At 67.7% G+C, this 54,638-nt stretch carries 54 protein-coding genes, 1 pseudogene and 1 riboswitch (1 of these 56 only partly in view); of the genes and pseudogenes, 24 read left to right on the top strand and 31 right to left on the bottom strand.

Translation table 11 applies throughout. The annotated features are described in order from the left end of the window. Positions 1-336: 336 nt before the first annotated feature. Positions 337-813: an XAC0231 family protein gene (locus AC5P74_RS10685; protein WP_346607771.1), complete on the top strand. Its 477-nt coding sequence runs from the start codon at positions 337-339 to the stop codon at positions 811-813. Positions 814-882: 69 nt separating this feature from the next. Further along, positions 883-1,362 (top strand): tRNA (cytidine(34)-2'-O)-methyltransferase, encoded by a 480-nt coding sequence (locus AC5P74_RS10690; RefSeq protein WP_049400563.1) that lies wholly within the window; start codon positions 883-885, stop codon positions 1,360-1,362. Positions 1,363-1,747: 385 nt separating this feature from the next. On the opposite strand, the gene AC5P74_RS10695 is transcribed toward AC5P74_RS10690, so the two are convergent. Further along, complete coding sequence (locus AC5P74_RS10695) at positions 1,748-2,911, bottom strand: acyl-CoA dehydrogenase family protein (RefSeq protein WP_024956299.1); 1,164 nt, start codon at positions 2,909-2,911, stop codon at positions 1,748-1,750. 257 nt (positions 2,912-3,168) lie between these two features. Here AC5P74_RS10695 and AC5P74_RS10700 point away from each other — a divergent pair, with 257 nt between their 5' ends. Then, complete coding sequence (locus tag AC5P74_RS10700) at positions 3,169-4,845, top strand: electron transfer flavoprotein-ubiquinone oxidoreductase (RefSeq protein ID WP_346607769.1); 1,677 nt, start codon at positions 3,169-3,171, stop codon at positions 4,843-4,845. A 65-nt stretch (positions 4,846-4,910) separates the two neighbouring features. Further along, positions 4,911-5,312 (top strand): c-type cytochrome, encoded by a 402-nt coding sequence (locus AC5P74_RS10705; RefSeq protein ID WP_053497753.1) that lies wholly within the window; start codon positions 4,911-4,913, stop codon positions 5,310-5,312. Here AC5P74_RS10705 and AC5P74_RS10710 read toward each other — a convergent pair. Further along, a complete protein-coding gene (locus AC5P74_RS10710) occupies positions 5,306-8,905 on the bottom strand; it encodes an ATP-binding protein (RefSeq protein WP_346607768.1) in 3,600 nt (1,199 codons plus the stop codon). The genes AC5P74_RS10705 and AC5P74_RS10710 overlap by 7 nt on opposite strands. A 75-nt stretch (positions 8,906-8,980) precedes the next feature. On the opposite strand from AC5P74_RS10710, the gene AC5P74_RS10715 reads away from it, so the two are divergent. The 5 genes from AC5P74_RS10715 to pnuC all read left to right on the top strand — a co-directional run bounded on the left by AC5P74_RS10715 (position 8,981) and on the right by pnuC (position 14,761). After that, the gene (locus AC5P74_RS10715; RefSeq protein WP_005420808.1) at positions 8,981-9,619 is read left to right on the top strand and encodes a response regulator; all 639 of its coding nucleotides are present in this window, start codon (positions 8,981-8,983) and stop codon (positions 9,617-9,619) included. Positions 9,620-10,068: 449 nt separating this feature from the next. After that, complete coding sequence (locus AC5P74_RS10720; RefSeq protein WP_053497758.1) at positions 10,069-10,461, top strand: glycine zipper 2TM domain-containing protein; 393 nt, start codon at positions 10,069-10,071, stop codon at positions 10,459-10,461. A gap of 128 nt (positions 10,462-10,589) precedes the next feature. Beyond that, positions 10,590-11,714 carry a phosphotransferase enzyme family protein gene (locus tag AC5P74_RS10725; protein ID WP_206619858.1) on the top strand — a complete coding sequence of 375 codons (1,125 nt, stop codon included), beginning with the start codon at positions 10,590-10,592 and terminating at the stop codon, positions 11,712-11,714. 110 nt (positions 11,715-11,824) lie between these two features. Continuing rightward, a riboswitch (TPP riboswitch) is annotated at positions 11,825-11,920 on the top strand. A 70-nt stretch (positions 11,921-11,990) separates the two neighbouring features. After that, a complete protein-coding gene (locus tag AC5P74_RS10730) occupies positions 11,991-14,180 on the top strand; it encodes a TonB-dependent receptor (RefSeq protein WP_346607767.1) in 2,190 nt (729 codons plus the stop codon). An 8-nt stretch (positions 14,181-14,188) separates the two neighbouring features. Beyond that, the gene (pnuC, locus tag AC5P74_RS10735) at positions 14,189-14,761 is read left to right on the top strand and encodes a nicotinamide riboside transporter PnuC (RefSeq protein ID WP_346607766.1); all 573 of its coding nucleotides are present in this window, start codon (positions 14,189-14,191) and stop codon (positions 14,759-14,761) included. A 96-nt stretch (positions 14,762-14,857) separates the two neighbouring features. Here the strand turns inward: pnuC and AC5P74_RS10740 are convergent, their stop codons facing one another. The 4 genes from AC5P74_RS10740 to AC5P74_RS10755 form a co-directional block, all read right to left on the bottom strand. Then, a complete protein-coding gene (locus AC5P74_RS10740; protein WP_346607765.1) occupies positions 14,858-15,274 on the bottom strand; it encodes a hypothetical protein in 417 nt (138 codons plus the stop codon). Between the two features lie 86 nt (positions 15,275-15,360). Next, on the bottom strand, positions 15,361-16,335 hold the full coding sequence (locus AC5P74_RS10745; protein WP_005420822.1) for a Dyp-type peroxidase: 975 nt from the start codon (positions 16,333-16,335) through the stop codon (positions 15,361-15,363). Between the two features lie 254 nt (positions 16,336-16,589). Next, the gene (gene yecR / locus AC5P74_RS10750) at positions 16,590-16,925 is read right to left on the bottom strand and encodes a YecR family lipoprotein (RefSeq protein ID WP_053497767.1); all 336 of its coding nucleotides are present in this window, start codon (positions 16,923-16,925) and stop codon (positions 16,590-16,592) included. Between the two features lie 182 nt (positions 16,926-17,107). Further along, entirely contained in the window at positions 17,108-17,683 is a 576-nt protein-coding gene (locus tag AC5P74_RS10755) for an OmpO family porin (protein WP_053497769.1), read from the bottom strand. A 161-nt stretch (positions 17,684-17,844) separates the two neighbouring features. Between AC5P74_RS10755 and AC5P74_RS10760 the strand changes: the two genes are divergently transcribed. The 3 genes from AC5P74_RS10760 to AC5P74_RS10770 all read left to right on the top strand — a co-directional run bounded on the left by AC5P74_RS10760 (position 17,845) and on the right by AC5P74_RS10770 (position 20,170). Continuing rightward, entirely contained in the window at positions 17,845-18,840 is a 996-nt protein-coding gene (locus tag AC5P74_RS10760; RefSeq protein ID WP_346607764.1) for a DUF2268 domain-containing putative Zn-dependent protease, read from the top strand. A 212-nt stretch (positions 18,841-19,052) separates the two neighbouring features. Then, complete coding sequence (locus AC5P74_RS10765; protein WP_005420910.1) at positions 19,053-19,325, top strand: hypothetical protein; 273 nt, start codon at positions 19,053-19,055, stop codon at positions 19,323-19,325. 158 nt (positions 19,326-19,483) lie between these two features. After that, the gene (locus tag AC5P74_RS10770) at positions 19,484-20,170 is read left to right on the top strand and encodes a L,D-transpeptidase (protein ID WP_053497771.1); all 687 of its coding nucleotides are present in this window, start codon (positions 19,484-19,486) and stop codon (positions 20,168-20,170) included. Positions 20,171-20,185: 15 nt separating this feature from the next. Here the strand turns inward: AC5P74_RS10770 and arsH are convergent, their stop codons facing one another. Beyond that, entirely contained in the window at positions 20,186-20,914 is a 729-nt protein-coding gene (arsH, locus tag AC5P74_RS10775; RefSeq protein ID WP_053497773.1) for an arsenical resistance protein ArsH, read from the bottom strand. 17 nt (positions 20,915-20,931) lie between these two features. Between arsH and AC5P74_RS10780 the strand changes: the two genes are divergently transcribed. From AC5P74_RS10780 to AC5P74_RS10800, 5 genes and pseudogenes are all read left to right on the top strand, one after another. Next, complete coding sequence (locus AC5P74_RS10780; protein WP_053497775.1) at positions 20,932-21,261, top strand: ArsR/SmtB family transcription factor; 330 nt, start codon at positions 20,932-20,934, stop codon at positions 21,259-21,261. A gap of 1 nt (position 21,262) precedes the next feature. Further along, positions 21,263-21,682, top strand: a pseudogene (arsN2, locus tag AC5P74_RS10785) (arsenic resistance N-acetyltransferase ArsN2); the annotation flags it as partial. A 36-nt stretch (positions 21,683-21,718) separates the two neighbouring features. Then, a complete protein-coding gene (locus tag AC5P74_RS10790) occupies positions 21,719-22,222 on the top strand; it encodes an arsenate reductase ArsC (RefSeq protein ID WP_329841844.1) in 504 nt (167 codons plus the stop codon). A 13-nt stretch (positions 22,223-22,235) separates the two neighbouring features. Next, positions 22,236-23,267 (top strand): ACR3 family arsenite efflux transporter, encoded by a 1,032-nt coding sequence (gene arsB, locus AC5P74_RS10795; protein ID WP_346607763.1) that lies wholly within the window; start codon positions 22,236-22,238, stop codon positions 23,265-23,267. 480 nt (positions 23,268-23,747) lie between these two features. Further along, positions 23,748-24,122: a hypothetical protein gene (locus AC5P74_RS10800; RefSeq protein ID WP_053497779.1), complete on the top strand. Its 375-nt coding sequence runs from the start codon at positions 23,748-23,750 to the stop codon at positions 24,120-24,122. A gap of 60 nt (positions 24,123-24,182) precedes the next feature. On the opposite strand, the gene AC5P74_RS10805 is transcribed toward AC5P74_RS10800, so the two are convergent. Further along, entirely contained in the window at positions 24,183-24,857 is a 675-nt protein-coding gene (locus AC5P74_RS10805; protein ID WP_346607762.1) for an Ivy family c-type lysozyme inhibitor, read from the bottom strand. Positions 24,858-24,993: 136 nt separating this feature from the next. On the opposite strand from AC5P74_RS10805, the gene AC5P74_RS10810 reads away from it, so the two are divergent. Then, a complete protein-coding gene (locus tag AC5P74_RS10810) occupies positions 24,994-25,449 on the top strand; it encodes a YybH family protein (RefSeq protein WP_346607761.1) in 456 nt (151 codons plus the stop codon). Positions 25,450-25,592: 143 nt separating this feature from the next. Here AC5P74_RS10810 and AC5P74_RS10815 read toward each other — a convergent pair whose 3' ends face one another. The 5 genes from AC5P74_RS10815 to AC5P74_RS10835 form a co-directional block, all read right to left on the bottom strand. Then, positions 25,593-26,618, bottom strand: coding sequence for an NAD(P)H-dependent glycerol-3-phosphate dehydrogenase (locus AC5P74_RS10815; RefSeq protein WP_065195990.1), 1,026 nt, complete (start codon positions 26,616-26,618; stop codon positions 25,593-25,595). A gap of 20 nt (positions 26,619-26,638) precedes the next feature. After that, entirely contained in the window at positions 26,639-27,157 is a 519-nt protein-coding gene (gene secB / locus AC5P74_RS10820) for a protein-export chaperone SecB (protein ID WP_005407596.1), read from the bottom strand. A 100-nt stretch (positions 27,158-27,257) separates the two neighbouring features. Further along, positions 27,258-27,695, bottom strand: a complete 438-nt coding sequence (locus AC5P74_RS10825) for a rhodanese-like domain-containing protein (RefSeq protein ID WP_053497787.1) — start codon at positions 27,693-27,695, stop codon at positions 27,258-27,260. 57 nt (positions 27,696-27,752) lie between these two features. Beyond that, positions 27,753-28,178, bottom strand: a complete 426-nt coding sequence (locus AC5P74_RS10830) for a hypothetical protein (protein WP_346607760.1) — start codon at positions 28,176-28,178, stop codon at positions 27,753-27,755. Between the two features lie 32 nt (positions 28,179-28,210). Then, positions 28,211-28,678: a YiiD C-terminal domain-containing protein gene (locus AC5P74_RS10835; protein WP_005407593.1), complete on the bottom strand. Its 468-nt coding sequence runs from the start codon at positions 28,676-28,678 to the stop codon at positions 28,211-28,213. 35 nt (positions 28,679-28,713) lie between these two features. Here AC5P74_RS10835 and AC5P74_RS10840 point away from each other — a divergent pair, with 35 nt between their 5' ends. The 3 genes from AC5P74_RS10840 to AC5P74_RS10850 all read left to right on the top strand — a co-directional run bounded on the left by AC5P74_RS10840 (position 28,714) and on the right by AC5P74_RS10850 (position 31,908). Beyond that, positions 28,714-29,523 carry a uroporphyrinogen-III synthase gene (locus tag AC5P74_RS10840; RefSeq protein ID WP_346607758.1) on the top strand — a complete coding sequence of 270 codons (810 nt, stop codon included), beginning with the start codon at positions 28,714-28,716 and terminating at the stop codon, positions 29,521-29,523. Positions 29,524-29,628: 105 nt separating this feature from the next. Further along, positions 29,629-30,606, top strand: a complete 978-nt coding sequence (locus tag AC5P74_RS10845) for a uroporphyrinogen-III C-methyltransferase (RefSeq protein WP_053497792.1) — start codon at positions 29,629-29,631, stop codon at positions 30,604-30,606. Positions 30,607-30,612: 6 nt separating this feature from the next. Beyond that, a complete protein-coding gene (locus AC5P74_RS10850) occupies positions 30,613-31,908 on the top strand; it encodes a heme biosynthesis HemY N-terminal domain-containing protein (RefSeq protein ID WP_346607756.1) in 1,296 nt (431 codons plus the stop codon). Positions 31,909-32,016: 108 nt separating this feature from the next. On the opposite strand, the gene AC5P74_RS10855 is transcribed toward AC5P74_RS10850, so the two are convergent. Beyond that, on the bottom strand, positions 32,017-33,312 hold the full coding sequence (locus AC5P74_RS10855) for an acetyl-CoA C-acetyltransferase (RefSeq protein WP_005420942.1): 1,296 nt from the start codon (positions 33,310-33,312) through the stop codon (positions 32,017-32,019). Positions 33,313-33,405: 93 nt separating this feature from the next. Here AC5P74_RS10855 and AC5P74_RS10860 point away from each other — a divergent pair, with 93 nt between their 5' ends. Continuing rightward, complete coding sequence (locus AC5P74_RS10860) at positions 33,406-34,293, top strand: hypothetical protein (RefSeq protein ID WP_053497796.1); 888 nt, start codon at positions 33,406-33,408, stop codon at positions 34,291-34,293. A 137-nt stretch (positions 34,294-34,430) separates the two neighbouring features. On the opposite strand, the gene AC5P74_RS10865 is transcribed toward AC5P74_RS10860, so the two are convergent. The 11 genes from AC5P74_RS10865 to glnA form a co-directional block, all read right to left on the bottom strand. After that, positions 34,431-35,057, bottom strand: coding sequence for a superoxide dismutase family protein (locus AC5P74_RS10865; protein ID WP_053497798.1), 627 nt, complete (start codon positions 35,055-35,057; stop codon positions 34,431-34,433). 32 nt (positions 35,058-35,089) lie between these two features. Continuing rightward, the gene (locus AC5P74_RS10870; protein ID WP_495204916.1) at positions 35,090-35,659 is read right to left on the bottom strand and encodes a superoxide dismutase family protein; all 570 of its coding nucleotides are present in this window, start codon (positions 35,657-35,659) and stop codon (positions 35,090-35,092) included. Positions 35,660-35,752: 93 nt separating this feature from the next. Next, positions 35,753-37,201 (bottom strand): nitrogen regulation protein NR(I), encoded by a 1,449-nt coding sequence (ntrC, locus tag AC5P74_RS10875; protein WP_053497802.1) that lies wholly within the window; start codon positions 37,199-37,201, stop codon positions 35,753-35,755. Next, a complete protein-coding gene (locus AC5P74_RS10880) occupies positions 37,194-38,255 on the bottom strand; it encodes a two-component system sensor histidine kinase NtrB (RefSeq protein ID WP_053497820.1) in 1,062 nt (353 codons plus the stop codon). Before AC5P74_RS10880 ends, ntrC begins: the two co-directional genes overlap by 8 nt. Positions 38,256-38,427: 172 nt before the next feature. Beyond that, a complete protein-coding gene (locus tag AC5P74_RS10885) occupies positions 38,428-40,473 on the bottom strand; it encodes a TonB-dependent receptor (protein ID WP_495204917.1) in 2,046 nt (681 codons plus the stop codon). Positions 40,474-40,578: 105 nt separating this feature from the next. Beyond that, a complete protein-coding gene (locus AC5P74_RS10890; protein WP_053497806.1) occupies positions 40,579-40,893 on the bottom strand; it encodes a hypothetical protein in 315 nt (104 codons plus the stop codon). A gap of 107 nt (positions 40,894-41,000) precedes the next feature. Further along, positions 41,001-42,167, bottom strand: a complete 1,167-nt coding sequence (gene mltA, locus AC5P74_RS10895) for a murein transglycosylase A (protein ID WP_372485012.1) — start codon at positions 42,165-42,167, stop codon at positions 41,001-41,003. Positions 42,168-42,234: 67 nt separating this feature from the next. Further along, positions 42,235-42,981, bottom strand: a complete 747-nt coding sequence (locus AC5P74_RS10900; RefSeq protein ID WP_329843876.1) for an N-acetylmuramoyl-L-alanine amidase — start codon at positions 42,979-42,981, stop codon at positions 42,235-42,237. Positions 42,982-43,124: 143 nt separating this feature from the next. Continuing rightward, on the bottom strand, positions 43,125-44,555 hold the full coding sequence (amt, locus tag AC5P74_RS10905; RefSeq protein WP_095378437.1) for an ammonium transporter: 1,431 nt from the start codon (positions 44,553-44,555) through the stop codon (positions 43,125-43,127). 22 nt (positions 44,556-44,577) lie between these two features. Beyond that, positions 44,578-44,916 carry a P-II family nitrogen regulator gene (locus AC5P74_RS10910; RefSeq protein WP_004134334.1) on the bottom strand — a complete coding sequence of 113 codons (339 nt, stop codon included), beginning with the start codon at positions 44,914-44,916 and terminating at the stop codon, positions 44,578-44,580. A 341-nt stretch (positions 44,917-45,257) separates the two neighbouring features. Further along, positions 45,258-46,667: a type I glutamate--ammonia ligase gene (gene glnA / locus AC5P74_RS10915; RefSeq protein WP_005420964.1), complete on the bottom strand. Its 1,410-nt coding sequence runs from the start codon at positions 46,665-46,667 to the stop codon at positions 45,258-45,260. 223 nt (positions 46,668-46,890) lie between these two features. Between glnA and AC5P74_RS10920 the strand changes: the two genes are divergently transcribed. Both AC5P74_RS10920 and AC5P74_RS10925 read left to right on the top strand, forming a co-directional pair. Beyond that, positions 46,891-47,685, top strand: coding sequence for an undecaprenyl-diphosphate phosphatase (locus AC5P74_RS10920; RefSeq protein WP_053499956.1), 795 nt, complete (start codon positions 46,891-46,893; stop codon positions 47,683-47,685). A 74-nt stretch (positions 47,686-47,759) separates the two neighbouring features. After that, positions 47,760-48,584 carry an META and DUF4377 domain-containing protein gene (locus AC5P74_RS10925; protein ID WP_005420968.1) on the top strand — a complete coding sequence of 275 codons (825 nt, stop codon included), beginning with the start codon at positions 47,760-47,762 and terminating at the stop codon, positions 48,582-48,584. A gap of 154 nt (positions 48,585-48,738) precedes the next feature. Here AC5P74_RS10925 and AC5P74_RS10930 read toward each other — a convergent pair whose 3' ends face one another. The 6 genes from AC5P74_RS10930 to AC5P74_RS10955 form a co-directional block, all read right to left on the bottom strand. Beyond that, positions 48,739-49,350, bottom strand: coding sequence for a YbhB/YbcL family Raf kinase inhibitor-like protein (locus AC5P74_RS10930; protein WP_495204918.1), 612 nt, complete (start codon positions 49,348-49,350; stop codon positions 48,739-48,741). A 10-nt stretch (positions 49,351-49,360) separates the two neighbouring features. Beyond that, positions 49,361-51,430: a tetratricopeptide repeat protein gene (locus AC5P74_RS10935; protein WP_005420971.1), complete on the bottom strand. Its 2,070-nt coding sequence runs from the start codon at positions 51,428-51,430 to the stop codon at positions 49,361-49,363. Between the two features lie 56 nt (positions 51,431-51,486). Then, positions 51,487-52,476 carry a YheT family hydrolase gene (locus tag AC5P74_RS10940; protein ID WP_050562730.1) on the bottom strand — a complete coding sequence of 330 codons (990 nt, stop codon included), beginning with the start codon at positions 52,474-52,476 and terminating at the stop codon, positions 51,487-51,489. Positions 52,477-52,528: 52 nt separating this feature from the next. Beyond that, positions 52,529-53,320, bottom strand: a complete 792-nt coding sequence (locus tag AC5P74_RS10945) for a lysophospholipid acyltransferase family protein (RefSeq protein WP_111127194.1) — start codon at positions 53,318-53,320, stop codon at positions 52,529-52,531. Positions 53,321-53,526: 206 nt separating this feature from the next. Next, a complete protein-coding gene (locus AC5P74_RS10950) occupies positions 53,527-54,360 on the bottom strand; it encodes an MBL fold metallo-hydrolase (protein ID WP_346608149.1) in 834 nt (277 codons plus the stop codon). Further along, a protein-coding gene (locus tag AC5P74_RS10955) for an NAD-dependent epimerase/dehydratase family protein (RefSeq protein WP_053499948.1) crosses the window boundary here: on the bottom strand, positions 54,347-54,638 show its 3' portion. The gene runs 731 nt beyond the window's last position; 292 of the gene's 1,023 nt are visible here — the last part of the coding sequence; its start codon lies beyond the right edge, outside the window; it ends in the stop codon at positions 54,347-54,349. Before AC5P74_RS10955 ends, AC5P74_RS10950 begins: the two co-directional genes overlap by 14 nt.

The following is a 54,638-nucleotide window of genomic DNA, read 5'->3' on the forward strand; positions in this document are numbered from 1 at the left end:
GGTGTTTGCCCAGATGGCCATCCAGTCCGATGCCCACGGGCGCTCTTGAAACGTCACAGACGCCGGCTGAAGGCGTCCGGACAGTGTCCGCGGCTTATCGAATGGACAGGTGTCCGCCCACCGGACACTTTCGGGACCACATAAAAGCCTTGCAAATCAATAACTAAAAGTTGGCACGCGGATTGCTTGGTACTTCCTGCGCCAGGAAGGGCTTCAGACAAAAGCTGACTGAAGACTGAATGGATGCAGGAAATAGAAAATTTCTCTTGCATGCCCAGAATTGGTGTACTACCTTACTACCACACCACTGCTCACCAACACTAAACAGGCCCCGTCATGAACGCCAAGACCATTGCCATCGCCATCGCCCTGATCGCCGGCACCGCGGTTGTTTCGTCGGTGCAGGCCTCCGAATCCATCAAGACCCTGGCCACCGTGCAGGTTCGCCCGGCCGCCGACCAGCTGGCCCAGCAGGCCTGGGAACAGGCCAGCGGCATCCCGACCCTGGCCACCGTGGAAGTGCGCCCCAGCGCCGACCAGCTGGCTGAGCGCAACGGCTACGCCGCCGCCCCGGTCGCCGCCGCGATGCCGATCACCACCCTGGCCTCGGTGGAAGTGCGCCCGAGCCTGGAACAGCGCGTCGCCCTGGCCGCCGAACTGGAAGCCCAGCGCTACGCCGCCACCCTGGCTGCCGCTGCCACCAACGTCGCCAACTCGGTCATCGTCAACCTGCCGGCCCTGCAGGTGCGCCCGAGCGCCGCCGACCTGCAGGCCCTGGCCACCGAAACCGCCCAGGTCCTGCTGCGCCCGTAACCGGTGCCGCCCTGCCCCGTGCAGGGCGTGCGCCGTAAAGGCGGCGGTCGTCGCAGGTACACTGCGCCGATGAATGCCGCGCCCCAGTTCCACGTGATCCTGTTCCAACCGGAAATCCCGCCCAACACGGGCAATGTGATCCGGCTCTGCGCCAACACCGGCGCGCAGCTGCACCTGGTCGAGCCACTCGGCTTCGCACTGGAAGACAAGCAGCTCAAGCGCGCCGGCCTGGACTACCACGAGTACTCGCGCCTGCAGGTCCACCCCGACCTGGACACCGCGCTGGCGCGGATCGCACCAAAGCGGTTGTTCGCCCTGAGTACGCGTGCCAGCGTCCGCTATGACAGCGTGGCCTTCGAAGACGGTGATGCGTTCCTGTTCGGCCCGGAAAGCCGTGGCCTGCCGCAGGAGGTGCTCGATGCCCTGCCCGACGGCCGCCGCCTGCGCCTGCCGATGCGGCCGGACAACCGCAGCCTCAATCTTTCCAACACCGTTGCGGTGGTGATGTACGAGGCGTGGCGGCAGCATGGGTTTGCCGGTGGGGCGTAGCTCCACGCGTCTCTCTTCTGCCTGATTGGTGCTGTGGCGGGCGCATGCGTTCATGGCGTTACTTTTCTTTCCACGCGGAAAGAAAAGTAACCAAAAGAAACGCGCCGCCGTCTGCGAGCCGGTGCTGCGCACCGGTACCCTGCGCTCCTCGGCCCGCCGGGGAACGGCGCGGAACTCGCTGCGCTCAGACACCCGCGCCTCTTCGCCCCCGTCGGTCCTGTGGTGCTCGGCTCGCTTCAAGGCGGACCCAACAGCCGCGCGGTAGATCCACGCCATGCGTGGATGCCTTCCGCCTGAATCAATCAGGAGTGGGCGCCCTTGCGTTGCCCGGGGCGCGTGCACCCTACCTGGCAATGACGGCCAGCGGCCGGCACTACCGGTGCACTCAGAACGCGTTGATGCCGGTCAGTTCCCGGCCGATCACCAGCTGGTGCACGGTCTCGGTGCCCTCGTAGGTGATCACCGATTCGAGGTTCAGCGCGTGGCGGATCGCCACGTGCTCGGTGGTGATCCCAGCCCCACCGAGCAGATCGCGACACTCGCGGGCGATGTCGATCGCCATGCGGCAGTTGTTCCATTTGGCCAGGCTGACCTGCTGCGGTTGCAGCTGGCCGGCTTCCTTCAGCCGGCCCAGCTGCAGCGCCAGCAACTGCGCGGTGGTGATCCGGCGGGCCATCTCGGCCAGCTTGATCTGCGCGCTCTGCGTGGCGGCCAGCGGGCGACCGAACAGCACGCGCTCCTTGGCATAGCCAAGTGCTTCATCCAGGCAGGCAATCGCCGCACCGATCGGCCCCCAGCTGATGCCGTAACGGGCCTGGGTCAGGCAGCCCAGCGGCCCCTTCAGGCCCTTCACGTTCGGCAGGCGATGGCTGTCGGGCACGCGCACGTCATCGAAGAACAGCGCGCCGGTCAGCGACGCGCGCAGGCTCATCTTGTGCTTGATCTCCTGCGTCGTGAAGCCGGCCATGCCCTTTTCCAGCACGAAGCCCTGGATGCCGTCCTCGGTCTGCGCCCAGACGATGGCCAGGTCGGCCACCGGGCCGCTGGTGATCCACATCTTGCTGCCGCTGATGCGCCAGTCGCTGCCGTCGCGCACCGCGCGGGTCTTCATGCTGGCCGGGTCGGACCCACCGTGCGCCTCGGTCAGGCCGAAGCAGCCGATCAGTTCGCCGCGTGCCATCGCCGGCAGCCACTGCTGGCGCTGTTCCTCGCTGCCGTACGCGTAGATGGGATACATGCACAGCGAGCTCTGCACCGAAACGAAGCTGCGCAGGCCCGAATCGCCGCGCTCCAGCTCCTGGCAGATCAGGCCATAGCTGACCGCGCCGAGACCACCGCCGCCGTACTCGGTCGGCAGGGTCGCGCCCAGCAGGCCCAACGAGGCGATCTCAGGCACCAGTTCATCGGGGAAGCGGGCCTGGTCGAAGGCATCGCCGATGATCGGCAGCACGCGCTCGTTGGTGAAGCGGGCGACGCTCTCCTGCACTGCGCGCTCTTCCTCGTTGAGCAGGGAACGGACATCGAACAGATCGTACGGATGCAAAGCCATGGCACTCACACGCAGTCAGGACCCGGCCATTGTCGGTCATCCGGGCAGAGCGTGCCGACCAAGGTCGCCACCCACCAGAGATGCACAGCTACGCTGCATCGCAGCAATCATGAGGTGAACATCGCCGATCTAGCTCGATCACGCGCGGCCCGGTACCCTGACACATTCAAACAACCGTTTCGCCCGTGGCCGCACGCGCGATTCCCAGGCACCGCCGGTGGCCCCGATGCCGGCCCTACCCACGAGTCATGCAATCGATGAGCGCTGAAGCCAACGCCCTGCCCCCGCGTGAAGTAATGGAGTTCGACGTGGTGATCGTCGGCGCCGGCCCCGCCGGCCTGGCCACCGCGATCCGCCTGCGCCAGCGCGCGCTCGAAGCCGGCCGCGAGCTGTCGGTGTGCGTGCTGGAGAAGGGCTCCGAACCGGGCGCGCACGTGCTGTCCGGCGCGGTGATGGATCCGCGCGCGCTGACCGAGCTGTTCCCGGACTGGGCCGAGCGCGGCGCACCGCTGAAGCAGAAGGTCACCCGCGACGAATTCCTGTTCCTCAGCGAGACCGGCGCGCGCAGCACCCCCAATGCGCTGCTGCCGGAGTGCTTCCACAACGAAGGCAACTACATCATCAGCCTGGGCGAAGTGACCCGCTGGCTGGCGCAGCAGGCCGAGGCGCTGGAGGTTGCGATCTTCCCGGGCTTCGCCGCTGCAGAAGTGCTGTACGGCGACAACGGCGAGGTGATCGGCGTGGCCACCGGCGACATGGGCATCGAGAAGGACGGCAGCATCGGTCCGGCCTTCGAGCGTGGGATGGCGCTGCACGCCAAGTACACGATCTTCGCCGAAGGTGCGCGCGGCCACCTCGGTCGCCAGCTGATCGCCCGCTACAAACTGGACGAAGGCAAGGACCCGCAGGCCTACGGCATCGGCATCAAGGAGCTGTGGCAGATCGACCCGGCCAGGCATGAGCCGGGCCTGGTGGTGCATGCGGCTGGCTGGCCGCTGGACGGCGACACCTACGGCGGCGCGTTCCTGTACCACGCCGACGGCGGCAAGGTCGCCATTGGTTACGTGGTCGGCCTGGACTACAAGAACCCGTGGCTGAGCCCGTTCGAGGAGTTCCAGCGTTTCAAGACCCATCCCTCCATCCGCAAGCACCTGGAGGGCGGCACCCGCATCGGTTACGGCGCCCGTGCGATCACCGCCGGCGGCCTGCTGTCGCTGCCGAAGACGGTGTTCCCCGGGGGGGCGCTGGTCGGCTGCGAGGCCGGCTACCTCAACGCCAGCCGCATCAAGGGCAGCCATGCCGCGATCAAGACCGGCATGCTGTGCGCCGACGCCGCGTTCGACGCGCTGGCCGCCGATCGCCAGCACGATGAACTGAGCGCCTACCCGAAGGCGTTTGAAGCCAGCTGGCTGTTCACCGAACTGCAGCAGGCCAAGAACTTCAAGCAGTGGTTCAAGAAGGGCCAGACCGTTGCCACGCTGATGACCGGCGTGGAGCAGTGGCTGCTGCCGAAGCTGGGCGTGCGCAACCCGCCGTGGACCCTGCACCGCACCCAGCCGGACCACGCCTGCCTGGAGCCGGCGTCGCAGCACACCCGCATCGCCTACCCCAAGCCCGATGGCGTGCTGACCTTCGATCGTCTCAGCTCGGTGTTCCTGAGCAGCACCAACCACGACGAGAACCAGCCCAGCCACCTGACGCTGAAGGATCCGAGCATTCCGGTGAAGGTGAACCTGGCCGAGTACGCCGGTCCCGAAGCCCGTTACTGCCCGGCCGGCGTGTACGAGTTCGTCGGCGACGCCGGCGACGCGCGCCTGCAGATCAACGCGCAGAACTGCGTGCACTGCAAGACCTGCGACATCAAGGATCCGACCCAGAACATCGTCTGGGTGACCCCGCAGGGCGGCGGCGGCCCGAACTACTCGGGCATGTGATCGCCCCGGGCTGCGACCGCGTGTCGCAGCCCGGCCGCTCCACCGCACCGCTATCCTGCCCGCCCATGCGTGCCTCCCGCCTGCTCACCACCGTTGCCGTGGCCCTGCTTGCCACGGCCTGCCAGCGCCCGCCTGCGGCGCCGGCGACGCCCGAACAGGCCCGCCAGCAGGCCATGCAGCGCGCGTTTGAACTGTGCGCCGGCTGCCACACCGTGCAGCCTGGCGGCATCCACCGCTTCGGCCCCAACCTGCACGGCGTGATCGGCCGTCGCGCCGGCAGCCTGCCCGATTACGGCTATTCCGACGGCATGCGCCGCGCCGACATCACCTGGAGCGCGCAGACTCTGGACGCGTTCCTGCAGTCGCCCACCCACGTGGTGCCCGGCACGCGCATGTACAACGCCTTTCCCAGCGCCGAACGCCGCGCGCTGGTGATCGCCTACCTGCAACAGCAGTCGGCTCAGTGAGCCAGTCGCTGCAGCTGATGCTGCAGCCGTGCCACAAACGCCGTTACAGCGGCGAATACCGGTGCCGGATCGGCCTCGGTCGCATCCTGCAGGCGCTCGACCAGCGCGTTGGCCTGCCCGGCCAGTGCGCTTGCCCCGATCGCCCCCAGACCGCCCGCCTGGCGATGCAGGTGGAGCGCCGCAGTCTCGCGGTCACCGGCCCGCACGGCGCGCTGCACCGCCGCCAGATCACTTTCACTGGCCTGCAACAGGCTGTCGCGCAGCTGCTCGGCCACGGCACGCGAGCCATAGCGCTGCTGCAGGGTGGCCAGATCAGGCAACACTTCAGCGTCGTCGGCGACAGTCTCCTGCACCGGCGCATCGAATGACTGGCCCTGTGCCTGCGGCAGCCAGCGCAGCAGCGCGGTGCGCAGCGTGGCCAGCGACAGCGGCTTGGCCAGCACCTCGTCCATGCCGGCTTCGCGGCAGCGGCGCGCATCGTCGTCCAGCACGCTGGCGGTCAGCGCCAGCACCGTCAGCCGCGGCTGGCCGGTACGGCCCTCGCGCTCGCGCAACAGGCGGGTGAAACCGAAGCCGTCGAGTACCGGCATGCGGCAGTCGGTAATGACCAGGTCGAAGGCCTCCGATGACAAGCGGTCCAGTGCCTGCTGGCCATCGCCCAGCAGCACATGGGGTACGCCCAGCTGCTGCAGCCGCCACGCCATCATCGCCTGGTTGGTCGGGTGGTCCTCGATCACCAGCACGCGTGCCTCGCGCAACGCCGGCGGCAGCAGCGCCGCCTGCTCCTGCTCCGCAACCAGCGCTTCAACGTCACCCCTGCCTGCCTCCACCAGCGCCAGCCGCACCTCGGCGCGGGTGCCCTCGCCCAGCGTGCTGTGCAGCTCCAGCTCGCCGCCCATCATCTGCACCAGGCGCTGGCAGATGCTCAGGCCGAGGCCGGTACCACCATGGTCGCGCTGGATGTAGGCACCGGCCTGGGTGAACGGCGCAAACAGGTGCTGCAGCTGTTCCGGTGCGATTCCGATGCCGGTGTCGGTGACGCTCAGGCACAGCGGCTGGCTGCCGTCGTCGGCGGTCGGGCCCAGTACCTCCAGCTGCAGCCGCACTTCGCCGCGCGCAGTGAACTTGATGGCATTGCTGAGCAGGTTGAACACGATCTGGCGCAGGCGCACGCCATCCACTTCGTGCGCTGCCGCCAGCTGAGGGTCGATCTGCACATGCAGCTCCAGCCCGCGTGCACTGGCCTGCGCCGACATCAACCGGCACACGCTTTCCAGCAGCGGCCGCAGCGGTTGCGGCACCGGCTCCAGGCGCAGTGCACCCGCTTCCAGCCGCGAGTAATCGAGGATGTCGTCGAGGATCTGCCGCAGCATCTGCGCCGAATCCTCGATCACGCCGAGGATGCGCTGCTGCTCGCTGTCCAGCGGTGAGTGTGCCAGCACCTCCAGCATGCCCAGCACGCCGCTCATCGGCGTACGGATCTCGTGGCTCATCGTGGCCAGGAAACGCGATTTGGCCTCAGCGGCCTGCTCGGCGTCCGCCTTCGCCGCCGCCAGTGCATCGGCCTGCATCCGCGCCTCGCTTACATCCACCCAGTACCCGCTCCAGATCACCGCGCCTTCTTCGGCGGCGTAGGGATGGGCCTGGCTGCGCACCCAGCGCACGCCTTCGCCGTCGCTGCGCAGGCGGAACTCCAGGATCAACGGCGCGAACTGGTGCGCGGCTTGCTCGATGGAATGCAGGATGCGCGCGCGGTCCTCCTGCTCGACGCGTTCCAGCAACACCCTCGCATCCTGTTCGGCCTGCTGACGGGTGATACCGAACAACGCAGGCAGGTCGCCGGCGATGAACGGGAAGCTCAGCGTGCCATCGGCATCGCGACGGGCCTGGTAGACCACCGCCGGCAGGTTGTCGGTCACCTCGGCCAGGCGCTGCTCCAGCTGGCGGCGTCCTGCCACCTCACGGCGCAGCCGCCAATGGCCCACGCCATGCACCAGCAGTGCGGTCAGCAGCACCATCAGCACGGGCACGCCCCACCGCAGCAGATTGCTCCAGTCGACCCCATTGCGGTACTCCACCGCCAGCCAGGCGCTGCGCAACGCCTCGCGCTTGCGTGGGGTCATCTGCAGCAGCAGGCGATCGAAGGTCGTGGCCAGGGCCGCATGGCGGCGATCCACTGCCAGCGCCAGCTGGTCGTTGAAACCGGCCGGAGCCGCGACCTGCATCCGCCCCGGGAAACGGCTGCGCAGCAGGTGATCGACCACGGCAAGGTTGCCCACATAGGCATCGGCTTCACCCTCAAGCAGGCGCTGCAGCGCCTGCTCGGCACTCCGCGCAGCAATGATCCGGGCCTGCGGCGCCTGTTGCTGCACATAGCCACGCACGCGCTCCGGGTCGGACAGCAGCACGCGCTTGCCCTGCAGGTCGGCCAGGCCCAGCAGCGATTCGCCATCGCTCCTGACCACAATCACGTTCGGCACGCTGATGAAGGGCTGGCTGAACACCCAGTCCGGGCCCAGGTAGCGCGAATCAACGGGTATGCCCATCACCGCCTGCAGTTCACCGCGGCGGGCCTTCTCACGCACCTCGTACCAGTCGTGGCTGTTCTCGACCTTCAGGTTGGCGCCGGCCTGCATCAGGCGCTGCAGGTACTCGCTGGCCAGGCCACTGGGCCGGCCATCCTCGCCGGTGAACGACAGGGGCGCGGCATTCGGCGCGAAACCGATCATCAGCGGCTGCTCCAGCACACGCTTCTCGGCCTGGCTCAGCGCCAGCTGCGCCGATGCCGACCAGTGCGGCGGTGACAACCAGCGTTGTGCGAGGGCATCGCGCTGGGCCTGGCTGGTCGCGGCCAGCGCCAGGTCCAGGGCTTCGGCCAGGGGTTGCTTGCTGTTGGCAATGCCGAAGTGCAACCGTTCGGGGGGCAGGTCGCTCGGCCGCAACAGCGCCACGCCCTGCAGGCGCCGGCTGGCAATCAGCTCGGTGGCGACGAAGGCATTGCCGATGTAGACGTCCGCTTTGTCGTCTATGACCATCTGCAATGCGCTCAACGTGTCGTTTGCGACAAGCTGGCGGGCACGCGGGAATCGGGCGCGCACCTGCGGACCGGTCAGGAAGTCCTGTTCGATCACCACCCTCAGCCCATCCAGGTCCGGCATGTCGGAGGCACGCAGGTCATCGGGCCGGCCCACCAGAGCGAGCGGCGCCTCACTGTAGGCCGCGGTATAGACCATGCAGCGGGTGCGGTCGGCACTGAGGCCGACATTCATCACCACGTCGATCTCGCCACGACATGCCGCATCCAGCACGGATGTCCAGTCCGGATAGCGGCGCGCCTCGACCTTCACACCGAGCTGGCGAGCAAGATGCGACAGGTAGTCCGGTCCCAGCCCGACCTGCTCGCCATCACGGAGGGACTCGAAGGGCGGCCAGCCGCTGTCATACTGCCCGACAACGATGGTCGGATGCGCCACCAGGTATTCGCGCTGCAATGGGCTGAGCGGCAGCAGGCCAGGGGCCGGCTGTGCCTGGGCCACGGGCATCGCCAGCACCGCCAGCAGCAGGAGCAGCCCGCGAACAGCCCACCTACGCATCTGCGTCGATCTCCTAGAATCCTGCCAGGGACCGCGATGGTCGCGGTCCGGCGTGCCCGATGGCCATACTAGAGCATGAGCTTGCGCATCATCATCGCAGACGATCACCCCGTGGTCCGTATCGGTACCCGCGCCGTCATCGAGTCGAGCGGCGTCGGCCGCGTGGTCGGCGAGGCCGACAGCGCGCAGGCGCTGATGACCCTGCTCGCCAGCCAGCCCTGTGACCTGCTGGTCACCGACTACTCCATGCCGGGCAGCCCGCAGGCCGACGGCTTCGCCATGATCGGCATGATCCGCCGCCGCCATCCCGACCTGCCGGTGCTGATGCTCAGCGTCTCCAGCAACCTGGCGATCCTGCGCATGGTGCTCGACAGCGGCGTGCTCGGCCTGGTCGACAAGAGTTCGTCGATGGACGAACTGCCACAGGCCATCCAGTCGGTCTATCGCGGCCAGCCCTACATCAGCCGCAGCCTGCGCGAGCGGGTGGAAGCGGCCGGCAGCTGGCGCATGCGCGAGGGCGACGGCAAGCCGCTGTCCCCGCGCGAGGTGGAGGTGCTGCGCTTGCTCGGCACCGGCATGACGGTAAAGGAGATTTCGCTGCTGCTGCACAAGAGCGTCAGCACCATCAGCCGGCAGAAGGGCGATGCGATGCTCAAGCTGGGGCTGAAGGGCGATGCCGAATTGTTCGACTATCTGCGTGACGGGAAAATCTGAGACGCGATTCACATAATAGCCCCGGCAATAATGCGAGGTCGAAGGAGTCGACCGGCGCATGTCCAGCCGCCAGCCGCGTCACCGTGGAGACGCGGGCCGCCAGTTCGCCGCGGTGCGGTGCAGAGCGCGCCTGACGTGCTGCGGCCGCAGCAGGTGACCCCGCAGGAGCAGGCGCGGCAGGCCCAGAAAGCGATGGGCGTCGGACATGCCAACGCCTTGGCAGAGAAGGGAGGGGCCACCTCCGCTGCCCTTTCCCTTTCCGCCAGCTGAGCGGCCGCAGCCGCTTTCAGCCTTGCTTCATGCCGCCTGCCGCTAGATGAATGCGCAAGCCGCTCGGTGCACCAGGCAATGTTCCGGCAATGTTGGAACGCCAGCGTGGACATCACGGCAGCCGGGGCGCCCCGCGCCCTCCCTGCCCAGCGTGGCATGCACCTCACAGGAGAACGAACATGCTCAGTACTTCCACACTCAGCTTCCGTGGTCTGGCGATGGCTCTGGCGCTGGTTGCCGGTGTCGCCGTGGTCAGCGATGCCAGCGCGATGTCGAGGAAGGACAAGCGCACCCTGGTCGGCGCCGTGGTCGGTGGCGTGGCCGGCAACCTGCTCTCCAACGGCGACCCTGCGGCCACCGTGGGCGGTGCCGTGGCTGGTGGCGCAATCGGCAATCTGACCACCTCCGACCGCCGCGACCGTCGCTATTACGACAATCGCTACGACCGCCGTTACGATCGTGGCTACTACCGCAGCGGCTACTACAATCGTGGCGACGACCGCCGCTGGCAGCGCGAGCGTTACTACGACAACCGCTACTACCACGACCGCGGTCGCCATCGCGGCTGGTAAGCGGCACGGCGGCGTTACCCTGCCGATGGCAGAAACGGGCGGGTCGATGACCCGCCCGTTTGCGTTGGCCGCGCGCATGGCGTTGAATGCGCAGCCTTGGATGTGACTTTCCCCTCTCGGGCTGCGGCATGACGTCTACCTCCCACCGCGTGCAGGGCCTCAACAACGACGAGGTCGCTGCCGACTGGCCACCGATCAGCGCGGCGGACATCGCGTGGTTGCGACAGTGCTATCCGCAGCTGGACAGCGGCAGCCAACCGCGCTGGCACAGCCCGCGACCGCTGTCGGCTGCCGCCATCGTCGATGGCACGCGCGGCGCGGTATTCATCAAGCGCCATCACCACAGCGTGCGCAACGCGGCCTGCCTGGAAGAAGAACACCGCTTCATCGCCCATCTCGACGCTGCTGGCGTGCCGGTGACGCAGGTGCTGGCAGCGACCGATGGTCACACCGCGGTCGAACACGGTGACTGGACGTTTGAACTGCACCACGTCGGCGCAGGCGATGACCTGTACCGCGACGCGGTGTCGTGGTCGCTGCTGACCGATGTCGCGCAGGCCCACGAAGCCGGACGCGCACTCGCACAGCTGCACCGCGCCGCCGCCAGCTACCACGCGCCCCAGCGCAGCACCCATCTGCTGGTGGCGCGCGACGACCTGATCCGCGCCGACGATCCGATCGCCGCAATCAAGGCAGGTCTGCACGCGCGCCCCGGCCTGGCCCGCTATCTCGCGCGCATTCCGTGGGAAGCACAGCTGCGGCGTGACGTGCTGCCGTGGCACACGGGACTGGCCGAGCGCCTGCGCGACGAACCACGGCTGTGGGCGCACAACGACTGGCATGTCTCCAACCTGCTGTGGCGCGACGGGCAGGTCAGCACCGTGCTGGATTTCGGCCTGGCCTCGCCCACCAGCGCACTGTTCGACCTGGCCACCGCCATCGAGCGCAACGCCGTGGCATGGCTGGAGCTGGAGCGCGGCATGGAGGCGGTGCGCATCGATATCGCGCTGGCGTTGCTCGATGGCTACCGCCAGGTGCTGCCGCTGTCGGCGGCACGCGTGCACCTGCTGGCGGACCTGCTGCCGATGGTGCATTTCGACTTCGCACTGTCCGAAGTGGAGTATTTCGAGGGCGTCACCGGCTCGACCGCCAATGCCGATGTGGCGTGGCAGCCCTTCATGCTCGGCCATCCGGCGTGGTTCCATACCGCCCCGGGGCAGGCACTGCTGCAGGCCCTGCACGCCGCCGCGTGATCCGGTTGACGCAGCGTTGGGGTCAGCGTTGGGGTCAGATCCCTTTCCGCAGGAAAGGGATCTGACCCTGGGTGGCGCTCGCAAATCCGTACCATTTGTAGTGAAATGGTCACCTGAAGCGGGGGTGCCTGGATCTGCCAGGCTGAGAGAGTCCCTTGGAACCTGATCCGGTTTGCACCGGCGTAGGGAGCTTTGAGCCGCAGCCACACCCCCGTCATGGGCCGGTGCACCTGCGCGCCGTCGCTTCGTCTCCCTTGTTGTCCGAAGACGAATCGAATGAACCGCTGCCTGCGCCCCACCCTGCTCTCCCTCGCCCTCTGCGCCGCGCTGCCGCTGCACGCCAGCGAGGCCGAAGCGTCCCCCGATGCGGCTGCCACCGGCGCCGAGCATTCGCCGACCGAACTGGCAGCGGTGCGCGTGCAGGCCGGCAAACTGAAGGCCGATACCTCGCGCGTGAACGCCTTCGGTGGCGGTTCGTGGAAGGACACGCCGGCCTCGGTGAACGTGCTCGAGCGCGATTACCTCGACCGCCGCCAGGTACGTTCGCTGTCCGAGCTGGCCAGCAACGATGCCTCGCTGGGTGATGCCTATGCGCCGGTGGGCTACTACCAGAATATCGCCATCCGAGGCTTCGCACTGGACGCGGCCACCGGCTACCGCTTCAACGGGCTGTCCATCGCCGGCGAACAACGCCTGGCGCTGGAGAACGTGCAGTCGGTGGAGATCCTCAAGGGTGAAGCCGGCCTGGCGGCAGGCGTGATGGCGCCGGGCGGGATCATCAATTACATCGGCAAGCGCCCGGCGGAAGTGCGCACCGCCACGCTCGGCACCGATTCGGAAGGCTCGCGCTACGTTGCCGTCGATGTCGGCCACTGGATCACCCCGCGCTTCGGCGTGCGCCTGAATGCCGCATGGGATTCCAGCCATTCCTACGTCGAGCACGCCGATGGCCGCCGCAACTTCTACTCGCTGGCCGCCGACTGGCTGATCGGCGAGCGCGGCAAGCTGGAAGTGGATGCCAACTACCAGACCAGCTCGCAGCGCTCGGTGTCCGGCTACCAGCTGCTGGGCGCGCGTGACCTGCCGCGCGGTGTCGACCGCGAGCATCTGCTCGGCTACCAGCCGTGGCAGCGTCCGGTGGATATCGCCAGCACCAACGTCACCGCGCTGCATACCTACGACTTCAACGACGCCTGGCAATCACGTGTATCGGTGGGCCATAGCCGTTCGGTGATCGATGACAACGTCGCCTTCGCCTATGGCTGCTACTACGCCGCGCAATGTGCCGATGGCAGCGTGCCGGGCAACTACTTCGCACCCAACGGCGACTATGACATCTACGACTACCGCAGCCCGGACGACACCCGCCGCAACCAGCAGGCCCGTGCCGAACTGCGCGGCCGCTTCGAGACCGGCAGCGTCGGTCACCAGCTGACCGTCGGCGCCGACTACTTCCGCCGCACCGTGGACAAGCGCCCGAGTGTCAACGAGTACGTCGGTACCAGCAACATCCACGAGGCACCGGTGCCGGTGTTCGCGCCATCGCCGAAGATGCCGGGCCCATCCGCACGACGCCTGGACAGCCGCCAGACCGCGTTCTTCGCGCTGGACCGGATGAGCTTCGGTGACGACTGGCAGTGGCTGGCCGGTGGCCGCTTCGTACGCCTGGATGAGCGCGCCTATGACAAGCGTGGCACCCCGCAGCGGCACAGCCGCCTGTCCCGGTTCCTGCCGCAGACCGCGCTGGTGTGGAAGGCTACCGACCAGCTCAACGCCTATGCCAGCTATGTGCGCGGCATTTCGCTGGGCCAGGAAGCGCCGTTCTGGACCAGCAATGCCGATACCTTCCTGCCGTCGGTGCAGTCGCGGCAGCTGGAAGTGGGCGTGAAGTACGTGCCGGTCGAGGCGCTGACGCTGGGCGCAGCCGTGTTCCGCATCTCGCAGCCGTACCAGTACGCCAAGCCCGACAGCAGCGACGTCGGCTACACCTTCGTCGAGGAAGGCACGCAGACCCACACCGGGCTGGAGCTGACCGCCAACGGCCAGCTGACGGATGCATTGCAGATCGTGGCCAGTGCCAGCGTGCTGCAGGCGCGCGCGCGCGACAGCGGCACGCCGGCCTATGAAGGCCATCAGCTGGTGAACGTGCCGAAGGTACGGGCCAGCGTGCACGTGGCCTACGCGCTGCCGTTCGTGCAGGGCCTGGATGTCACCGGCGGCTGGCGCTATGCCGGTGCCAACGTGGCACGTGCCGATGGCGGCGTGCGCGCACCGGACTACTCGGTGTTCGATGCTGGCCTGCGCTTCCAGCATCGCCTGCACGAGCGTGCGGTGACCTGGAACCTGTCGGTGGACAACGTGTTCAACCGCTTCTACTGGCGCGATACCGGCAGCAGCGGCGGTGACTACTACCTGTTCCCCGGCGCACCGCGACAGGCCCGCCTGTCGGTGACGTTCGCGCTGTGAGCGGCGTGATGCTGGAGTGGACCGCCGCACTGTTCAGTGTGCTCGGCGTCTGGCTGATGGCCCGGCGCCGGCTGGCGGCGTGGCCGGTGGGCCTGCTGTCGGTCACGCTGTATGGCCTGGTGTTCGCCGAGGCCAAGCTGTACTCGGATACGCTGCTGCAGGTCGCCTTCGGTGGCTTCCTGGTATATGGCTGGCTCAACTGGCGCCAGCACGCCGCCGATGAGGGCAGCATCCGCATCGTGCCGCTGGCGCGCGGCAAGCTCTTGCGTGACCTGGCCATCGGCCTGTGCGGCGGCGTGATGCTGGGCGCCGGGATGCACACCTTCACCGATGCCGCGCTGCCGTGGCTGGACGCGATGCTGACCGCACTGAGCCTGGTCGGCCAGTGGTGGCAGGCACGCCGCCACGTCGCCTGCTGGTGGGTATGGATCGCCGTGGACGTGGTCTATGTGGGTGCGTACCTGTTCAAGTCGCTGCATGTGACCGCCGCGCTGTACGTGTTCTTCCTCGGCCTGGCCGTGTTCGGCCTGCGCGCATGGAGCGCGGCCGCACGCGAACCGCAGGTGGCGCCGGATCGTTGATGCGGATGGCCGGGCTGTGCGCTGGCCATCCACAGTAGAGCCACGCCATGCGTGGCTGAAGGGTCACCGGTAGGCCCATCCACGCATGGCGTGGATCTACCGGTCAAGCACCAGGCCTAGTCGCAGCGGCTGGCGCATGTCGGCCGGCGGAGCCGCCTGCAACGGCGCGGCCTGCAGCGTCGCGCGCAGGTCGGCGTCGACCCGGGCGTCACCCAGGCTGTCGAATTCCAGTTTCGAGATATGGCCATCCGCCGCGATCCACACGCTCACCGGCAGCGGCGTGGGCGTGTCCGGGTGTGCCTGCAGCCATTCCAGCACGCGCTGCGCCTGCGGGTCCTGCTCCTGCTGCAGGCGCTGCTGCAGCTGGCCACCCACGGCGGTGGCGTAGGCCATCCAGTGTGCGGGAGCCTCCTGCGCGGAAACGCTGGCACTCCCCAGTGCCAATGCCCCGAACAACGCGGCAAGTGGCCGCCACCAGCGGCGCAAGCCGGTCCTGTTCCCTGCCATGACCATCGCCAGCCTCCTGCACTCCCATCCAGCGCGCCATGGTCGGCGCCATAGATGACAGGCGGATGGCGGGCCGTGATGGCCCGGCGCGATCACTCGCCCAGGTCGGCCAGCACCTTGCGCGACGGCGCGAAGAAGGTCACGCCGGTGGTGGCGGTGGAGAAGTCGAGGATGCGGTCGTGCAGCGGCGCGGGATTGCCGATGAACATGCGCTCGAGCATCTTCTCGATCACCCACAGGCGACGCGTGTAGCCGATGAAGTAGGTGCCGTACTCGCCACGGCCCGGGTTGGCGAACGGCATGTTGTCACGCAGGATTTCGTGCTCGCCATCGGCGTCTTCGATGGTGCACAGCGTCTTGTGCGACTTCTGCGCATCGGCCGGCGCATCGTCCAGCTCGATGTTGTCGTGCTTGGTACGGCCGATGATCGCTTCCTGCGCCTCGGTCTTCTGCGCGCGCCAGGCATCGAGGTTGTGCAGGTACTTCTGCACCACCACGTAGCTGCCGCCGGCATGTTCGGGGTCTTCATCGCCAACAATGGTGGCTTCCGGCAGCGACAGTCCTTCCGGGTTGGCGGTGCCGTCGACGAAGTCGAGCAGGTCGCGGCCATCGAAGTAGCGGAAGCCGGCCACGTCATCGACCGCCTCGACCGCATCACCGAAGGCCATCAGCAGGTTGCGCTCGAACGCCACGATCAGGTCCATGGTGCGTGCGCGGATGTGGTACAGCAGGTCACCGGGCGTGGACACAGCGGTGTGGGTCGCGCCCTTGATCTCGCGGAACGGCTTCAGCTCGCGTGGCGGCGTGGAGCCCACCAGCGGCTGCCACACGCGATGGCCGATGGCCACGTTGCAGGTGAAGGTGCGCTCGATCTCGCGGATGGCGGTGTTCTTGATCAGATCATCAGTGCTGGCCAGTACCTCCCGCGCCTTGGCGATCGACGCCTCGTCGTCCTTCACCTTCAGCACCAGGAACGCCGCCGAATGGGTGAGCGGCGCGGTGATCTGCTGCGGCTCGTTGTCGAGCGTGTGGTTGAGGGCGGTGATCGGTGCGGGCTGGGAATTCACGGCAGTTCCTGCTGGCTTGAGGCGGGTGCATCGTCAATGGCGACGTGCCGGGATCATAGCGGAACCGCCTGACCGGCGACGGAGCAGTTCTCGTTCCGTCCAGCGCGCAGCACCGTGCATTCCTGCGCTACATGGAACTGCTGCGGCCCGCTCCGGGCGATACGCTGGCAGCGACCGCTTGGCAGACCGCGTTCGCGCAGCCAGTCGAACGCCTCGTCGGGGCACCCCCATGCCCTGCGGCAAACGACACGACGTCACTGTGAAACCGCGGCACTGCACTGCAAGGGCATGGTGAACTGCCACCGCTTGCACTTGCCGAAACGGCTGCGCCCATCGCACGCACGCTCGATCTCACCGTTCAGTTCGGCAGCGGGAAGGCCCCAGGTTGCACACTGGCGCGTTGCGGTCTGTTCGGCCGCCTGCCGGTTGGCTGGTGTCAGTTCGGGCGTCTTGCTCACCAGGGTCAGCACAACCCGGCCTTCCGAACGGTTGGCGCCTTTCAGATTCCATTCGGCGCTCGAACGCGCCTGCGCCGTTCCCAGCAGCAGCAGCAGTGCTGCCACAGCAGTGATCGCCTTCATCTTCATCATGTCCCTTGATCGTGATTGCGCTGGAATCCGCCGCGCCAGGCTCTGCAGGACCGCCCTGCGGCCCTGCACTCTACCGGATGCACAGAAAAGAAGAAGCCCGGCGCGAGGCCGGGCTTCGGTTGGCGTGTGGGAGAGAGAGAGAGTCACACGCCAGCACAACACGCTCTAACGACAGGCGTTTGTTACCAGGTGAAGCGCGGGCCCACGAACCACTCGCGGTCGCCGGCCTTGGCCAGCTTCACTTCGCCACTCAGGCCCCAGTTCTGGTTGAACTTGGCGGTGGCGCCGACGCGGCCGTAGAACTCGCCGTCCGGGTTGATACCGTGCTTCTTGGCGTAGTCCTCGTAGCCGGCCATCACGTAGCCTTCCACGTACGGGTTGAACGCGGTACGCACGCCGACTTCGGTCGAGTAGCCGTTGAAGTCCAGGCCGTGCTTCATGTCGAACTTCTGGTACGCGACACGGGCCACCAGGTCGGTGTTCGGTGCGATGCCGTAGTTGTAGCCGGCACCGATGCGCCACTGGTCGACGTCGTTCTTGAACTTGTCGGTCTCCTGCGCGCTGTAGTCGCCGAAGATGTGGAAGTTCGGGTGCACCGCCACGGAACCCTTCACCTTCCAGCCATCGGCGTCGCCGCCCTTGGCATCGGTGTTCACATAGCCGCCTTCAACGTAGTTGTACGACAGGCCATCGGTTGCCGATGCAGCGAACGGCAGGGCAGCCAGAAGACCCAGGGCGAGCAGCGAATTCTTGTTCATCGGGACACACCTTTAATTATTTTGGTTTCGTCGGCCGCCTCCCGGGAGGGGGAGAGAGAGGAGGCGGTCGACAGGTGTGAATTATCCGTTAGGGGGTCTAATCGACCCTGAATATTGAACTGACTGGTGTATAAATAAGGCTGGCGTTCAGGGAACTCCTCATGCCGCACGCATCCATCGCGTCACTGCTGTTTCCGCTTCATGCCCGGTGCACAGTGCGGGCTTTGCTGCTCTTCGCCCTGCCGATGATGCTGCAGGTAGCCAACGCAGCCGAGCGTACCCGCCCTTCCGGGCGCATCGTGATTCAGACCGACGATGTCGCGCGCTTCTTCAGCGTGCTGGATGCAAGCGGAGGGAAGCCAAGTGCCGACGATCTGCAGCGCGGCTATCTGCATGCGGGTACGGATGCACTACGCAGCTTCACTGACAGCCGTATCGGCTCGATGGATCGTCTTGCCGATGCGATCCAGCACAAACCTGCGCTGTTTGCCAAAGCCCGTACCTGTGCGACGGCGCTGCCGGAGATCCGCGAGCGGGTTGCCAAGGCACTCGATCGGTTGGGCACGCTGCTTCCCTCCGCACGTTTTCCGCCGGTCACCGTGCTGGTGGGTCGGGGAAACAGCGGCGGTGTCACCACGCCCGACGGCGTGGTGATCGGACTGGAGGCGCTGTGCAACGCCGACTGGATGCAGCCCGACATCGGCGATCGTTTCGTGCACCTGATCGCCCATGAGTACGTGCACGTGCAGCAGCCCGGTGCGAGCGTCGATGTCGCGCAGCCCACCCTGCTCTATCAGACGTTGCTTGAAGGCGGCGCCGAGTACGTGGGCGAACTGATCTCGGGGCAACCGGCCAACGCGCATCTGCGTCGTTGGACGCAGGGCCGCGAATGCGCCCTGGAACGCCAGTTCGCCCGGGACAGCGCCGGTACTGATCTGACGCAATGGCTCTACAACGGAGCCGGCGACGAAACGCGCCGCGGCGATCTTGGCTACTGGATCGGCTACCGCATTGCCGCTGACTACGTTGCCCGCGCCGATGATAAAGCCGGTGCCGTTGCCACGCTGCTAGCGGTGCGTCCGGAAAGTGCGCCGGCACTGCTTGCCGCAAGTGAATGGCGCCCGGCGTGTGGGCCAGTGGAAAACGGGAAGGAATGAGGCCGTCTTCAGGCTGATGAATTGGGCGATTCGAGCAACCGCAAGGCCATCGCCTCTGTGCACATCAGCTCGCCTGATCTCACTCGTTAAGCTTTACTGATGAATACATTTCACAATCCTTCCACGTCTTCCAATTTCAGCTGAAAGCGCTTGTCAGCGTGGGGAACAAACGCCGCTATATTCCAGCTTCCCCAGACGAAGGAGGGAGTGCAATGAACCTGAACCCGCAACACATGAAGACGGCCCGCGCACTTGCTGTCGCGCTCATCGCCACCGTGAGCCTTGGCGCTTGTGCCACCTACAAGGACGAGTTCGCAACCATCAACTCGCGCCTCGATCAGCTCGATGTAAAGGTGCAGGGCGCTGCACAGAGTGCCGAGTCCGCCAACCAGTCGGCACAGCAGGCCAACCAGCGCCTGGACCAGATCGAAGGCCGCGTGCAGCAGCTTGAAAGGGCACCCGTCGGACGCAAGCCGCGCGGCTGATCGCTCCCTCACTGTTTGAATTGATCCACCTCTGTATCGGGAACCAGTGGCCCTCGCCGGCCACTGGCGTCCTTCCACCTCAGATCTGCATTGCCAGGAGCCGTCCCATTCGTACCTCCTCCTCCCCTGCACACCGCGCCCTGCACGCCACTCTGGCCGTGGCACTGGCCGTTGCATGCAGCGGCGTAGCCAACGCCAGGGACAAGGACGCACCCGCACCACCGGCGGCCGCCGTTGATGAACTTCCGCCCGACCAGAGCGTCTCCGAAACAGTGATCGAGCTGGCCGGCTGGGTGGTCGCCAGCAAGGACAATCAGGGTTATCCGTTCGCGATCATGGACAAGGCCGCCGCGCAGGTCCTGGTCTTCGGCGGCGACGGCAAGCTGCGCGGCGCCGCGCCGGCACTGTTCGGTTCGGCCATCGGCGATCATTCCGCACCCGGCGTCGCCAAGCTTGCCCTGAGCGCGATTCCCGGCCACGACCGCACCACGCCTGCGGGCCGCTTCATTGGCGCCTATGGCCCTTCCGACGATGCCGGGCGCGTGCTGTGGGTGGACTACGATTCCGCCGTGTCGATGCATCCGCTGCCACCGGGCAGCCCGAAGGAAAAGCGCGCCGAACGACTGGCGACGCCGACGCCGGACGACAACCGCGTCACCCACGGCTGCATCAACGTTTCGCCCGGCTTCTACGAACAGATCGTGCAATCCACGTTCCAGAAGGGCGGTGTGTTCTACATCCTGCCGGACAAGGATTCGATCGCAAAGACCTTCCCCGCGTTCGCGCAGAGCCGTGGCGATGCAAAGGACGAGAACAGCAAGGGCGCGCAGCGCGCGAGCAGGTAGCGCGCGTGCTGGAACTCAGGAAGCCGTAGCCCCTGCAGCCCGCGCCAATGCCGCGGCGTGCGCGTCGCCCTTGCGCTCGCTGTAGCGGTCCACCAGGTAGTCCGACCGGCCCCGCGTCAGCAGCGTGAACTTCACCAGTTCTTCCATCACGTCCACCACCCGATCGTAGTACGGCGAGGGTTTCATCCGGCCGTCGTCATCGAATTCCTGCCAGGCCTTGGCCACCGACGACTGGTTGGGGATGGTCAGCATGCGCATCCAGCGGCCGAGCACGCGCAACGTGTTGACGGTGTTGAACGACTGCGAGCCGCCGCTCACCTGCATCACCGCCAGCGTCCTGCCCTGCGTCGGCCGCACGCTGCCATCTTCCAGCGGCAACCAGTCGATCTGGTTCTTGAACACGCCGGTGACCGTGCCATGCCGCTCGGGGCTGACCCAGACCTGCCCTTCGGACCACTGTGACCATTCGCGCAGTCGCTGCACTTCGGGGTGATTCCTGTCCACGCTGTCCAGCATCGGCAGCGCATGCGGATCGAACACCCGGGTTTCGCACCCCAGGTGGCGCAGCAGCCGCTCGGCTTCCAGCGCCAGCTTGCGGCTGAACGACTGGGGCCGCAGCGAGCCGTAGAGCAGGAGAATGCGTGGCGGCCCCAGATCTGACGCGGCGAGCTGGTGATGATTGGGCTGGGGCAATGACGATTCCACCAGGTTGGGCAGGTCCAGGCTTGTGATTGGCTTATTCATTCGATTATTCTATAAATATGGAAACGTCGAATGCAATCGCTGCCCTGACCGCCCTCGGCCATGCCACCCGTCTGGCTGCCTTCCGGCTGCTGGTGGAGGCCGGCCCGGCAGGGCGCATGGCGGGCGACATCGCCACGGCCCTGCAGGTGCCTCCAGCCACGCTCAGCTTCCACCTGAAGGAGTTGGTGCAGGCCGGGCTGGTGGAGAGCGAGAGCCAAGGCCGCCACGTCTGCTACCGCGCCAACTTCGATGCGATGAACGGGTTGATCCAGTACCTGACGCACAACTGCTGCGCGGGCTCCCCGGATGAACGGTGCGCGGTGAGCGAACCGGCATGCAGGTGCTGAGATGAAACCCGACCCGGTGATTCGTGCAGGCACGCGCGACGACCTGTGCTCCATCCGCGACCTTCTGCAGCAGGCGCAGTTGCCCGTGGCCGATCTGGAAAGCAGCGAGGTGGCGTTTCTCGTCGCAGACCTCGACGGCGTTCCCGTGGGTGCCGTTGGATTGCAGATCTTCGGCGCGTCGGCCCTGCTTCGCTCGCTGGTGGTGTCCGACGACCGACGCAATACCGGCCTTGGGCGCGCGTTGCTGTCAGCGGCCGAGGACATGGCCCGCCGCATGCAGGTCTGGGAACTGGTGCTGCTGACGACGTCGGCAGGCCCGTGGTTCGCGCGGCACGGCTATGCCGGATGCGATCGCGCGCAGATAGCGGAGGCGATCCGCAGCTCTGCCGAGTTCACTGGTCTCTGCCCGGCCAGCGCGCTTTGCATGTCCAAGCCACTCACTGACCACGGAAGCCACATGACCCGCAATGTCCTGTTCCTCTGTACCGGCAACAGCGCCCGCAGCGTGCTGGCTGAAGCCACCCTGCGGGCCTGGGGCGGCGATCGCTTCACCGCCTTCAGTGCCGGCAGCCAGCCTACCGGTCAGGTCAATCCATTCGCGCTCGCCCAGTTGCAGGCCGAAGAAATGCCCGTTGAAGGTCTGCGCAGCAAGTCGTGGGATGAGTTCGTGGAGGCGGCCCCGATGGATCTGGTGATCACCGTGTGTGACGCGGCCGCTGCCGAAGCCTGCCCCGTGGTGTTCGGCGACTTCATCCGCAGCCACTGGGGCCTGCCTGATCCGGCCGCCGTAGCAGGCAGCGATGCCGACAAGGCCGCAGCCTTCGCTTTGGCCCATGCCATCGTGAAAACGCGCCTGCGTGCGCTGCTCGCACTGCCCGAATCGGCGTGGTCTGAACGCGAAGCGCTGCAGCACGCGCTGGACCGGATCGGCCAGTTGCTGCCGACCGACGGCGCGCAGTGACGGTGCCACTGCCATGAGCCTGTTCGAGCGACACCTGACGCTGTGGGTTGGGCTGTGCATTGCGATGGGCACGCTGCTGGGCCACGTCCTGCCCGGTGCTTTCGCGGCGCTGGCCTCCGCCGAAGTGGCCAAGGTCAACCTGCCGGTTGCGGTGCTGATCTGGCTGATGATCATCCCGATGCTGCTGAAGGTCGACTTCACTGCGATGCGCCAGTTGCAGCAGCACTGGAAAGGCATCGGCGTCACGTTGTTCATCAACTGGGCGGTCAAGCCGTTCTCGATGGCGCTGCTGGGCTGGCTGTTCCTGCGCCATGCCTTCGCCGACTGGTTGCCGCCGGGGCAGATCGACAGCTATATCGCCGGGTTGATCCTGCTGGCGGCCGCGCCCTGCACCGCCATGGTGTTCGTGTGGAGCAACCTGTGCCGTGGCGATGCGAATTTCACCCTGAGCCAGGTGGCGTTGAACGACGCGATCATGGTGGTTGCCTATGCGCCGGTGGTTGCACTGCTGCTGGGCCTGTCGGCGATCACCGTGCCGTGGGACACCCTGCTGTTGTCGGTTGGCCTCTACATCGTGGTGCCCGTGCTGGTGGCCGCGTTGCTTCGGCGCTGGATGCTTTCGCGCAGCGGCGAGACGGGGCTGCAGCGTGCGCTTCGACGGCTGGGCCCGCTATCGCTGTCCGCCCTGCTGCTGACGCTGGTGCTGCTGTTCGGGTTCCAGGGCCAGCAGATCGTGAAGCAACCGCTGGTGATCGCGCTGATTGCCGTGCCGATCCTGATCCAGGTCTATTTCACTTCGGGCCTGGCCTACCTGCTCAACCGCCGCCTGGGCGTGGCACATTGCGTGGCCGGCCCGTCAGCACTGATTGGCGCCAGCAACTTCTTCGAACTGGCGGTGGCCACCGCGGTGGGACTGTTCGGCGTGCATTCGGGGGCTGCGCTGGCGACGGTGGTGGGCGTGCTGATCGAGGTGCCGGTCATGCTGTCCGTGGTGCGGATCGTGAACCGTACTCAAGCCTGGTACGAGAGACGCGAAGAGCACTGACACACCGGAGTGCGCCGAAGTCGATTTGCGTTCTTCGCCCCGCACTGTCGTCATCGGCCTGGTGGGGTGCCCGTACGCCACGTCATCAACTTCGACCCATGTCGCATATTCCCCATGCCGCTACGGCCGTTGCGGCGCCTGCGTCTGCGACAGCTTAACAGCGTGCAAAAATGCCAAAAGCGTCTTTGATCAAGCGTTGAATGCAACTGTTCTGATTGGCACCGCGCAGCAGCACGCGTACAGATGACGTGCCATCGAAAAAGGATGGCCGGGCTTCGAAAACCCGTGCGCTTGTTTAACAACGCTTGCCCGCCGGCGTCACCCCTCGTGGCGCCGGCGGGCAATCCGTCTGCCGGCTATGGCGGGCGGAGCGTGGAGGCCCTGTGCCTGCCGGTTTCAACAAGCGCCCGGTTTTCGAGCCACGTCTCCGCCCGCCACCTTTGCGTGGCGGCTGCCGTCTGTCCTGCACGGAGCATTGCCATGAGCACACCCGAATCCTCCCGACTACGCACGCAATACGTGCCCGCCAACGCGGACGCGCCTTCGGAAGCACCGCACCAGCAGGATCCTCTCGGTTTCATCGCCACCCTCGACCGCATCGGCAAGGGCGCCGCCGCCGACGGCCAACCCTGGCCCGAACGTCATCAGATGCCGGGCCGCCGCATGGCGCTGGCCGACGCGGATTGCGCATTGACCGGCCTGCGCGTGGCGCTGGAAATGCTGCTGGCTGCCGAGCGCGTGCGCCAGAACGGTCCCGACGAGGAGTACGTGGGCGACCGCGTGATGGAGGGCCTGATGATGGCCAGTCTGTCGCTGACCGCGCAGGTCAGCGCACGCATGCGGCCGGAAGGGTGATACGGGGAACAACGCTCACTGCAACGCCGGGCACGGCCCGGCGCTGCGGCGCGCGCGACATCACTCGCAGAGCGCGCTGTCTTCCTTCAACGCGGCATTCTGCAGTGGCTGGCGCTGTTCGATCTGCTCACGTTGTTCCGCCGTCGGCTCGCCCAGCCACCACACACGGCAGCGCGCGGTAAGACGGCCGACCATCTTCGCCTGCGTGGGTGAGTACAGCATCGCCAACGCGGTGCCGGGGCAGTCGTGGGCCTGGCAGGCGGTGTAGAACCACCACGGCTCGCCCTGCAGCACCAGCAGCTCGCCAGGGCCGCTGGGTCCGCTCAGCAGGCGCTTGCGCAGCGACGGCATATCCTTGTCGGTGGATTCGGCGTCCTGCGTGCCCTTCATCAGCGCATCGAACGCGGCCAGCACCTTCGGGTCCTTGCGGCCGCAGTCGTCCACGGTACTGCCGCCGACCAGGGTGAAGAAGTGGGTCGCCAGCGGATTGTCCGCGCAGGTCAGTTCGCCGCCGGCGTCCGGGTCTTCCGGTTCGCCCTCGCTGTCCCACACCGCGGGGTCCACGCTGTCTTCGATTGACGGTTCCTTCTCGACCACCGTGGCCGTGGCGGCCGGAGCTTCGGTGGTTGGTGCTGGCGCCGCAGCAGGCGCGGCCTCGCCAGTCTTCTCCGGTGCCTGTCCGCAGGCTGCCAGCAGCGCGGCCATCATCGCCATCCCTGTGATTCGCATCTTCATCGCGTGTCCTTGTCTGATCTGCGCTGCATCCACCGAATCGGCGGCCGCGTGATTCTAACCAGCGGCGCGCTAGGATGCGTCTGAAGCCTTCCCATCATCGCCAGGGCCTGGACGCATGCGCCGCACACGACTCGCCATGATCTTCTGCAGTGTCCTGCTGCTGGCATCGCCGGCAATTGCCCACGATGCAGAAAACGCGAAGCCTGCGCAGCCTCTCCCGGACGCAGCCCTGCCCGCACCGCTGGACCGTGTGCTGCGCAACTACGAGCAGGCGTGGCGCGGGGGTGATGCCAGGGCACTGGCTGCGCTCTTCGCCGAGGATGGCTTTGTGCTGCAGAGCAACCAGCCACCCGTGCGCGGGCGCACTGCGATCGAGGCTGCATATGCCGGACAGGGCGGCAGTCCGTTGCGGTTGCGTGCCTTGGCGTATGCGGTGGAAGGGAACACCGGTTACATCATCGGTGCGTACAGCTACGGCAACAACGTGGGCGATACCGGCAAGTTCACGCTCACGCTGAAGCGTGAGGGGAATGGGCCGTGGATGATTTTCTCGGACATGGACAACGGCAACGCACCGCCCCGCGCGCGCTGATGGTTTCCGCCGGGCATGGCCCGGCGCTACCGGGCGCCAACCAAGGTTGGCCGCTACCAGAAGGGGGTTCCGTCGTAGATCCACGCCATGCGTGGATGGGCCGCGCACAAAAAAACCCCGGCGCGTGGCCGGGGTTTTTCGATTCACTTGAACAGCGTGTCCGGGTATTCCGGTTTCTGTTCCCGCGCCAGCAGTGCGCGCAAGCCTTCTTCGGGGGTCTGCTCGCCATGCAGCACGGCACGCACACCGTCGGAGATCGGCAGGTCGATGCCATGACGGCGCGCCTGTCGCATCACTTCGTCGGCGGTCTGCACCGACTCGACCACCTGGCCGATTTCGCGCACAGCGTCCTGCAGCGTCTGGCCACGGCCCAGGGCCAGGCCCAGGCGGCGGTTGCGCGACAGGTCGCCGGTGCAGGTCAGCACCAGATCGCCCAGGCCGGCCAGGCCCATCAGCGTTTCCGGCTTGGCGCCGATCGCAGCGGCCAGGCGCAGCATTTCGTTGAGGCCGCGGGTGATCAGGCCGGCACGGGCGTTGAGGCCCAACTGCATGCCATCGGCCACGCCGGTGGCCACCGCCAGCACGTTCTTCATCGCGCCGCCCAGCTCGGCACCGACCATGTCGTCGCCGGTGTAGGCGCGGAACGCCGGGCCATGCATCGCCTCGGCCACCGTCTGCGCGAACTCGGGCACGTCGCCGTGCACGGTGATCGCGGTCGGCAAGCCCTGGGTGACTTCCTTGGCGAACGACGGCCCGGTAACGACGGCCAGCGGCACATCCTCACCCAGCACTTCGCGCGCCACTTCATGCAGGAAACGGCCCGAACCGGGTTCGAAGCCCTTGGTGGCCCAGGCCACGCCGGCACCGGCCGGTCGCAGCGGCGCCAGCGCACGCACGGTCTCGCCGAACGCGTGCGACGGCGTCACCACCAGGATCCAGGCCGCGCCCTGCACCGCCGACGCCAGATCGGTGGTGGCACGCAGGCTGTCCGGCAGCGGGATGCCCGGCAGGTAGCGCGGGTTCTCGTGGCGCTGGTCGATGGCCTCGACCACGGCCGCGTCGCGCCCCCACAGCACGGTCGGGTGACCGTGCCGTGCGAGCAGGCTGGCCAGGGCGGTTCCCCAGGAACCGGCGCCCAGCACGGCGATCTTGTCAGCGGGAGTGCTCATCCGTGACGTCGCGGCAGGAATCAGGCGTTGCCGGCCGGCTCGGAGTCAGCCAGCGACGGTGCGTCGCCCTGCTCCTGGCGCTGGCGCAGGGTTTCTGCGTACAGGCCTTCGAAGTTGATCGGCTGCAGGAAGAACGGCGGGAAGCCGCCGGCCTGGATCAGGTCGCTGATCAGCTGGCGCACGTACGGGAACAGGATGTTCGGGCACTGGGTGCCGAGCAGCACGTCGATCGACTGCGGGTCCAGGCCGACCAGGCCGAACACGCCGGCCTGCTTCACTTCGGCCACGTAGGCGGTGCGCTCACCGGCCTGGCAGGTCAGGGTCACGGCCAGCACGACCTCGAAGGCGTTCTCACCCAGGCGCTGCACCTGCTGGTTCAGGTTCAGCTGCAGCTCCGGCTGCACCTGGTCATTGAAGATGGTCGGTGCGTTCGGCGACTCGAAGGAGACGTCCTTGACGTAGATCTTCTCGACGGTGAAAGCGGGGCCGGTAGCGGCATCGACCGGCGCAGCGGCGCCGTTGGTGATCTCTTCGGACATTTCCAGTAACTCCAGGTGAATGCAATGAAAACGATGGTCGAACTACTGCGATGGGGGCGGGACGAGGCCCAGACAAGGCCGGATCCGCCACCTGCGACAATCAGTTGCGACCCTTGACCAGCGGCAGCTCGGCCTGCTGCCAGGCGGGGATGCCGCCGTCGAGCACGTAGACCTTCTCGAATCCGGCCTTCTTCAGCGCCTTGGCGGCGGTTTCCGAAGCGTTGCCGCTGCGGCACACCAGCACCACCGGCGACTGCTTGGCATTGGCCACCAGCTTGTTTTCCGGGCCGAAGGCACTGGCCTGGGCATTGCGGCTGCCGGCAATGTGGCCCTTCTCGAAGTCACCGCTGGCCGACAGGTCGACCACCACCGTGCCGCCCGCGTTCATCAGCTGGGTCAGTTCGGCGGGCTTGATGCCCTTGAAGCCCCGGAACAGGCGGCGGATCTCGGTGACGATGATGGCCACGGTCAGGCCGACCAGGGCCGCGGACAGCATCGGGTTTCGGCCTGCAAAGGCCAGCAACTCTTCGTAATTCACTCAGGTCACGGGTCGATTAAGCGGGCGCCGATTGTCGCACAAGCCGGACGCGGCCCGTCACTGCCCCTTCCACAGGTCCGGCAGGCCGGCGGTCTGCCACCAGCGCTTGGCCTCCGGATCCCAGCGCCAGCGCTCGACCACGACCACGGTGCGCTCGGCCTGGGTGTTCTGGTTGATCACCCCGATTTCGACCCGGCGCTCGACCAGGCCACCGTCCAGCGAGGCGCTGCTGCGCTCGCGATAGGACGACACGCGCAGCTGCGCGTAACGGTTGAGCTCGAACTCGGTCGGCGGCTTTTCCTTGCGCAGCTTGGGGTCGAGGTAGCCGATGGCATCGTCCATGCTGCCCCAGCGGATGGTCGCGCCATACGCGACCTGGGTCTCTTCCAGCAGCTTGCGCTGCTTGCGGCTGAGGTCGTCGGCCGAGGCCACGGCGCTGGCCAGCAGCAGGGAACAGATCAGGAACAGGATGAGGCGGCGCATCAGTGGTTTCCCCGGAACGTCAGCCTGCCATCCTACCCTTTGGCGAAGGCAACGAAGCGACCGCTGAATTCGGCGGCCGGCTTGCCATCGGCACCGGGCTGGGTGGCGATGATGCTGATGCGGGCCTTGCGGCGCTGCCGGAAGGTGTTCAGGAAGGCATCCCAGCCGGTGGCCTCGGCCGCTTCGGCGTGGGCGTGCAGGTCTTCATAGACAGGCGCCAGGTAGCGCAGGTTGCTGTCGGCCACATAGACCTCGGCATCGTGCCCGGCCAAGCGCAGGCGCAGGCTGACCAGCGCCCAGCCGGACAGGGTCAGCACCGAGGCCAGGCTGCCGCCGAAGGCGTTGCCCTTGTCATTGACGTTGGCCGCCAGCGGCGCGGTGATGCGCAGCACGCCATCGGCGTAGCCGTCGAGCTGGATCTGCATGGCGCGGACCGCCGGCATGCAGTCCAGCACGTCCTGCAGGGCGGCCAACGAGGAAGTCAGGGCATCAACGGACATCGGAGCAGCGACCACGACAACGAAGGGCCCGCATAATGCAGGCAATGGTCGACCATACGATACCCACTGGCGCCACCCGTTCCGGCCCACGCTGGACCCTGATCTCGCTGCGCCCGCGGGGCCAGAACGTGGCGCTGCGCCGCGCCGTTGCCGGGCTGGGCGGAAATGTCCTGGCCCTGGCGCCCTTGCGCCTGCAGCGCCTGCATGGCACGGCTGTGGTGCGCCAGCTGCAACGCGCGCTGAACTGCGACCGGGTGGTGTTCACCAGCCCGGCCGCCGTGGCCGCAGCCGCGTCCCTGCTGCCGCTGGCCGACGTGCAGCGCAGCCCGTGGCTGACCGTGGGCGAAGGCACTGCGCGCGCATTGCAGGCACACGGCATCGCCGAGGTGCACGCGCCGCAGCGGATGGACAGCGAGGGGCTGCTGGCGCTGCCGGTGCTGGCCGACGTACAGGGCCTGCGCATCGGCCTGGTGACCGCCCCCGGCGGGCGTGGCCTGATTGCCGCGCAGCTGCAGGCGGCGGGCGCCACGATCGAACGTGCCGATGTCTACCAGCGTCGCCTGCTGCGACTGCCCCCGCGAACGCTGGCGCGATTGGCGCATTCAGCACAGCCGTGGGTGCTGGCCGTGAGCAGTGGCGAAGCCCTGCAGCATTTCTGGCAACAGCTTCCGCCGGCCGGGCAGCAGCGCCTGCGGGCGTCTGCCCGCGTGGTGGTTGCCAGTGACCGCCTCGGCGAACAGGCGCAGGCGCTCGGCCTGCAGCGCATCACACGCAGCACCGGCCCCACCGCTGCGCAGCTGGTGGCCGCTGCACACGCCACGCTCACCGTCCCGGCAGCGACCTGAACAGGGACGTGGATCACGCTTGCCGCTGCCGTCGGCAACGGTGATGCTGTGCACAACGCAGCCTGCCGGCACCCCGACCGGCGCCGTTGCCGACAAGGAAGCCCGATGAACGATACGCCGCCCGCACCCCCACCCCGTCGACCCGTGCGCTGGCTGCTGCCGCTGGCCGCCGTGGTCGTGCTCGGCGCGGGCGGTTATGCCGGCTGGTACGTCTGGCAGCAGCAACAGCGCGAACAGGAAGCGCAGGCACAGACCACGGCCGTACAGCTGAAGGGCCTGGAGGCCACGCTGGATGCGCTGCGCCGTGACCAGCGTGCGACCAGCCAGCGCCTGCAGGACGCGGCGACCACCAACCGCGTGCTGCGCGACGAGATGCTGGGACTCTCGCAGCGCAGCGCTTTGCTGGAAGAGAACCTGGCCAAGCTGGCCGACAGCGCCAACCAGGGCCGCCAGGCGGTGCAGCGCGACGAGGCCGAGCTGCTGCTGACCCAGGCTGCGCAGCGTCTGAACTACGCCGACGACGTGGACGGCGCACGCCGCCTGTATGCACAGGCCGCCACCGCGCTGGCCGACCTGCCCGACGCCGACGGCCTGAACCTGCGCCAGGCGCTGGTGCAGGAGCGCGAGGCACTGGATGCGCTCGGCAGTGGCCCGCGCGTGCAGTCGCTGCAGCGCCTGGATGCTGTGGCCCGGGCGTTGCAGGGCCTGCCCTCGCAGATCACCGGCACGACCGGCAGCAGCACCGCCAAGCCCTGGTGGCAGGCCACGCTGGCACCGTTCGTGGACATCACCCCGAGCCGCCAGAACGGCCCACTGACTGCCGCCGAACAGCGCAACGCCGACGATGCCCTGCAGCTGGAACTGACGTTGGCGCGTGCCGCGATCGAGCGCGGCGACCGCCCGGGCCGAAACACCGCATTGGACCGCGTGGAGCACTGGGCACAGCGGCGCTGGCCGGATTCACCGGCCCTGCGCGCACAACGTGCTGAACTGAAGGCCCTGCGCGAACTTCCGCTGCAGGCCAGCGACGCTGTTCTTGGCAGCACCCTGCAACAACTGCGCACCCAGACCGACCGGAGGTAAGCCCGCATGAAACCCCTGCAATCCCTGGTCGTGCTGTTGCTGGCCGTGGCCATCGGCGTGGTCGCCGCGCAATGGCTCGGCGCCGATGACCTGAACCGCTTCGGCGAAGTGACCCTGCGCTACGGCGGCTACGACTATCACAGCAACCTGCCGAAGGTAGCGCTGCTGGCAGTGATCACGGTGCTGGTGCTGTGGCTGCTGTGGAGCCTGATCGCTGCACCGTTCCGTGCCTGGGGCCGCTACCGCCGCAAGCAGGGCCGGGTGCGCCTGATCGACGGCCTGCAGGCCTACGAGCATGGCCAGTGGCAGCGTGCGGAGAAGCTGCTGGACGGCGCCGCCAGGGACCCGGAAGTGAGCGCGGTGGCACTGGCCACTGCCGTGCGCAGCGCGCAGGCACGGGCCGACGGCCCCGCCGGAGACGCGCTGCTGCAGCGCCTGGGTGAAAGTGACGCCACCCTGCAGGCACTGCTGCGCGCCGAACAGCTGCTGGCGCGCGATCTGCCGGTCGATGCGATCAACGCGCTGGACGTAGCGGCGATCCAGCCGCTGCCACCACGCGGCCTGTGGCTGCGTACCGAAGCGCTGGCACAGGCCGGCCGCGCCCACGAAGCGTATGGCCAGCTGGGTGCGCTGCGCCAGAGCAAGGTGCTGCCGGCCGACGCGAACAGCGAACTGGAGGCACGCCTGGCCGCACAGGCGCTGCTGGAAGCGGCCGACGTCAACGCGCTGGCCGCACAGTGGGAGGCCACCCCGAAGGCGCTGCGCCCCACCCCGGACGTGGTGGGCGCCTATGCCAGCCGTGCGGTGGCGCTGGACTGGGATGAGCCGGCGCTGCTGGCGCTGGAACAGGCACTGGACCAGCGTTGGAATGACGATCTGGTGGCGCTGTATGGCCGCCTGCCCGCCGAGCGCCTGGCCACCCGCCAGGCCAATCTGGCACGCTGGCGCAACGTGCACGATGACTCGGCCGCCCTGCGCCTGGCACAGGGCCGCGTGGCCCTGGCCCAGCAGCAATGGGATGCCGCCGATGCGTTCCTGCACGAGGCCATTGCCGCTGGCGCCGGGGCACCGGCGTGGGAAGCGCTGGGTGAAGTGTTCGCGCAACGTGGCGAACACGCGCTGGCCGCGCAGTGCCTGGCCAATGCGCTGCGCCTGCAGCGCGGCGAGGACAGCGTGGAACTGGTGCGTGGTACCGAGACGCCGCTGCGCGCCACGGTGGAGGAGCAGCCCATCGTTGCACAGCCGCCGGTGTATGACGCCAACGAAGAGCGCGACGAGTTCGGTAATCCGAGGTTGCCGTGAAGCGTGCCGACCAACGGTCGGCACCCACCGATGCAAAAAAGAACGCCGCCCATTGGGCGGCGTTTTCGTACCAGCACTGCCGGCCAGCGGCCGGTACTACCGTGATGCTCAGCGTTCGACGATCGCCACCACGCCCATGCCGCCGGCGGTGCAGATCGACACCAGCGCGCGGCCACCGCCGCGTTCGGCCAGCTGCTTGGCTGCCGTGGCGATCACGCGTGCGCCGGTAGCGGCGAACGGGTGGCCGGTGGCCAGCGACGAGCCCAGCAGGTTGATCTTGTCCGGGTCGATGCGGCCCAGCGGTGCGTCCAGTCCCAGGCGGTTGCGGCAGTAGTCCTCGCTCTCCCACGCACGCAGGGTGCACAACACCTGCGCGGCAAAGGCTTCGTGGATCTCGTAGATGTCGAAGTCCTGCAGGGTCAGGCCGTTGCGCTTGAGCATCTCCGGCACCGCGATGGTCGGTGCCATCAGCAGGCCTTCGCCGTGCACGAAGTCCACCGCGGCCACGTGCGCGTCACGCAGGTAAGCCTGGGGTTCATGGCCATGCGCGCGTGCCCACTCTTCGCTGGCCAGCAGCACTGCAGCGGCACCGTCGGTCAGCGGGGTGGAGTTGGCGGCGGTGAGCGTGCCACGCCCGGAAACCTTGTCGAACGCCGGCTTCAGCGTGGCCAGCTTTTCCAGCGAGGTGTCCGGGCGCAGGATGTTGTCGCGCTCGACGCCACGGAACGGTGCGATCAGGTCGTTGAAGAAGCCACGCTCGTAGGCGGCGGCCAGCTTCTTGTGCGACGACACCGCCCACTCATCCTGCGAGTCGCGCGAGATATTCCACTCCTTCGCCATGTCCTCGCAGTGGTCGCCCATGCTCTTGCCGGTGCGCGGCTCGGCCACGCCCGGGAACTCGGGCTTGAGCTCGGAGAACTTGAAGCCGGCGGTGAGCGCACGGATCTTGTCGCCGGTGCTCTTGGCGCGGTTGGCCGCCAGCAGGCGTGCACGCAGTTTCTTGCCGTAGACGATCGGCACGTCGGAGGTGGTGTCCGAACCACCGCCGATGCCCGATTCGATCTGGCCCAGCGCGATCTTGTTGGCCACGGTGATGATGCTGTCCAGCGAGGTACCGCAGGCGCGCTGCAGGGTGATGCCCGGGGTCAGCGGCGACAGACCGGAGGACAGCGTGGCTTCGCGGCCCAGGTTCCAGTCGCTGGAGTGCTTGATCACTGCACCCATTGCCACTTCACCCAGCTGCTGGCCATGCAGGCCGAACCGTTCGACCAGCGCACCCAGCGTACGGACCGACATGCCGAGGTTGCCGACATCCGAATACGCGGTGTTCTGGCGGCAGAACGGAATGCGGACGCCACCGAGGATGGCGACGGGACGAGCGTTGGGCATGGAGATACCTGGCATGGATGAGGGTGTCTGCAACATGGCCTGCACGACGGAGCAGGCATAATGGAGCCAAGTGTAGCTGCCGCCCTGTGATGGGCCAACCGTGGAACCATGAGCAAACCCGACCCCGCGATGAATGCCCTTGGCGTGCTGGCCCTGGAACTGGCCGGCGGCGAAATCCCCCGCCAGGCGGTGCTCAGCGCTGAACAGGCCGGTGAACTGGCCGAACGCGTCGGCCGTGACCTGGCCAAGCTGGTGCCACAGGTGGCCGAGCTGGACCTGGTGTTCGCCGCCGCGCATTTCGACCCGGCCGAAGTGCTGCGTCCGGGCTGGCCGATCCATCGCCGCCTGGAAGAACTGCAGATGCGTGCCCCGGGCCGCAACCAGGGCCCGCGCCTGCTGGCCTTCGGTACCGATGCCGAAGGTGACGTGCCATTGCCGTTCCAGGCCGATGCCACGCTGGTGGGCGGTGGCCTGCGCGTGGTGCCGTTCCTGCTGACCGGCAACGACGTGGCCACCACCAGCGCGGTCGCCGATGCGCTGGAAGAAACCTTGCTGGCCAACGGCATGGCGCACGCCGACACCGCGCTGATGGCGCAGAACACCTTCGGTGCCCGCATCGAGCACGCGCGCTATTTCACCGTGAACGACCTGGCCGCGATGATGTCGATGCAGTACGACAACCAGGGCCTGGCCGCACTGTGGCCGCTGATCGAGACCGCGATCATGGCGCCGGGCGAGGACGAGTGGCTCAATGCCGCGCCCGAGCCGCTGCTGCGCTATACGCATGGCGAAGCACGCATGGCGTTGTTCGACCCGGCCGGTTGGTGCGCGCACTACAGCCACAGCAAGAACGACTGCGATCGCCTGAAGGGCATCTACGAGCAGTTCCTGATGCGCCAGCGACAGATGGCCGCGGTGCTGGAAGCACATGGCGTGCCGGTACTGTTCGTGCACTGCGAAGCCGGGCAGGACGCGCGCGAGCTGCTGGCGCGCTGACAGGAAGCGGCCGCCGCGTGTTGTAGCGCCGAGCCCATGCTCGGCTCAGGCCGCCGGAAGAGCAGCCGAGCGTGGGCTCGGCTCTACAGAAAGCGATGCAAAGAAAAACGCCGGCTTGTGCCGGCGTTCTTTGTTTCTTACGGGGCCTTCTGGATCACCGCACAGGCCAGGCGCGCGCCGGCATTGCCGGTCGGCTGGGTCTTGTAGTCGTCCGCATCGGCGTGGACGATCAGGCCGCGGCCGATGATGTCGAAGTCATCACCCTTGCCGATGTTGACGTTGCTCGACACCGGGCCGTCGATGGTGGCCACGCCCTTGTCGTCGGCCTTGATGTTGGGCATGTCGCCGCCGTGGTGCGGATCGGTGGCGACGTTGCCGTGATCCTGCTTGCCCGGGTTGAAGTGGCCGCCGGCGCTCATGCCGTCCGGTGCGCTGCAGTCGCCCTTCTCGTGGATGTGGAAGCCATGTTCGCTGCCCGGTTTCAGGCCGGTGATCTGGCCGGTCACGTGGACCTTGCCATCAACCACCTTGAAGGTGACGCTGCCCTTGGTCTCGTTGCCCTGGGTCGGTGCCAGTTCGGCCGTTGCCGAAGCATCGCCCGTCGGTGCAGCCGCCGGTGCCGGCGCTGCAGCCGGTTCGGTGGTGGCGCCGTCAGCCGGCGCGGCCGGCGGGGTTTCAGTCTGCGGCGCGGCGGGCTGCTGGTTGCAGGCCGCCAGGCCCAGCGCGGCGATGGCCGCAAACAGCGAAGTGTGGATCAGACGCATTGGAATCTCTCCCTCGATGATGCCTGCAGTGATCAGCGGACGACCCGGATCACGCCACAGGCGATGCGGACGCCGGCATTGCCGGCGGGCTGGCTGCGATAGTCGTCGGCGTTGGCATGCACGACCAGTGCGCGTCCGGCGATATCGGTGGCGGCGCCTCCGCCAAGGGTAACCCCCTTGAGGTGGATATCGACGTTGGCGCGGCCCTGGGCATCGGCACGCAGATTGTCCATGTCGCCCAGGTGGTGCTTGCCGGTGCCGGCGCGGCCATGCGCAGCACCACCGGGATTGAAGTGATTGCCGGCACTGCTGGCATCCACCGCACTGCAGTCGCCGCGCTCATGGATGTGGAAGCCGGCCTGCTGCATCGGCTGCAGGCCACCGACCAGGCCGGTGATGTGGATGCCACCGGGCTCCACCATCAGCGCGATGCGGCCACTGACGATGCTGGCCGAGGCCGGTGCGAGATTGGCCTCGCCCTGCTTCGCAGCACTGACCACGGTCGGCGGTGGCGGCGTGGGTTCGTCCTTCTTCGGCGCACTGCCACAGGCAGACAGCAGCACGGCGGCGGACAACGGCAGGATGGCAAAGGGCAGACGCATCGAAGACTCCTTGCAGGTGACACTAAGCATTGCATCGTCCATGAACGATCAACGGTTCGGCAAGCCGGTGCGAGGATCGCGTGCAGGGACCGTTCAATGGCCCCCGCGACGGCGCCCGGCGCCCAGCTTGCGGGTAAGGGTATTGCGGCCGAGGCCGAGACGGGCAGCGGCTTCGGCGCGGCGGCCGTGGGTGATCTGCAGCGCGGCCTCCAGCAGGGCATGGTCGACCCGCTCGCGCACCTGCGCGTGCAGCCCTTCCACGCCTTCGGCCAGCTGACGGCGCGCCCATTCGGCCAGCAGCGCTTCCCACTGCCCCGGATCGGCTGCGCTGGTACTGCTGCGGCGCCCGCGCGCGCGGTTCAGCGCGGTATCGACATCGGCCACGCCGATGGTGTCGGCGGCGGCCAGCGCGGCCATCCGCCAGCACACGTTTTCCAGCTCGCGCACATTGCCCGGCCAGTCGTGCTCGCGCAGCGCCTGCAGGGCCGCGGCGGTCAGGCGCTTCGGCGGCGTATCCAGCTTGCGTGCGGCGGCAGCCAGGAAGGTGCTGGCCAATTGCGCGATGTCCTCGCGGCGCTCGCGCAGTGGCGGCAGCTGCAGGCGCACCACGTCCAGGCGGTGCAGCAGATCTGCGCGGAACTTCCCGTGCGCGACCAGTCCCTCCAGATCCTGGTGGGTGGCGGCCACCACGCGCACGTCGACGCGGATCAGCTCGCGGCCACCGACGCGGAAGAACTCACCCTGCGCCAGCACACGCAGCAGGCGGGTCTGCAGCGGCAACGGCATGTCGCCGATCTCATCCAGAAACAGCGTGCCACCGTTGGCCTGCTCGAAGCGGCCGATGTGGCGGCGCTGCGCACCGGTGAAGGCACCGGCCTCGTGGCCGAACAACTCGCTTTCCAGCAGCTCGGACGGGATTGCAGCGGTATTGAGCGCGACGAACGGACCCAGCGCGCGCGGTGATTCGCGATGCAGCGCATTGGCCACCAGCTCCTTGCCGGTGCCGGTCTCGCCGGTGATCAGCACCGCCAGCGGTGCCTGCGCCAGGCGACCAATGGCGCGGAACAGCGCGCGCATCGGCGGCGTATCACCCACCAGTTGCGGCGGCTGGTCGCTATGCGCTTCCGCCGCAGGTGTGGGTGCCGCGAGTGCCGGTGCAACGGCCGGCAACACCCGCTGCGCCAGTGCCACCGCATCGTCCAGATCGAACGGCTTGGACAGGAATTCATGCGCGCCACCGCGGAACGCACCGGCCGTGCTGGCGACATCGGTATAGGCCGACATCACCACCACCGGCAGCTGCGGCAGCGCGGCCTTGAGCTTGTCCAACAGCACCAGGCCATCGTCGCCAGGCATGCGCACATCGGTGAACAGCAGCGCCGGCGGCGCGCCTTCGCCCAGGGCCTGCAGGGCAGCCGCAGCGCTGTCGAAATCGACAACCTGGTAGCCCGCCTCGCGCAGCGCGGTGCACAGCACGAAGCGCACGGCACGATCGTCATCGACCACCCAGATGCGCTGCGGGGACGAAGAAGACTCAGACATCGCGCGGGGCCTCCTCGGCCGGGGCGGCGCCACTGACGATCGGCAGCAGCAGAGTGAACACGGTATGGCCCGGGCGCGAGCGGTAGGTCAGCGTGCCCCGGTGCTCGCGCGCCACCTGCTGGGCCAGCGCCAGGCCCAGGCCAGTGCCTTCGGCGCGGCCACTGACCAGCGGCAGGAACAGGTGTTCGGCCAGTTCCTCCGGCACGCCACGGCCGTCGTCGGCGATCTCCAGGCGCAACGCCAGCGTGTGCAGCTGCTCGGCGATGCGCACGCCATGCTCCACGCGGGTGCGCAGGGTGATGTTGCCGGCGCCGGCCTGGATCGCGTTGCGCACCAGGTTCCACACCGCCTGGGTGAGGCGGTCGGCGTCGCCGTGGAATTCGGGAATGCTGGGGTCGTAGTCGCGCTGCAGGCGCACCGCCCAGCCGGCCTCATTCTCGGCCAGGCGCAGCACGCGCTCGAGCGCGGCATGGATGTTCAGTTCCGCATGCGGCGCAGCCGGGGCCGGCGACAACAGCTGGTCAAGCAGGCCGTTGAGGCGCTCGATCTCCGAGCCGATCAGCTCGATCAGCTCGCGTTCGCTGGCCTCGCGCTGGGCCGCGCGGCGGGCCAGCAGCTGGGCCGCACCCTTCAACCCGGCCAGCGGGTTGCGCAGCTCGTGGGCCAAGCCCTTCAGCGCCGCGCTGAGCGCGCTGGGCAGGGCCTGGGTCGGGTCCAGCCCGGGGAATTCATCGACCGGATGCGCCTCCAGCAGCCAGCCACCATCGTCGCGGCGGCTCATCCAGCCCTCGGCGAAGCGCGGCGCTTCGCCGGGCACCGCCAGCGCCAGCCGGTTCAGGCGCAGGCTGTCGCGCTCATCGCGGGCCAGGAAATGGGCCAGAGCTTCGCCCTGCACTTCCAGTGCGGCCAGTGGCTGGCCCAGCAGGCGGCGCCCGCTGACGCCCAGCCAGCGCCCGAAGGCCGGGTTGCAGCCGATGATGCGGCCATCGGCCCCGGCCCAGGCCAGCGGCGTGCCCAGGGCGTCAAGGGTCGGCGGCGGTGCGGGGTCGGACATTGCACCAATGTAGTGCAAAACGCGGGGTTCGGGGTCAGAGCCCTTTCCAGGCGGAAAGGGATCTGACCCCATGCGCTGCGGGGTCCGGGGTCGGATCCCTTTCCGCCTGGAAAGGGCTCTGACCCCCTGCCGCAGGTCGAGCAAGCTCGACCACGACCCCATGCGTGGCCGGTTACAGCTTCATGTTGAGGCCGACGAACACGCTGCGGCCCGGTGCCGGCGAGAACATCGGGCGGGCGCTGTCCCAGAAGAAGCTGTCGTACCAGGCGTAGGCGTACTCGCGGCCGGTGACATTCTTCAGCTGCAGGTCCACGCTGAAACGCGGGGTGAGCTGGTAGGCCGCGCTGAGGTCGAGCACGGCGAAGCCGCCGAACTTGCCGGCCACGTTGCGCTCTTCCAGGTAGTAATCGCCCTGTGCACGCGCCTGCAGGCCCAGCCGCAGCGCATCACTGGCGCGGTAATCCACGCCCAGGTTGCTGATATGGCGCGGGGTGGCGGCCACTTCGCGGCCCTGCAGTGAAATGCTGGCATCGCGGTCGTCGCGGGTGATCTTCGCTTCCTGGTAGGCGTGCGACGCCCATACCGTCCAGTCGTCGCCCAGCTGCAGGCTCAGCTGCGCATCCACGCCGCGCCGGCGGGTCTTGCCCAAGGTGACCGTCGTACCGGTAGCCGGCATGTTGGATACCTCGTTCTCTGCATCCTGCTGCCACACCGCCAGGCGTGCCTGGCTGCCGGCAAACGGCTGGAACTTCAGGCCCAGCTCCATGCCGGTGTTGGTGGACGGCTGCATCGGCGCCTGCCCCGGGGTGAGGTAGGCCGGCGCCGTGGAGCCGGTGAGCACCTGGAAGGTGCGGCCCCAGTTGGCGTAGACGTGGGTGGTTTCGCCCAGGCTGTGGATGACGCTCAGCTTGGGCTGGCCGATGCTGCCGTAATCCTGCAGGCGGCCGCTGAGGCCGTTCATCAGGTGCGTCCGGCCACTGAAACGGTCGACGCGGTAGGCCGGCACGATCTTCCAGGCCTCGACGGGCTGGTAGACGGCCTGCACGTAGGCGCCCCAGTTGTCGAAGCTGTGGCGATCGTTGTTCTGCACCCGCGCCGGGGGCTGGCTGAAATCGCTGGGTTCGGCGTAGGCGTAGCGCTCGCGGAGGTAGCCGTTGTCCTGCTGCTCGTAGTTCAGGCCACCCTCGACGGTAAGCGTGGGGCTGGCCTGCCAGGTGAGCGTGCTGAGCAGGCCGTGCTGCCGCTCGTCCCACACGCGGCGCTGGCGCGGCAGGTTGCCGGTGGGCAGGTCGCTGAAGGTCACGCGGCGGTCGTCTTCGTAGCGGTTGTAGTACAGGCGAGTGCCGAAGGTGATTGCGTCGGACAGCTTCATGTCCAGGTGCGCGGCAAGCTGGCGCATGTCGCGGTCATCGCCATCGTTGCCGTTGCGCAGGTCGCTGCCACGGCGATGCGTGCGCAGTTCCTCGGCGGTCATGAAGCCGGGTTCGTCGGCTTCGTGGTGGTACGCACGCGCGGTCAGTCCCACGCGCAGGCCGTCGTCCAGCGAGCCGTAGAACCACTTGCCGCCCAGCGAATATTTCTTCGAGGTGTCGTGGTCGCGGTAGCCGTCGCTGGCCTGGGTGCCGACGAAATAGTTCTGGGCGAAGCCATTGGCTTCACGGCCGACTGCCAGCTGCGCATCGCGGGTGTTGTAGCTGCCGTAGGCCAGGCGCGCGTCGGTGTAGCTGCCACCCTGGCGCGTACCGAAGTTCACGTTGCCGCCGATGTTGTGCAGGCCATAGCGCGGATCGTTGGTACCGCGCACTACTTCGATGTAGCTGATGTCGAGCGGGAACAGCATGTCGATGAAGCGCTGGTTGCCGCTGTTGACGTTGCTGGGGATGCCATCGATCAGCGTCTTGATGGCATTGAGGTAGCCCTCACCGTTGAAGGCGCGGAAGCTGATCTTGCCCGATTCAGCACCCTGCCGGGTTTCGGTGAGCTGGATGCCGGGCATCTGCCCGAGCAGTTCCCAGCTGTGCGAGACGTTGCGGTTTTCAATCTGGTCTGCACCCAGGACGTCCACCGAGGTCAGCACCTGGTGCGCACTGAGCTGGCCTTCGCCGTGCTGATGTACCTGCACCTTGCCGAGGGTGAGCGCGGCGTCGGCAGACTGTGCGAGTGCTTCAGGGGCGAACGGTGCGGCCGCGAGGGCGGCCACCAGGGTGGGAGTCTTCATGGGAAAGGGACGGTTGCGATGAAATGTAATCATATAACATTTCATGTGCCCGCTTTTGCAGCGTCGAGCAAGGCTCGGCGCTAAAAGGGCGGGTGCCGGAAGGGACTACACCGGGTAGCCGGTGGCTTCCCGTGCCTTCTTCCAGGCGGCTTCGAATTCACGCGCGGAGATTTCGTCGTCCTCGTCGAAATCCAGGAACGACACCGGCTGGTCGGCCAGCAGGAAGCGGTCGTCGCTGTGGGCATGCTCGTCGGCCCAGACCATCCTGGTGCCGTAGATTTCCACCTGCCGCACGATCTTCTCGCCGCGCGCCTCCATCAGCACGTTGCCCTTGCCCAGGCCCGATTCGGCCCAGTGCTTGTAGTACTTCTTTGCGGCGGATTTCGCGCCGGATTTTGCGTTGTGCTTTGCGTAGGTCATTGCAGGAGCCCTGGCCGCAGGCGCGGCCGGAAAGTACGGAATGGCGCCATTATCAGGCATCCGGGGTCAGAGCCCTTTCCTTTGGAAGGGATCCGACCCCTGCTGGTTCAGTTCGGCAGGGGCACGCCCTTCGGCCACAGCATCCAGATGTTGCCCTTCTGCTTCATGTCGCCGGCCAGCTTGCCGGCGGCGTCGCCGCTGCCCCAGTACAGGTCGGCGCGCACTTCACCGGCGATGGCGCCGCCGGTGTCCTGCGCGGCCACCGGGCGCACCACCGGGCTGCCGTCCGGGCGCGTGGTGGACAGCCACAGCAGGCTGCCCAGCGGCACCACGGTGCGGTCCACTGCCACGCTGTAACCGGCGGTGAGCGGCACATTCAGTGAACCGCGCGGGCCTTCCGGGCTGTCCGGGGTGCGCACGAAGAACACGTAGCTGGGATTGCTGCGCAGCAGTTCCGGCACGCGCGCAGGGTTGGCCCGTGCCCAGGCGCGGATGGCGTCCATGGTGACGTCTTCCTTCTTCAGCTGGCCCTGGTCCACCAGCCAACGGCCGATCGCACGGTAGGGGTGGCCGTTCTGTTCCGCGTAGGCCAGCCGAATCTGCGTGCCGTCGCCCAGGCGCACCCGGCCCGAGCCCTGGATCTGCAGCAGCTGCAGGTCCATCGGGTCGGTCAGCCAGGCCAGCACCGGCGCCTTGGCGCCCTTGGCCGCGATGGTGCCGGCGTCGTCATAGGGCTTGAGTACTTTGCCTTCGACGCGCCCGCGCAGGCGCTTGCCCTTCAGTTCCGGGTAGAGGCTCTCCAGCTGCACCACCACCAGATCATCCGGCGTGCCGTACACCGGCACCGTGGCCTTATCGGTACGGGTAAGACTGCCGGGGTAGATCGGCTCGTAGTAGCCGGTAATCAGCCCGTCGGCCTGATGGCCACCGGCACGCAGCGCGTAGGCATCGAGATCGCGCTGCAGGAACTGGCGGATCGCGGCCGGGTCCTTGTCTGACACCGCGGCGGCGGTGGCGCAGGGTTTGGCCCAGACAGCGTCGTTCTTCAGGCGGGCGCAGCTGCTGCGCCAAGCCACGAAGCCGGCCTGCAGATCAGCATCGGAGACTGCGGGCAGGGCTTTCCAGTCGACCTTGGCGTAGGTGGCCGCCGGCGGCGAGGTCGGCGTGGGCGCTTCGGAGCCTGCGCGCGGAGCGGTGGTGGAACAGCCTGCGAGCACCACCGCTGCCAACAGGGTCCAGTGCGTGCGCTTGAAGAAGGTAGCGGAATCGATCATGCCGCCATGGTGGAGTGCCGGCCGCTGGGCGGCAACCCAGCGCGGGGTCAAGCGTTCATGCGCGGGGTCACGGCATCTGCAGCAGCAACGAATGCAGGATGCGGGCGTCCTCGGCATCCAGCGTCTTCGGCAGGTCGTCGCGGCCACGGAACCGGCGGTGGAAGGCGGCGACGGTGGCTTCGCGGTTGTCGAGCGGATAACCGAAGCGGGCCAGCGCATTCCACGCGTCGAATCCTTCCGGTGCCGCGCCGTCGGCCGCGCGCGGCCAGACGCCGAATCCGGCCTCGGCCAGCTGCTGCCACGGGAAGAACCGGCTCGGATCCTGCTTGCGCGTCGGCGCCAGGTCGGCATGGCCGATCACCTGGCGCGGCGGAATGTTCAGGCGCGTGGTGAGATCGCGCAGCAGCACGATCAGCGATTCGATCTGCGCCGCACTGAACGGACTGCGGCCATCGTTATCGAGCTCGATGCCGATCGAGGCCGAATTAAGATCGGTGATGGTGCCCCAGCGCCCGGCCCCGGCGTGCCAGGCACGGCGCTCATCGGCGACCAGCTGGTAACGATGGCCATCGGCGCCGATCAGGTAGTGCGCACTGACCGGCCCACCGCTGTTGGCGGTACGCAGCGTATGCAGGCTCTGCTGCACCGATTTCTGCTCGGTGTGGTGGATGACGATGATGACCGGCGTGCGCGCGTTCTGGTTGGGTGATGGCACCCAGGTCGCGAGCGGGTTGCGGGTTTCCTGCGGCGTGGAGGCGCAGGCGGCCACCAGCAGGCAGGCCGAGAGCATCAGGGACGTGCGGATCGGGTGCATGGCCCGATTGTGCGCGATCAGGCGCGATGATGCATGCCGCCGTGCCGACCAACGGTCGGCACCCACCAGAGCAGGAGCAGTGCCAGGCAAGCCTGGCACCGACCAAACGCAAAAGGCGGCCCCGCAGGGCCGCCCGTCATGCATCAGGCCTCGTAGGCAGACTCGCCGTGCGAAGTCACATCCAGGCCGGTGCGTTCGGCCTCTTCGGTCACGCGCAGGCCGACCACGACCTTGACCACCAGCAGGATGACCGCGGTCATCACCGCCGACCACGCCACGGTCAGGCCGACGCTGACCACCTGCACCCACACCTGATGGGCGATATCCAGATCGGCCTTGGTACCGCCCAGCGACTGTGCACTGAACACGCCGGTGAGAATCGCGCCGACGATGCCGCCGACACCATGCACACCGAACACGTCGGCCGTGTCGTCCACTTTGAGCAGGCGCTTGAGGCCGGTCACGCCCCACACGCAGACCACGCCGGCGACGAAGCCGATCACGATCGCGCCGAGCGGGCCGACCGTGCCGCAGGCCGGGGTGATGCCGACCAGGCCGGCCACCGCACCCGAGGCCGCGCCCAGTGCCGACGGCTTGCCCTTGCCGATCGCTTCCACCAGCGTCCAGCCGAGCACCGCGGCAGCGGTGGCCAGCACGGTGTTGAGGAAGGCCAGCGAGGCCACCGTATCGGCGGCGGCGGCGGAACCAGCATTGAAGCCGAACCAGCCCACCCACAGCAGCATGGCGCCGATGTAGGTAAACGGTACGTTGTGCGGCTTCAGCGCGGTCTGGCCGTAGCCCAGGCGCTTGCCGACGAACCACGCGCCGACCAGGCCGGCCACGCCCGCGTTGATGTGGACCACGGTGCCACCGGCGAAGTCGATCGCGCCCAGTTCACCCAGGTAACCGCCACCCCAGACGATGTGCGCCATCGGGATGTAGCTGAGGGTGAACCACAGTGCCGAGAACAGCAGTACCGCACGGAACTTGATGCGCTCGGCAAAGGCACCGACGATCAGCGCGGTGGTGATGCCGGCGAAGGTCGACTGGAAGGCGACGAACAGGTAGTCCGGCAGGCCCTTGATCGGCGTGTTGCCCACCGAGTCGGGCGTGAAGCCCTTGAGGAAGGCGAATTCGGTGAACGAACCGAAGAATGGATTGCCCGCGCTGAACACCGCGCTGTAGCCGTAGGCCACCCACAGCAGCAGCACCAGCGAGAACACCACCAGGATCTGGCTGAGCACCGACAGCACATTCTTCGAACGCACCAGCCCGCCGTAGAACAGGGCCAGGCCCGGCACGACCATCAGCAGCACCAGCAACGTGGAGGTGAGCATCCAGGCGACGTCGCCACGATCATAGGCGGCGGCCGCTTCGGCCACGGCCGGCGCAGCGGCGGTGGCGGCCGGATCGTGCAGCGGCTCGACCGCCACGGTTTCGCTCGGCAGCGGCGACACCTGTGCCTGGGCATGGGCGCTGCCCGGCCACGCACCGGCGGCCAGCGCGCTGAGCAGCATCAACAGGCACACCAGGTGGAACCGGGCTTGCCACCCGGTGAGAAGGCGCATCTTCATTGGGGGAGTCTCCGGAAGGGGGTTACAGCGCGTCGGCACCGATTTCGCCAGTGCGGATGCGGATGACCTGTTCGACGGCGGTGACGAAGATCTTGCCGTCACCGATCTTGCCGGTGCCTGCCGACGACTGGATCGCTTCGATCACCGCGTCGGCACGCTCGTCGGTGACCACCGTTTCGATCTTGATCTTGGGCAGGAAATCGACGACGTACTCGGCGCCGCGATACAGCTCGGTGTGGCCCTTCTGGCGACCGAAACCTTTCACTTCGGTCACGGTGATGCCCGACACGCCTGCATCGGACAGGGCCTCGCGGACCTCGTCGAGCTTGAACGGTCGGATGATGGCGGAGATCAGTTTCATGCGCATGTCCCGAGGGTGGATGGGGCCAGCGCGCCAGCGCGCGTTGGCATCAGGCAACCACGGGTCATCAGGTGATGACCGTGGCTGTTGCACCGGACACGTACAGGGCCGGGACGGCCGTGCCTCTCTCCTTGCACGACCGACGCGGGAGGGAGGGCGGCCCTGGTCGCGTATCCGGTCTCTCTTGCCCCTGTTTCAGCGGACCGGCAGTCCGCTGTACTGCAGCGGGCCAGCGACCCGCTCTACAACGGCGGGCCTGCGCCCGCCTTGCGGCTCCCCAGCCGCGAGAACGGAAGCGATGGCGGCGGGTGGGAGGGGGGACCCACCGCCATCGCGCCCGGTCAGCTGGCGTAGTACAGCTGGTATTCCAGCGGGTGGGTGGCCGCGCGGAACTTGGTCACTTCCTGCATCTTCAGCGCGATGTAGCCGTCGATGAAGTCATCGCTCATCACGCCGCCGGCCTTGAGGAACTCGCGGTCCTTGTCCAGCGCTTCCAGCGCCTGGTCCAGCGAGGAGCAGACCTGCGGGATCAGCTTCTCTTCCTCCGGCGGCAGGTCGTACAGGTCCTTGTCGCTCGGTGCACCCGGGTCGATCTGGTTCTTGATGCCGTCCAGGCCGGCCATCATCAGCGCGGTGAAGGTCAGGTAGCCGGACTGGATCGGATCCGGGAAGCGCATTTCGATGCGGCGCGCCTTCGGGTTGGACACCCACGGAATGCGGCACGAGGCCGAACGGTTGCGGGCCGAATAGGCCAGCATCACCGGCGCCTCGAAGCCCGGCACCAGGCGCTTGTAGCTGTTGGTGCCCGAGTTGGCGAAGGCATTGATGGCCTTGGCGTGCTTGAAGATGCCGCCGATGTACCACAGCGCCAGCTGGCTCAGGCCACCGTAGCCGTCACCGGAGAACAGGTTGGTGCCGCCCTTGGACAGCGACTGGTGCACATGCATGCCGCTGCCGTTGTCGCCGACGATCGGCTTGGGCATGAAGGTGACGGTCTTGCCGTTGCGGTGCGCGACGTTCTTGATGACGTACTTCATGCGCAGCAGCTCGTCGGCCTTCTGCACCAGGGTGCTGAACTTGGTGCCGATCTCGCACTGGCCCGCAGTGGCCACTTCGTGGTGCTGCACTTCCACTTCGATGCCGACCTGTTCCAGGGTCTTGCACATTTCCGCGCGCAGGTCGTGCAGGGTGTCGGTCGGCGGAACCGGGAAGTAGCCGCCCTTCACACCCGGACGGTAGCCGCTGTTGGCGCCGTCATACTTGGCGCCGCTGTTCCACGCCGCTTCTTCCGAGTCGACCTTGAAGAAGGTGTTGCCCATTTCGTTGGCGAAACGGACCGAGTCGAAGATGAAGAATTCCGGCTCCGGGCCGAAGAACGCGGTTTCGGCGATGCCGGAGGACTTCAGGTAGGCCTCGGCACGCTTGGCGATGCCGCGCGGGCAGCGGCCATAGGCCTGCATGGTGGCCGGATCGAGGATGTCGCAGCTGATCACGATGGTCGGATCGGCGTAGAACGGGTCGACGTAGGCGCTGGACGGGTCCGGCAGCAGCACCATGTCCGATTCGTTGATGCCCTTCCAGCCGGCGATCGAGCTGCCGTCGAACATCTTGCCTTCTTCGAACAGCGACGGTTCGACGATGCTGACCGGGAAGGTGACGTGCTGCTCGACGCCACGCATATCCACGAAACGCAGATCGACGAACTCGATCTGGTTGTCCTTGATCAGCTTCTCAACGTTTTCCACGGACATCGGTACGACCTCGGATGGGGATGAATGCCTGCTGAGGTACAGCAATGACCGTGCCAACTTTTCGATACCCGCAAGTCGTTGATTTCAATATGGCTGCCCCGCGCCGGTGCAGAACGGTGCGCACCAAACCGGTGCGCCCGCCAACAGACGCACCCGTTTGGTGCAGCAGGGATCGTCTATCCTCTCGACCTTCTTCCTTCCGCCGCGCGTGCCCGCACCGTCCATGTCCGACCTGCTCTCCGCCCTGCTGCTGGGCATCCTCGAAGGCTTGACCGAATTCCTGCCGATCTCCAGCACCGGCCACCTGCTCATCGCCCAGCACTGGCTGGGTGCCCGCTCGGACTTCTTCAACATCGTCATCCAGGCCGGCGCGATCGTGGCCGTGGTGCTGGTGTTCCGCCAGCGCCTGCTGCAGCTGGCCACCGGCTTGAACCAACGCGAGAACCGTGAGTACGTGTTCAAGCTGGGCGCTGCGTTCCTGGTCACCGCCGTGGTCGGCCTGGTGGTGCGCAAGGCCGGCTGGTCGCTGCCGGAGACGGTCAGCCCGGTGGCCTGGGCACTGATCATCGGTGGCGTCTGGATGCTGCTGGTGGAGGCCTACACCGCGCGCCTGCCCGACCGCGACCAGGTGACCTGGACAGTGGCGATCGGCGTGGGCCTGGCGCAGGTCGTGGCCGGCGTGTTCCCGGGTACCTCGCGCTCGGCCTCGGCGATCTTCCTGGCCATGCTGCTGGGCCTGAGCCGTCGCGCCGCTGCCGCCGAGTTCGTGTTCCTGGTCGGCATTCCCACCATGTTCGCCGCCAGCGCCTACACCTTCCTGGAAATGGCCAAGGCCGGGCAGCTGGGCAGCGAGAACTGGACCGACGTGGGCGTGGCCTTCCTTGCCGCGGCCATCACCGGCTTCGTCGTAGTGAAGTGGCTGATGGGCTACATCAAGTCGCACCGGTTCACCGCCTTTGCGATCTACCGCATCGCGCTGGGCGCCGCGTTGCTGCTGTGGTTGCCTTCCGGCAGCTGAACAGCGCCGGCCGCACGGTAACCCCATTGCCGGCCCCACCCCGTTTTCCCCACGGTTCCCCAAGGAGAATCACCATGAACCGCAAGCTCACCCTGCTCCTCCCGCTGGCCCTGATGGCCGCCTGCAGCCAGACCCCGGCCCCGGCCGGCAATGGCGGCGACGACGTGGCCCCGGCCGCGACCAAGGCAGCGGACCAGCAGACGCTGGCGCACCTGGATGCGCAGCGCCTGCAGAGCCAGCACTGGCTGCTGCAGCAGGCCACCGGCGCCGACGGCAAGCGCATCGACGCGCTGTTCGCCCGCGAAGACAAGCCGGTCACCCTGGACTTCGCTGATGGCCGCCTGTCGGTCAGCAACACCTGCAACCGCATGGGCGGCGGCTACACCCTGGCCGACGGCAAGCTGACGGTCAGTGCGATGGCCTCGACCATGATGGCCTGCACCGACAAGGCGCTGATGGCGCTGGACGAAGCCGTGTCGAGCCGCCTGCAGGGCGAACTGAAGGCCGAGCAGGATGCTGATGGCAAGCTGACCCTGACCAACGCCAAGGGCGACGTGCTGGTGTTCAACCCGGAACCGACCGCTGAAACCCGCTACGGCGGCGCCGGCGAAACCGTGTTCCTGGAAGTGGCCGCCAAGACCGAAAAGTGCTCGCACCCGCTGATCCCGGACTACCAGTGCCTGCAGGTGCGCGAAGTGAAGTTCGACGACAAGGGCCTGAAGCAGGGTGAGCCGGGCAAGTTCGAGAACTTCTACGGCAACATCGAGGGCTACACCCACGAAGACGGCGTGCGCAACGTAGTGCGCGTGAAGCGCTACGAAGTGAAGAACCCGCCGGCCGATGCGCCGTCGCAGGCGTATGTGCTGGACATGGTGGTCGAGTCGGCCATCGAGAAGTGATGTAAAGCCGACTGTCAGTCGGCTGGCACTTGAAGGGCGGCCGCAAGGCCGCCCTTCTTCGTTGTGCGTCGTAGAGCCGAGCCCATGCTCGGCTGCTGTCTATCGGGAAAAGCAGCCGAGCATGGGCTCGGCTCTACAGAAGCACATTGCCCGCTCAGGCCAATGCGGGGTTCAAGGTGTAGGTACCGTGCAGCGTCGCTTCGGCCAGCACGTGGCCGTGCATGGCCCGGTACGCGTCGGCGGCGGTGAAGCGTGCCGGCAGCTGCAGCGATGCCACGTCCAGCGCGAACACGCGGAAGAAGTAGCGATGCATGCGCTCGTCGTTGAACGGCGGATAGGGGCCGTCGTAGCCCAGGTAGTCACCGGCCATGTCCGGGTTGCCGGCGAACCAGCCGGTGAAGTCGTTCAGGCCCTGGCGGCTGCCGGCCGGCCCGGCCGGCGTGGTCTTGCCCTTCACCACGAAGCCGTCGCTGCAGCTGCCTGCGGCAATCTCGCGCACCGAAGCCGGAATATCGGCCATCACCCAGTGCACGAAATCACAGCGGGGCTGGTCGCACGGCACGCTCATGTCGGTGCGGCCGACCGTCTCCGGCACGGTCGGCACGTCCGGATCGACGCATACCAGCGCGAACGAACGGGTGCCCTCCGGCACATCGCTCCAGGCCAGATGCGGATTGCGGTCCGGTGCGAAGCCCGCCGCATCGCCTGCGGCGAATTCGCGGTCGATCGGTGCACCGTTGGTCAGGCTGTGGCTGCTCAGTTGCATCGGCGTGTCCTCACTCTTCCGGGTAACCCAGGCGCACCGCGATCGGGGTGAGCTTGGCGAAGGCGGCGCTCATCACGTCGCGGTAGTTGCGCCAGTGGCCCGGCGGGAAGCGCGGCGCGCCCAGCTGCGCGGCCGGCGGCATCGGCCGCTCGAACAGTCGGCCCAGCAGTTCGGCCATCGCCTGCGGATCGTTGCCGATCTGGTCGATGCGCAGCAGCACCTGCGGGTACAGATCGTCCTCGTGCAAAGCGGCGACCTGGGCCAGCGCGCGCGCCAGCCATTCGCTGGCTTCGGCCAGCGAGGTCATCGCCAGCGGCGCGGCGGCACCATAGGCCACCCAGTCCAGCAGCATGTCGCGCGGGTCGCGCAGCACCACCAGCAGGCGGCCCTGCGGCAACTGCGGGCGCAGCGCCCACAGCAGCGCGTTGTCCCACCACAGCAGCCAGTCGATGATCGCGTCGTCCTGCACGCCGCGCGACGGCAGCTGTTCGCGCCAGCGCTGCACCAGCCGCTCCGGGGTCAGTACGCCGGAGGCGAGGTCCTGCAGCGTGTGGTAGTTCTGGAAGGCGTCGTCGGGTGCGTTGGAGGTATAGCGGTCGCTGCGCAGCACCGGGCTGGCCGCGGCCAGGCCGGTCGCCACGCGCTCCACGCCCGACCCTGGCGCGCCCCACAGGAAGATCGGCGCGGAGGTGGCATCGCCGTCGATCTCGCCCTTGTCCGGCCAGCTCGGCGGTGCCTTGGCCTGCGGCGGCAGCGGCAGGCGCTGCGGCGCCTGGTCGGCCTGCAGGGCCAGCCAGGTCTGCAGCGCATCTTCGTGCTGCCCGGCGCGATCCTGGATCTCACCCAGCCAGGTGCGCAGGTCGGCGCGGTGGCCTTCCGGTGCCATGTCGATCAGCGCCTGCACGCGGGCGACCGCGGCGGCCGGATCGCGCTGCAGCAGGCCTTCGACCAGGCGGGTTTCGCCGCTGACGCGGCCCGGTTCGAGGCTGACGATGCGCTCGGCGATCGCTTCGGCCTGGGCGTGTTCGCCCACCATGTCGTGCAGGCGCAGGCGCGCTTCCAGCGCCGGCAGGTGGCCCGGCATCGCGTCCATCCAGCGCTCGACCGTGGCGGCGGCGGTGGCACTGCCGACCTCCTCCACCGCCAGGCGTGCCAGCCACAGGTCGTGCAGCTGCGGGTGCTGCTCCAGGGCGGCATCCAGTCGTGCGCGGGCCTCGTCTTCGCGGCCCAGGCGCTGCCAGGACATCAGCAGCAGCTGCAGCACGTCGCGGTCATCAGGCAGCGATTCCAGCAACGGCAGCAGGTGCTCCAGCGCCTGCAGCGGCTGGCCGCTGCGCAGTGCCAGTTCGCCGGCCAGGCGGCGCATCGAAGGCGTATCCAGGCCTTCCTGCTGCAGCGCGATCTGCATCGCCTCTGCCGCAGCTTCCAGGTTGCCCTGGCGCATGGCCAGCTGCACCACCAGGCCATGCAATGAGGCGATGGTCGGGTTCAGTTCCAGCACGCGCCGGAACGCCTGCTCGGCGAAGGCCAGCATGTTCTTGCCCAGGTAGGCGAAGCCCAGTGCGTAAAGCACGCGGATGTCGTTGGGCAGGGCCTGGTTGGCGGCCGACAGCAGCGTCAGCGCGCGATCGGCATCATCGCGGCGCAGCGCGATCATGCCATCGATGGTCAGCAGCTCCGGGTGGTCCGGTTCGACACGCGAGGCCAGCGTGGACAGGCGCTGCGCTTCATCGAAATCGTTGCGGCCGATCGCCAGGTGGGCCTGCATCAGGTACGCGGCGAATGCGTTCGGGTCCAGCCCGGTGGTGCGCGTCAGTGCTTCGCCGGCGCCGTCGAACTGGCGCAGGGCCAGCAGCAGGCCGGCGTGCTGCAGGTGCAGCTGGGCGTTGTCCGGGGCCAGCTGCAGCGCCTGCTGCAGGGCCTCCATCGCGTCCTCGGCCTTGCCCTGCTGCTGCAGCGCAAGCGCCAGCCAGCGGTGGGCCTCGGCCTGGCCGGGTTCATCACGGGTCCACGCCTGGGCCAGCTGCACGGCCTGGTCGGCCTCGTTCTGGCGCAACGCTTGGATGATCTGGTCTTGCATGGCGGTCCGGTTCAAGGGCAAACCCGCATTGTAGCGGCCTGCGCGCCCGTGCCGGTTCAGCCTTGCAGCACGCGCTGCAGGCGCTGCGCCACCCAGCGCTCGGAGAAGCCGTCACCGCGCCAGTTTTCCAGGAAGCCACAGTGTCCGCCCCAGCTGGCGGTTTCCAGATGCGCCTGGTGCGGCAGCTGCCAGTCGCTGAAGGTCGCGTAGGGGATCACCGGGTCGTCCTGCGCCATCAGGATGTCGGCCGGCACCTGCAACGTGGACAGGCGATCACCGGCAATCGAGTAGCCATCGAAATAGGCCTGCAACGAACCGAAACTGGTGTGGCGCTCGACCAGCCAGGCGGTCAGCGCGCGGATGTCCAGTTTCAGTACGCGGTCGTCGCAGTCGCTCAGTTCGGGGAACAGGTCGCGCTTGCGCCGCAGTGAACCGGCCCACTTGCGGCGGAAGTACCAGTCGTACATCGCCGGGCCGTTCTCGATGCTCTCCATGGTCAGCGCCGGGTCCAACACCGGGCATACCGAGGCCACGCGCAGCAGCGGCACGCCGGCCGCTGGCGCGCGCAGGGCCAGGCGCAGCACGAAGTTGCCGCCCAACGAGTAACCGGCGGCCACCAGCGGCAACTGCGGCCAGCGCTGGGCGATATCGCCCGCGGCATGCACCACTTCGTCGATCAGGTTGGAGTGGAAGATGCCAGGGTTGAGATGATGGGTATTGCCGTGGTCGCGGAAATTCAGCCGCACCACGTCGAAGCCCTGTTCGAGCATGCGCGCGGCCGCCATGCGCATGTAGCTGGATTCGGCGCTGCCTTCCCAGCCGTGCAGCAGCAGGGCCATGCCTTTGGGTTCGCGGCCTTCGATGTGGCTGTGCCAGCCTTGCAGGCGCACGCCATCACCGCCGTCGAGGATCAGTTCTTCGCTGATCGCACCGGTCGCGGCCAGCAGCAGCAGGCCGCGCTGCAGGCGCATGCGGCTGGAGCTGAGCATCGACTGCAGGTGCGGATTGCGCAGCCAGCGCGGGGGCTGGTAGTCAGCCGCGTGCAGCGTCGGCGTGCCGGCGTCCAGGACGGGTGGCGGGATCAGGGCCACCGCACCCTCACTCGGTGCTCATGGCCGCCACGATGCGCGCGCGCGACGTCTCCGCGATGCGCCGACGGCCTTCCAGGTCCTGCGCACCGATCGGTGCCAGGAAGTGCACTTCTGCACGCCGCGCCGGCTCACCGAGCAGGCGCAGGAAATTGGCGAAGAAACTCTCGCCGGGGCCGAACGCGACAATGGTCTGCGCATCGCCCTTGAGCCCGTAGACCAATGCCACCGGCTGCACCGGCACGCCGGTTTCAACCGCGGCCTGGAAGATGCGGGCATGGAACGGGCCTACTTCGTGGCCGCCGCGGGTGCGCCCTTCCGGGAACACGCCCACCGCCTTGCCTTCGCGCAGGCGATCGGCCATCACCTGCATCACGCCACCGAGCGATTCGGTGTTGCCGCGCTGGTGGAAGATGGTCTGGCCACGCGCGGCCAGCCAGCCGACCAGCGGCCAGCTGGCGATCTCGCGCTTGGCGACGAAGCCCATCATGCGCTGGCTGTGCAGGATGCAGATGTCGACCCAGCTGACGTGGTTGGCGACGAACAGCACGGCGCCGGGCAGCGGCGTGCCGATCTGCACCAGGCGGAAGCCGAAGATCCACATCAGCCCGCCCTGCCACCAGTTGACCACTTTGGCCCCCAGGGTCGCCTCGCCCACGCGCAGTTCGCCCCACGGCCGAAGCATGCCGATCAGGATGAGCGGCAGGAACACAACGATGTGGACCAACAGCAGCGGTACGCGGTACAGGTAACGGCACACACGCGCCACGCCGCCGCGGGGGGCCGGAGTGGGGGAAGTCATCCGCGCACGATACCGGAGGGCCGCAGCCGCTGCCAGCCGATTCTGGCCATAAGTCCTATTGACCGCGGCCATGGACGGGAACACGGTGTCCTGTTGGCGGGGCTGTTGGGGGGCGTAGAGCCGGCCTTGCCTTGGCATTTTGTAGAGTCGAGCCACGCTCGACTGCTCCTGGCGCCACATCAACAGCCGTCGAGCATGGCTCGACGCTACGCGGTCGCGGCCGGCCGCCATTGCCCGCAATGGGCCGGTACCAGCTGCAGGTCGCTGACCTGGCGCTGGGTGTGCTGCAGCCGCTGCAGGGTCTGCCGGTAGGTGCCGGTGTGGCCGAGCAGGGCGGTGACCAGCCACGGCGGCGGCACGCCATCGGTGATGGCGGCGCTGGACCAGGCGGCGTCGGCCACCAGGAACACCGGGCGGCCATCGCCCGCTTCGAACAGCAGCCCGTGCTGGCCCACCGCATGGCCGGGCAGCGGCACCGCCAGCAGGCTGCGGTCGCCCAGCACGTCGCGGCCACGGCCGAAGGCATCGAAGGGACGCGGCAGGTCCACCTCGGGCAGGCTCTCCAGCCAGCCCATGCGCGGCGCCGCATCGCGGGTCAACGCGGGCAGCAGACCCACGCTGAGCGCACGCAGGCGCCCGCGCGCGGCTTGGTCCTGCCACGCAGCGCGCGAACACAGCAGCGGCACGTCGGGGAAATCGAGCACGCCACCGACGTGGTCACCATGCAGGTGCGAGAGCACCACCAGGCCGATGTCGGCCGCGCCGATGCCCCGCTGCTGCAGCTGCGCGCGCACGCTCTGGCCCGGGCCCAGGTGCACTGGCGTGACCCAGCGGTAGAGGCGCTCGGGGAAGCGCGCGGTGGCCTGCAGGAACGCGTCCGAATAGCCGGTGTCGAACAGGATGAGGCCGCGCAGCGGATGCCGCAGCAACGCCACCAGCGCCGGGAATTCGCAGCGGTGCCAGCTGGCTCCATGGCGCACGGCACGCTGCGGGTGCACGCAGTGGCCGGCCTCGATCAGCTCCCACTCAAGCCGTGCCATCGCTGCCCCCGTGCTGCGTCCAGGTGTGCTGCTTCCAGTGCGTGGCGAAGGCCTGCAGCGCGGCCTGCACGCCGGTGCGCGGGTCGTAGCCGAGATCGCGCCGCGCGGCGCTGATGTCCAAGGTCTGCGAATAGCCCAGCACACCCACGCCATAGCGGGTCAGGCGCGGCTCGGGGCGGCCCGGGCGCAGGCGGGCCACGGTCTCGGCCACACCGGCCGCGGCCAACGCCAACGTTCGCGGCACCGGCCGCAGGCGCACCCGCAGGTCCATCGCTGCG

The sequence above is a fragment of the Stenotrophomonas sp. YJH_SMC_94-11 genome, from assembly GCF_059370435.1.

Excerpts from the sequence above, each read along its gene's own strand:
- ntrC (WP_053497802.1), bottom strand. The coding sequence starts at position 37,201 with ATGTCTGAGTCTTCTTCGTCCCCGCAGCGCATCTGGGTGGTCGATGAC.
- amt (WP_095378437.1), bottom strand. The coding sequence starts at position 44,555 with ATGAAGATGCGCCTTCTCACCGGGTGGCAAGCCCGGTTCCACCTGGTG.
- yecR (WP_053497767.1), bottom strand. The coding sequence starts at position 16,925 with ATGATGAAGATGAAGGCGATCACTGCTGTGGCAGCACTGCTGCTGCTG.
- arsH (WP_053497773.1), bottom strand. The coding sequence starts at position 20,914 with ATGAATAAGCCAATCACAAGCCTGGACCTGCCCAACCTGGTGGAATCG.
- AC5P74_RS10725 (WP_206619858.1), top strand. The coding sequence starts at position 10,590 with ATGACGTCTACCTCCCACCGCGTGCAGGGCCTCAACAACGACGAGGTC.
- mltA (WP_372485012.1), bottom strand. The coding sequence starts at position 42,167 with ATGATCGATTCCGCTACCTTCTTCAAGCGCACGCACTGGACCCTGTTG.
- AC5P74_RS10730 (WP_346607767.1), top strand. The coding sequence starts at position 11,991 with ATGAACCGCTGCCTGCGCCCCACCCTGCTCTCCCTCGCCCTCTGCGCC.
- AC5P74_RS10720 (WP_053497758.1), top strand. The coding sequence starts at position 10,069 with ATGCTCAGTACTTCCACACTCAGCTTCCGTGGTCTGGCGATGGCTCTG.
- AC5P74_RS10740 (WP_346607765.1), bottom strand. The coding sequence starts at position 15,274 with ATGGTCATGGCAGGGAACAGGACCGGCTTGCGCCGCTGGTGGCGGCCA.
- AC5P74_RS10765 (WP_005420910.1), top strand. The coding sequence starts at position 19,053 with ATGAACCTGAACCCGCAACACATGAAGACGGCCCGCGCACTTGCTGTC.
- AC5P74_RS10830 (WP_346607760.1), bottom strand. The coding sequence starts at position 28,178 with ATGCGCCGCCTCATCCTGTTCCTGATCTGTTCCCTGCTGCTGGCCAGC.
- AC5P74_RS10880 (WP_053497820.1), bottom strand. The coding sequence starts at position 38,255 with ATGTCCGACCCCGCACCGCCGCCGACCCTTGACGCCCTGGGCACGCCG.
- AC5P74_RS10695 (WP_024956299.1), bottom strand. The coding sequence starts at position 2,911 with ATGGCTTTGCATCCGTACGATCTGTTCGATGTCCGTTCCCTGCTCAAC.
- AC5P74_RS10910 (WP_004134334.1), bottom strand. The coding sequence starts at position 44,916 with ATGAAACTGATCTCCGCCATCATCCGACCGTTCAAGCTCGACGAGGTC.
- AC5P74_RS10845 (WP_053497792.1), top strand. The coding sequence starts at position 29,629 with ATGAACGATACGCCGCCCGCACCCCCACCCCGTCGACCCGTGCGCTGG.
- AC5P74_RS10890 (WP_053497806.1), bottom strand. The coding sequence starts at position 40,893 with ATGACCTACGCAAAGCACAACGCAAAATCCGGCGCGAAATCCGCCGCA.
- AC5P74_RS10780 (WP_053497775.1), top strand. The coding sequence starts at position 20,932 with ATGGAAACGTCGAATGCAATCGCTGCCCTGACCGCCCTCGGCCATGCC.
- AC5P74_RS10900 (WP_329843876.1), bottom strand. The coding sequence starts at position 42,981 with ATGCACCCGATCCGCACGTCCCTGATGCTCTCGGCCTGCCTGCTGGTG.
- AC5P74_RS10950 (WP_346608149.1), bottom strand. The coding sequence starts at position 54,360 with ATGGCACGGCTTGAGTGGGAGCTGATCGAGGCCGGCCACTGCGTGCAC.
- AC5P74_RS10860 (WP_053497796.1), top strand. The coding sequence starts at position 33,406 with ATGAGCAAACCCGACCCCGCGATGAATGCCCTTGGCGTGCTGGCCCTG.
- AC5P74_RS10710 (WP_346607768.1), bottom strand. The coding sequence starts at position 8,905 with ATGCGTAGGTGGGCTGTTCGCGGGCTGCTCCTGCTGCTGGCGGTGCTG.
- AC5P74_RS10935 (WP_005420971.1), bottom strand. The coding sequence starts at position 51,430 with ATGCAAGACCAGATCATCCAAGCGTTGCGCCAGAACGAGGCCGACCAG.
- AC5P74_RS10885 (WP_495204917.1), bottom strand. The coding sequence starts at position 40,473 with ATGAAGACTCCCACCCTGGTGGCCGCCCTCGCGGCCGCACCGTTCGCC.
- arsB (WP_346607763.1), top strand. The coding sequence starts at position 22,236 with ATGAGCCTGTTCGAGCGACACCTGACGCTGTGGGTTGGGCTGTGCATT.
- AC5P74_RS10690 (WP_049400563.1), top strand. The coding sequence starts at position 883 with ATGAATGCCGCGCCCCAGTTCCACGTGATCCTGTTCCAACCGGAAATC.
- AC5P74_RS10760 (WP_346607764.1), top strand. The coding sequence starts at position 17,845 with ATGCCGCACGCATCCATCGCGTCACTGCTGTTTCCGCTTCATGCCCGG.
- AC5P74_RS10815 (WP_065195990.1), bottom strand. The coding sequence starts at position 26,618 with ATGAGCACTCCCGCTGACAAGATCGCCGTGCTGGGCGCCGGTTCCTGG.
- AC5P74_RS10865 (WP_053497798.1), bottom strand. The coding sequence starts at position 35,057 with ATGCGTCTGATCCACACTTCGCTGTTTGCGGCCATCGCCGCGCTGGGC.
- AC5P74_RS10755 (WP_053497769.1), bottom strand. The coding sequence starts at position 17,683 with ATGAACAAGAATTCGCTGCTCGCCCTGGGTCTTCTGGCTGCCCTGCCG.
- AC5P74_RS10870 (WP_495204916.1), bottom strand. The coding sequence starts at position 35,659 with ATGCGTCTGCCCTTTGCCATCCTGCCGTTGTCCGCCGCCGTGCTGCTG.
- AC5P74_RS10705 (WP_053497753.1), top strand. The coding sequence starts at position 4,911 with ATGCGTGCCTCCCGCCTGCTCACCACCGTTGCCGTGGCCCTGCTTGCC.
- AC5P74_RS10930 (WP_495204918.1), bottom strand. The coding sequence starts at position 49,350 with ATGCAACTGAGCAGCCACAGCCTGACCAACGGTGCACCGATCGACCGC.
- AC5P74_RS10850 (WP_346607756.1), top strand. The coding sequence starts at position 30,613 with ATGAAACCCCTGCAATCCCTGGTCGTGCTGTTGCTGGCCGTGGCCATC.
- AC5P74_RS10790 (WP_329841844.1), top strand. The coding sequence starts at position 21,719 with ATGACCCGCAATGTCCTGTTCCTCTGTACCGGCAACAGCGCCCGCAGC.
- AC5P74_RS10685 (WP_346607771.1), top strand. The coding sequence starts at position 337 with ATGAACGCCAAGACCATTGCCATCGCCATCGCCCTGATCGCCGGCACC.
- AC5P74_RS10920 (WP_053499956.1), top strand. The coding sequence starts at position 46,891 with ATGTCCGACCTGCTCTCCGCCCTGCTGCTGGGCATCCTCGAAGGCTTG.
- AC5P74_RS10715 (WP_005420808.1), top strand. The coding sequence starts at position 8,981 with ATGAGCTTGCGCATCATCATCGCAGACGATCACCCCGTGGTCCGTATC.
- AC5P74_RS10855 (WP_005420942.1), bottom strand. The coding sequence starts at position 33,312 with ATGCCAGGTATCTCCATGCCCAACGCTCGTCCCGTCGCCATCCTCGGT.
- AC5P74_RS10800 (WP_053497779.1), top strand. The coding sequence starts at position 23,748 with ATGAGCACACCCGAATCCTCCCGACTACGCACGCAATACGTGCCCGCC.
- secB (WP_005407596.1), bottom strand. The coding sequence starts at position 27,157 with ATGTCCGAAGAGATCACCAACGGCGCCGCTGCGCCGGTCGATGCCGCT.
- AC5P74_RS10835 (WP_005407593.1), bottom strand. The coding sequence starts at position 28,678 with ATGTCCGTTGATGCCCTGACTTCCTCGTTGGCCGCCCTGCAGGACGTG.
- AC5P74_RS10925 (WP_005420968.1), top strand. The coding sequence starts at position 47,760 with ATGAACCGCAAGCTCACCCTGCTCCTCCCGCTGGCCCTGATGGCCGCC.
- pnuC (WP_346607766.1), top strand. The coding sequence starts at position 14,189 with ATGCTGGAGTGGACCGCCGCACTGTTCAGTGTGCTCGGCGTCTGGCTG.
- AC5P74_RS10945 (WP_111127194.1), bottom strand. The coding sequence starts at position 53,320 with ATGACTTCCCCCACTCCGGCCCCCCGCGGCGGCGTGGCGCGTGTGTGC.
- AC5P74_RS10810 (WP_346607761.1), top strand. The coding sequence starts at position 24,994 with ATGATCTTCTGCAGTGTCCTGCTGCTGGCATCGCCGGCAATTGCCCAC.
- AC5P74_RS10840 (WP_346607758.1), top strand. The coding sequence starts at position 28,714 with ATGCAGGCAATGGTCGACCATACGATACCCACTGGCGCCACCCGTTCC.
- glnA (WP_005420964.1), bottom strand. The coding sequence starts at position 46,667 with ATGTCCGTGGAAAACGTTGAGAAGCTGATCAAGGACAACCAGATCGAG.
- AC5P74_RS10805 (WP_346607762.1), bottom strand. The coding sequence starts at position 24,857 with ATGAAGATGCGAATCACAGGGATGGCGATGATGGCCGCGCTGCTGGCA.
- AC5P74_RS10700 (WP_346607769.1), top strand. The coding sequence starts at position 3,169 with ATGAGCGCTGAAGCCAACGCCCTGCCCCCGCGTGAAGTAATGGAGTTC.